This is a genomic window from Marinomonas transparens (genome assembly GCF_016463975.1).
GTDB classification, from domain to species: domain Bacteria; phylum Pseudomonadota; class Gammaproteobacteria; order Pseudomonadales; family Marinomonadaceae; genus Marinomonas; species Marinomonas transparens.
The window spans coordinates 1-52,720 of record NZ_JAEMNX010000003.1 but is presented as its reverse complement, the minus strand read 5'-3'; the positions used below and the strand labels follow the sequence as shown (position 1 = coordinate 52,720).

The following is a 52,720-nucleotide window of genomic DNA, read 5'->3' as shown; positions in this document are numbered from 1 at the left end:
TCACAAATGAACCCTGTATAGCCTTCCCCTTGTTTTTTTTCTTTACGAGCAAGGGCGTATTCTTCTTTGCTTTTGGGGTGTAGGAATACAGGGAATTGCTTACCAACTTGTTGGAAGCCTTGCTGCTCAAGTTGTTCAGGAACTGCGCCTGTGACTACCCAGTCATGATCGATAACATCAAGCCCAAGTAATGTATCTCGAACTGCGCCACCCACTAGGTAAATTTGATAATCAGGCATAAGTAAAATTAACTACCCATTTCGCATTGCTCTGGGAACATGGCGCTCCATTGACTAAAGCCACCATTTAAAGAGTAAACCTCTTGAAAGCCCTGAGCAGCGAGGTATTCAGCTGCGCCTTTGCTACTGTTGCCGTGGTAACAGCAAACAATAACAGGCTTGGTTTTTTCGCTTGAATCAATGAAGTTTTGAACATTGTCGTTATGTAAGCTGATGGCATTGATCATGTGACTGGTTTGAAAGCTGGCTGCATCGCGTATGTCTACAATGGCTGCGTCATTTTCAATAATCGGAAGCGCATCTGCTATGTCTATACAGGTAAAAGTCATGAGTTTTTCCAGTTGATTGAACAGGGTGTGCTAAAGCGTTTTTTATCTTCTAGGCGCAAGGCCGTCAAGCTGCCGCCCCATACGCAGCCAGTATCCAATGCATGGATATGTTTATGGGGGCTACTACCTTCTAGGGCTGCCCAATGGCCAAAGGCAATATGGCAGCCATCGGGAAGCTGTGTTGGGTAATTAAACCAAGGTGCGTAACCTTTTTGAGCCGTGTTTGGCCCTTCTTTTGATTTTAAATCGAGTTTGCTGTTGGCATCACAAAATCGCATGCGTGTTAGATAGTTAGTGATGGCTCTGAGGCGATCTAGACCAGTGAGTTCCTCGGTCCATTGATTTGGCTTATTGCCATACATAACAGCGAAAAACTCATCCGCACTGTCTGAACGGAGTTTGTTTTCTACTTCTTTAGCGAGAGATTGAGTTTGTTGTAAGTTCCAGCAAGGAGGGATGCCTGCGTGGGTCATGATAACGTTAAGCTGGGCATCATAATGGCAAAGTGACTGTTGACGTAACCAGTTCATTAAGTCGTCTCGATCGCTTGCGGTAAGAATGTCGGAAAAAGTATCAGCACGCTTTAAAGCGCTATGACCATAGGAAACTGCTAATAAATGTAGATCGTGATTACCGAGGATTACCTTGGCGTTATTGCCAAGCGATTTCACGAAGCGCAGTGTTTCTAGGGACTCTGGGCCACGGTTGATAAGATCACCAGCGAACCAAAGCTTATCCTGCTCGGGCTGATAGCTAATTTCTTCTAGGAGTTGTATTAATGGTGCTAAGCAACCTTGCAAGTCACCAATGACATAGGTTGACATAAATCCTCAGTGCACTTTGTTTGGGACTGAAAGGGTAAAGGGGCGAACAGCCGCTGAAAATTCAGTGCCATCATCGGCAATGAATTGATAGCTGCCGTGCATGCTTCCTACTACGGTATCCATTACGGTACCACTGGTGTAATGGAAGGACTCTCCGGGGCCTAAATGGGGGTATTCGCCAATAACGCCACTGCCTTTTACTTCCTGTACTTGTTCATTGCCATTGGTAATGATCCAGTGGCGTGTTTGTAACTTAGCCGCTTCTGTGCCGCAGTTGGTAATCGAAATATGATAAGCAAATACATAGCGAGATTCAGTGGGTGTTGATTGGCTTGCTAGATATTCAGTACGAACGGAAACGGCAACGTCGTATTTTAACATTTAGCCTTCCCTTTTAAGTACAAAGTTGGTGATGCGAACAAAGTCTGCCACGTCTAATCTTTCTGGGCGTAGGCCCGGATCAATATCGAGTACAGCAAAATCATCGTTATCTAATACCCCTTTGTAATTATTACGCAGGGTTTTTCGGCGTTGTTGGAAGCCAATTCTCACTATATCTTCCAGCTTGTTAGTATCATTTACCTGATAAGGAAGTATTTTGTGTGGCGTCATGCGTACAATCGCTGAGTCTACTTTTGGTGCTGGATCAAAGGATTCTGGTCCGACAATAAAGAGTGACTCTACTGCGCAGTAATATTGCGCCATGACGCTCAAACGGCCATAAAGGCTGTCACCTGGGCGTGCGGCCAAGCGATCTACGACTTCTTTTTGCAGCATGAAATGCATGTCTTCGATAGCAGCAGCTTGACTAAGTAGGTGGAAAATAAGCGGTGTTGATATGTTGTAGGGTAAGTTGCCTACCACGCGAATGGATTGTTCTTCCGTGGCGAGGGAAGAGAAATCAAATTTCATGGCGTCGGCTTCATGAACGGTTAGTTCAGAGAAGCGAAATAGGTTAACTTTTAAAATTGGAATCAGGTCTCGGTCAAGTTCGACCACGTCCATGCTTTCAGTGACGCTAATGATGCCTTCTGTTAGAGCGCCTTTACCTGGCCCAATTTCAACAATACGTTGTCCTTTTTTCGGTCCAATACAAGCAACGATACGTCGAATAACGCCGTGGTCGTGAAGGAAGTTTTGGCCGAATCGTTTTCGGGCTTTATGGGGTTGTGGTTTGCTCATTGAGAAAAAGTTTTCGCGTTGTTTGCCATATTAATGGCATGTTGAATGGCGACTTTAAGGCTGCCGTTATTTGCCTTGCCTGTGCCAGCTAGGTCAATAGCTGTGCCGTGGTCGACGGATGTTCTTATAATGGGTAAGCCCAAGGTGATATTCACCGCGTTACCAAAACCAGAGTATTTTAACACAGGTAAACCTTGATCGTGATACATAGCAAGCACACAGTCTGCATTGTCTAAATATTTAGGGGTAAAGAGCGTGTCGGCTGGTAGTGGCCCTATTAAGTCTAGACCTTGCTGACGGAGTTTGTTTAATGTGGGGATGATCACTTCTATTTCTTCCATCCCCAAGTGTCCATTTTCACCTGCATGGGGGTTTAAGCCACAGACTAGAATTTTGGGTTTTTGAAGGCCAAACTTTTGCTGTAAGTCTTGATGTAGGGCTTTTATTACGAGTGTTAGGCTTTGTTCAGTAATGGCTCCCGAAACATCTTTTAAGGGTAAGTGAGTCGTGGCGAGTGCGACTTTCATGGCTTCTGTTGCCAGCATCATGACAACATGGGGAGAGTGGCATTGAGCTTGAAAAAATTCAGTATGGCCAGAGAAGTGTATGCCAGTGTCACACAAGATACCCTTATGAACAGGGGGCGTGACAACCGCGTCAAACAGCTTGTTGAGACAAGCTTCACCTGCTTGTTTTAGGGTTTCTAAAACATAAGGTGAATTAGCGGCATCCAAAACGCCAGCGGTTGACGCTTTTGCTAGGCTTATGGGGAAGACGTTAATCTCACCTTGCTGGTGTGGCTTTGCTTCCGATGTCTTGTTTAAGGTGTGTATTTTAACTGGCAAGTTGAGCCGTTCTGCTCGACTTGCCAGTAGTGCCGGATCAGCTAATACAATTAAAGTTGCCTTAAAAAAATAATCCGTTAGCGCGCTTAAGATAATATCTGGACCGATCCCTGCCGGTTCCCCGGAAGTAATGGCAATAATAGGGAGCTGCTCAGCTGTGCTAGTTGCCATGATCGTCTCTTATTGCTTAATGTCGATAAAGGCATCAGCACGTAATTCTTCGAGCCAATTACCTAATACAATATCTTGTTTCTGAGCGATTAACGCTTGCTCTGCATTAGCGCGTTTTACCTTGTCGCTAATATCCGCTTTGCGTCGGCCTTCTACCTCTAAAATGTGCCAGCCAAATTGAGTTTTGAAAGGTGTGCTAATGTCGCCAATGTTGGTTTGATTCATCTTATTTTCGAATTCCGATACCATGGTTCCAGGAGTCACCCAGCCAAGGTCGCCGCCCTGTAATGTGGAGCCTTGGTCTTCGCTTTTTTGTTTGGCTAATTGGGCAAAGTCGGTGCCCGCTTTTAATTCTTTATAAAGCTCATCTGCCACCACTTTAGTTTGTGCCATATCGCGAATTTCGCTAGGGCGAACCAAAATATGACGTACTTTGGTTTGCTGCTGTATGGTGACAGAAGGAGAACGTTTTTCAATGACCCATAAGAGGTGAAAACCTGCATTACTTTGTAACGGGCCGATGAGAGGGCTCTGTTGCTTATCAAGAGCGCGTACAAAGAGTGGTGGTAATTGATTGAGAGGACGCCAGCCTAAATCCCCGCCTTCAATGGCAAATTGGCCATCTGACTTAGCAATAGCTTGCTGAATAAAGTCACCTTCTGATGTTATTTTGGCGGCGATTTCATCGATTTCAACTTTGGCTTGGGCTGGGTTTTTGGTTCGAATCAACAAGTGGCGTAGATGCACTTGATCCTTTTCTTTGCTAATACTGGTGTCTGAACTTAAATAGTCATCAATTTCCTGCTGTGCAATGGAAATGCGCTTTTTGATGATTTCCCGTTTTACATTATTAATCAGGATTTCTTGTTCAATTTGGCCGCGGTAACGGGCGTAGTCTATGCCTTGCTGGGCCAGAACTTGTTTTAGCCCCTGTAGGTTAAGGTTCATTTTTTGGGCCACACCAAGAATAGCGTTATCCACATCTGAGCTACTGGCGCGCATGCCAATTTTGCGAGCATAGTTAACTTGCAGTGCTTCATCTGTCATTTGGTTGAGGATTTGACGGCGTATGTTATCCGTCATAATGCCGCCAGGAATACGCTCTTTGACAACTTCAAAGCGGGTTTGAATATCGCTTTCTAAAATCGCTTTAGAATCAACAATGGCAACAATACCGTCAATTTTAGTGGGGGCTGCTTGTATTGCTTGTAGTGGTGCAAACATCAAAATGATGAAAGAGAAAAAAGAAAACAACTTCATGGTTTAATATCCAACTTTTCCTTGGTTCCAATAGTCATTGGCAATGCTGGTTTCTTCGTTTGCACGACCAGCAGTGCTTAAACTGCGTAAAATAAATTGTAAAAAGATGCCTCGATCAAATTTACTGTCATCATTGAGCCAATCTTGATAGCTCAAGGATACTTTGATACAGCAATTTTCATAGCCTAAGCCTGAAACTTGTCGAATGGCATCCTGCTTTAAAAAGTCATAAGTGTATTGAGAAAACATTGACCAATGTTGGCTAATAGGGAAAATCGTTCCTATGCTAGCTTGCTTGGCGTTGTTATCAGGGTCCGTATTATTGATTGTGTATAGGTAACTTAAGTTCACCTTGACATCGTCAACAGGTTCCATTTTGGCTGTAATTTGTGCCAAAGCGACGTTGTCATTGTCTAGGTCGTAATTCAAATTACTGGTTAAGTTATAACGATCACCATTGTAACTGGCTGAGGTCAGTAAATCGCTGCGTTTTGAATCATCAACAATAATATTCTCATCGGTTACGCCGCTAATACCAACATAGCGGTCTTCTAAATAGAAGAGCTGTCCTGCTTTGAAGGTCCATCTTTCATTATTATTTGCATCATATAGACGACTTTCTAACCCTAGAGTCACCTGCTCAGTGTCGCCGATACGATCATTGCCACTAAAACGTTGGTGACTAAAAGCTTGTGAGTAGGTCATGGTTGGTAAGCTGGCATCAAAATTTGGAATAAGATCCTGGTCTTCAAACGGAGCGTTGAGGTAGCTTAGGCGCGGTTCTAGGGTTTGGCGCCACTGGTCATTGCTACTCATTAATAAGCTACGTTCAAATACAATTTTTGCATCAAGATATCCTGAGACGTGCTCAACAGAGGTCGTGCTATCTGTATCTGTTGTGTAGGCGTGAAGATTATAATCTCGATATTTGGTTAGAACCCCAGGAGTGAGGCTTCCCCAAGTATTGCTGAAATTGAATTGGAGGTCTTGATTGAATACTAGTCGCTGGCCATCGAAGTTGTTTTCGTCTGGATCATAGAAATCCGTATATTGTGCGGCAAGAGAGTAGTCAAGGTAATGAGTCGCGAAGCGGTAGGAACTGTCTATTCTAGGTACCCATTCGAATGGCTTATCTAGACTGTTATCCGGCGTATAGTAAGTGCGGTAGGTTATTTTATTGTTGAAATTTCCGTTATTGAAAGCAAAATAAGCACTGCGTTCGTAATTATCTTTTTCTCCGATGGAGGTGCTATTGGCCTCAGGGTATTTGTCTTGAGTTGGATTATCTTCTAGTAGCAATCCAGCGCTAAAGTATTGATTGAATGCTTGATCCGACTTCAGTTTTAATAGGGTTTGCTCACCTTCGTCGTTATCAAAAAAAGAAGATTGTTCATAGCTTGTGTTTCCGTAAGGGCTTAAATGACGAAATTCTAAATCAATACCTTCCCCTTTATTTTGAATGAGCTGGGGGGTGATGGTTGCGTCATAGTTTGCGGCAATATTCCAATAAAAGGGTGTGGATAGGCTGAGACCATCTTTTGTTGAAAAACCAAAGCGTGGAAAAAGAAACCCTGTTTGGCGTCGGTTATCTATTGGAAAGCGTAACCAGGGCACATAAAAAACAGGAATGTCAGACAGACGGATTTGTACATGCCTTGCCGTTCCGAAGCCGCTGATTGTATTGAGCTCAATGGCGCTACCATACAGCTTCCAGCTATCGCTGTCTGGTTCACAGGTAGTAAAAAAACCTTCCTGAATAAAAATGATGCCACTTTTATCCTGTAATAAGGACTTTGCTTCCAATCGGGCGCCAGTTTGGTGGCTGATAAATTTTGCATCAATAAACTCAGTGGGGGCGGCATCGGTGTTTGAAACATAGGCGCTTGAGCTGCGTACCAGTTGTCCTTTCCGGCGTAGGCTGACATTACCATCCGCATTATAGTATTGGCCGGGAACACCTTTAATGCTGTTGGCAGAGAGTATTGATCCTGACTGAGCAATCTGAGCTTTACCCTGTAAATGGATGAGACCTTTTTCGTCACGGACAATGCTATCGGCGCTCAAGTCTGTGCCACTGGTATCTCTTGCTTGCCAGCCATCAAGGTAGGAACCATGGCAATATTGGTTGAGCTGAGACTGTTGGTCTGTGCTTAGAGCCCCCCGAGGAACCCAGTCCCATTGGTCTGCTTGTGCTAACGGCAAGATGAAAAGACTGTGAAAAAATAAAGCGCAGATGCGTAAATGCTTAACCATGCAGGGTATACTTACTATCAATAATGATAGTCCGAAATCGGACCGTGCCCATAAGATGGGTCCATATTATAAAGTAAATGATAATCTAAGCAGGCCCATAGGGGCTACCGATTCTGGAGAAATATCTTTATGTGGAAAATTGTCTGCGCAATTTTGGGTTATATTTTAGCCGGATTTCTGGGTGGTTTGTTGGGTTTTATCATAGGAGGGGTCATTGATAGGAGCCAGAGCGGCGGGGCTTTTATTGGTATGGCTGGCCGTGGCAATGTGCGTCTTCAACAAGAGGCATTTTTTCGTACATTATTTCTTTTGATGGGGCGCTTGGCAAAAGCCGACGGTCAGGTGTCGGAAGCTGAAATACAATTAGCGCAAGCCGTTATGCAGCGCCTTAGGTTGTCTCCAACTGCCCAAGAGCAGGCTAAGCAGTTGTTTAATGAGGGTAAATCAGCAAATTTTGACCTATTTGCGGTATTAGAACATTTTAAAGCCGTTGTTGGTCCAGGAAACTTGACTCGTACTTTGTTAGAGATTTTGCTGGTCTCCGCCTATGCAGATGGCCATTTTAGTGTTGAAGAAAAATCATTGGTATCTCAGGTGTGTGCGCATCTTGGGGTAACGGTTGCTGAATTTGAAGCGATACATGTTCAGGTTAAGCAGCAAGCTCATTTTAGGGAGGGCTATCAATCATCACCGAACGGCATGAACTCGAAGGACTTATTGAAAGCAGCTTACGATGCTCTAGGGGTTACGCTTGAAATGAGTGATGCTGAGATCAAGAAAGCTTATCGCAGGTTGATGAGTCAGAATCATCCGGATAAGTTAAGTTCACAAGGTTTACCTAATGAAATGATTGAGTTGGCTAAAGAGCGAACTCAGGAAATTCAATCCGCTTATGAGTTAGTTAAAAACTCTCGAAAATAAACATTTTGTCTAAGTAGATAAAGCTGAATTCTTAGGGGCTTTTGTAGAAAAGCCCTTTTTTATATTCAGGAAAAGGCTTTTGCTGGTCAACTTGACTCGTATTCTGCTTTAAAAAACCTCGTACTCGCTGGATTAATAACGGTTTACTGTCATTGCCATGCGCTCTATCTGGTTGTGCATCCAATTGAATAAAATCACCTATCGTATTTTTTCGCTGATTGGCAGCTTGTTGTCGCCATAACGCAAACTGCTGCTTGCTAGCATTATTATTAGTGTAGTAATCCAGTATAGGTTGAGGTATTTGCCTGATGAGTTGTGCTATGTCGTGATTGGGCGTTGCTTCAGGTGTTTCCATGTCGATTAAGACTAAGGCTTCGCCGCTGCTTTTGTTTTCCACTAAAAAGTTGAGGGCGTAACTGGCACCTGTTTTGTAACCAAGAAAAACAAAGCTTTCTACCTCATCGCTTTTTGCTTGAGCAATGGCAGCCTGAATTCTTGCAAAGACGATTTGTTGATTAGGAAGGCTGATTTTTTCTTTGTTATCATCGTCTTCTGTACTTATCGGTGTCACTTTTACTGGAATGGCCCGTTTTATAATGTCGGGAACCTCTATAGACAGCGTACACCAGCTATAACTTGGTAAAGCATTACGTAATGGACTGATGGCGCTAGGCCAGTTTGGGTGCTCATTGTCTGCATGTATCAAGATGACGCAGCCTTGGGTTGAGCTGGTGAGAGAGGGTTCATATAGGGCTAAAAAAGGCGTCCCGTCAGCTTCCAATGTGAGAATTTGATGTTGGAGGTTTTTTTTTGTTAAATCGGCTTCTAGTGCCTTTATTCTGGTGGCTTGCGGTGTTGGGGCGACTCGTGGAGTGTCGTTTTTATCGGTTGTTGGCGTTGTTGTATTTTGAGGTTCATCGGCTGCAAGAACAGAACTGGTGTTGACAGCCAGAGTGGTTAGCAGGGAAATAAACAGAGCATAATTTTTCTTCATTGTTTTCAATACTTCTTTTACATGCCTTGTTAAAATAGCGTCCAAATTTCAAATCTTCTTTTATTGTGTCATTGCTGGAGCCAGATATGAATGATTTTTTCATTGCCCCTTCGATCCTTTCTGCCGACTTTGCTCGTCTAGGAGAGGAAGTTGATCAGGTGTTAGCATCGGGAGCCGATATCATTCATTTTGATGTGATGGATAACCACTATGTTCCTAATCTGACGATTGGCCCCATGGTTTGTAAAGCGTTACGCAAACATGGTGTGACGGCAGATATCGATGTGCATCTGATGGTGAAGCCGGTCGACCGTATGATTGGTGACTTTATTGAAGCGGGTGCTTCGTTTATTACTTTTCATCCGGAAGCGAGTGAGCATATCGATCGTTCTTTGCAAATGATTCGTGATGGTGGCTGTAAAGCTGGGTTGGTTTTTAACCCTGCTACGCCTTTGCATCACCTCAAGCATGTTATGGATAAGCTTGATATGGTATTGCTTATGTCAGTTAATCCAGGGTTTGGAGGACAATCTTTTATTCCTGGAACACTGGATAAACTGCGTGAGGCGCGTGCCATGATAGACGCTAGTGGTTACGATATTCGTCTTGAAGTAGACGGTGGTGTGAGTGAAAAAAATATTGCTGACATTGCCAGAGCAGGTGCTGATACGTTTGTGGCTGGCTCTGCCATTTTTGGTAAAGATGATTACAAGGCTGTGATTGACGCAATGCGTCTAGAATTAGAGGGAGTTCGTTAATGAAAGTACCAAAACACTTTAAGGAATGGTTTGAAGGTTGGCCTGAGTTGGTTTGTTTGGATTTGGATGGCACTTTAGTTGACAGTGTTCCCGATCTAGCTATTGCGGTAGACGCTTTTTTAACCGATTTTGGTGTCGCTTTGGCTGGGGAAGAACGAGTTAGAGGCTGGATCGGCTTTGGGGCGTCAAAGTTAGTGGAGCAGGCGCTGCAATGGGCCAACATTGACGCTAACAAACATGAAGAAGCCTACCGTATTTTCTTGCTTCATTATCGTAATCATCTCACGAATAAAACGACCCTTTATCCTAATGTACAAGCACTACTGAAAGCTTTTAAGCATAATGGTGTTCCGGTTGCTTTAGTGACCAATAAACCGAGCGTTTTTGTGAAACCGATTCTTGATCATTTTGAGTTGACGGAGCAATTTGGCTGGTTGTTAGGTGGTGATACCCTAGAAGAGAAAAAGCCATCCGCTTTGCCTTTATTGCATTGCAGTGAATCTATTGAGGCGTTGCCAGAAAAATGCCTGATGATTGGTGACTCCATTACCGATTTTCGTGCCGCTAACAATGCCGGCTTTAAATGTGCTTTAGTAACCTATGGCTATCATCAGGGCGTCGATCTTGCTTCTTTAGGAGCCGATGCTGTGATAGATGATTTGACAGAGTTACTTGTTTAATCGAAGGTTTTGAAGCGAATTGAAAAATGCCAAACGATTTAGTTTGGCATTTTTGTTTCTGGCGTTAGTCTTTTGTATCTGAGGTAGGGCTGAGGTCAATTTTTTCGTTTGCTGCCATGTGTATGGTATGGGTCGGGAAAGCCACTTCAGCGCCATGGGATGCTATTATTTCCATGGCTTTGAATAATACGTCCTGTTTCACATTATGGTAGGTGCGCCAGTCAACGGTTTTTGTATAGGCATAGATAAAAAAGTCGAGTGAAGACGGTCCAAATTGATTGAAATTCACCATATAGGTCTGATTAGTATCTAGCTCTTCATGGTTAGCTATCATGTCTTTTATGTCAGCCAGTAGAGCGGGTAAAAGACTGAAGTCATCATAACGTACGCCAATAGTTTCATTGATACGACGATGAGTCATGCGTGAAGGGTTTTCCACAGAAATCAGCGAGAAGGTGGCATTTGGTACGTATAATGGGCGTTTTTCAAAGGTGCGGATTCGCGTCTGTCTCCATCCAATATGCTCCACGGTTCCTTCTATATTTTGATCTGGTGAGCGAATCCAGTCGCCAATGGCAAAGGGACGATCTAGGTAGACCATTAAACCGCCGAAGAAATTAGCCAGTAGATCTTTTGCGGCAAAACCAACAGCGATGCCACCAATACCTCCGAAAGCTAATACACCTGAAATACTGTAGCCAAGCGTTTGTAATACGACAAGAGCGGAGGTGATGATGACAGAAGCTCTTAATAACTTGCTGATGGCGCTGGCGGTTGTGTGATCAACTTTAGTTTTTATTTTTTCTGAGCTAGTGAGTGCAGTTTCAGATTCTGATATACAGCGCAAAACAAACCAAGTCAGTATGACGATGACCCCCACGTCACGAATCGCAGCGATTAGGGAAGAGAGTTTAGGGTCTAGCTCCGAACCGGAAATTTCAGCGGCGATAATGAGTCCGACTAACCAAATAAAAGCGCCTGCAGGTTTTTTAGCTGCTTTGATAAGCACATTGTCCCAAGGTGTTTTTGTACGAGTTAGTTGCTTATCTATGTTCATTAAAATACGGGTAACGATGAACTTTATACAAAGTGTCGCCAATACAACTAAGAATACTTTGATAATCCAGTGCATCTTGATGTCACCAAAGCCTAAATATAAATGGATCGTTTCCCAGGTCATTACGTAGTCTCTATTTTATTAATTGGTGGAAAATAAGGGGGCTTTCATTTTATTTTACTAAAGTAGCAAGATGGTGCCTAACCCTAGGAAGGCAACAAAGCCTGCAATATCTGTCACTGTTGTTAGCACAACGGACCCAGATAGGGCTGGATCAATGCGTAATTTATCCAGCAGAACAGGAATTAATACGCCAAATAGGGCGGCCATGACTATGTTCAAAATAATGGCTAAGGCAATTACTACACCTAACATTGGATTGTTAAACCACCAAAGGGTAATGATGCCAATGATTATGGCCCATAAGACGCCATTCAAACCACCTACTTTTAGTTCTTTTGAGAGCAGAGATTTTAAGTTACTTCGGGTGATTTGCCCTAGCGCTAAACCTCTTACAATGAGGGTAAGTGTTTGGCTGCCTGCAATGCCACCCATAGAAGCAACGACTGGCATTAGTACCGCTAGGGCGACGACCTGTTGCAGTGTTGCTTCAAATAAATTAATGAAGGCAGAGGCCAAAAAGGCGGTGAGTAAATTAATGCCTAGCCAGATGCCGCGATTGGCGGCGCTACACTTTACTGGAGCAAATAAGTCTGACTCTTCATTCAGGCCTGCCGTTGACATCTGCTGAGCTTCATTTGCTAGTCGCCAAGTTTCCATGGCAAGTCCTGCATGAAAACGCCCGAGCAAAACATGGTTTTCATCGACCACAGGGAGTGCTGTTAGTCCCGAGTGCTCAAGTAATTCAGAGGCCTTGGTGAGTTCTGTGTTGGCGAGAATAAAAGAACAGTCTTCATCGATTAGGTTTGAAACAGGCTCGTGATCTTGGGCTTTAAAAAGTTGCTCGAACCTTACACAACCGACCCATCGGCCAGTTCGGTTTACCAGATACACCATGTCCGTATAGTTGGGTGTTTTTTTCTTCAGCAGTCTAAGGGCTTCTGAAGCTCGAATAGATTGTGAGGCAATCAGTAGGTCATGATTGATCCAGCGACCGACTATATCATCATCGTAAACAATACCCTGTTGGTAATATTCACGTTGCTTGTTGTCCATTTGATTGAGGGCGATGTCGACCAAGCGGTTAGGCAGTGAGTCTGCTATTTCTAATAGATCTTCTGCGTCGACATCTGAAAATAACGTTTCAATTTCAATATCATCTAGTTCTCGAAGCAATAATTGACGAGATTCGCCGCGCATTTCCACTAAGATATCAAGGCGGTTTGCGTATTTTATACTTTCCCATGCCTGCTTACGTTGCGCGAGTGGTAATGACTCAAGTGCGAGTGCCACATCATCAGGCGTCAGTGCTGACATGGCTTTATTGACTGCGTCAGGCGAGTAATCGTCTTGAATTAGGGTTTCGATGAGATCTGCAATTTGGTTTTGCATAGAACATCCTTAAAACGCTAAATAATGAAGAGGTGAGTTAGTGTGAGCTATCGCCTTGTGTTTATCAAACAAGACTTTGTTTTAGCTTGCTTTTATTGACAGCTTGGTTGTTTATAACAAGAAGCTTAGCGAATGAATATGACAATACCTCTAGTTTTAGAGAAGGTGAAAGGGATTAGTGTTACAGCTTTAAATCCTTTAAAATCGACAGTCGTTTGCCATTATTTTTAAGTGTGTAGGGCAAAAAGGGTAATATTTATTGGTTTTTTAATAAAGGCCAATAAAATCAACGGGTTGGTTTTTTTAATGCTTTTGATGATCGATAACCACCATTCCCTTCTTTTTTAGTCTTTGATTGTTTCCCTTTGTTTGTGACCCCTTTGTTTATGCATGTTTAGTTGTTTTTACTTGTTTCCGTTTGTTTGTGGAAAGCTGGGCAGGGTAGGGGTAACATCGGGGGTAACTTAAATTAAAAAGGCGTTACCCCTTAGATGCTGACAGACTTAAAAATTAAAGCGCTAAAGCCAAGAGATAAGCCTTATAAGGTTTTTGATGGTGATCGTTTATATTTGCATGTACGGGTAAGTGGTAAAAAATACTGGCGGGTTCGGTTTAAGCTTCGTGGAAAAGATGGGCTGTTTACTATTGGGGAATATCCCATGGTGAGCCTTTACCAAGCGAGGCGCGAACGAGACAAAGTGGCCGAGCAAATATCCCTAGGTGTTGATCCAAACATAGAAAAAAAAGCCGAGGCGTTAAGGGAAAAGCGAGAGGATTCCAGTACCTTTTTTGCAGTGAGTGAAGTGTTTTTTGAAAAGAAAAAAGAGGGGCTTAGTGATCACTATGTCAGTCAATGGAATAGTATCATGGCTCGCGATGTTTACCCGGTCATTGGGGGTATGCCTATATCAAGAATCACCGCGCCCTATTTGCTGGAAATATTGGAAACGATAGAAAAAAGAGGGGCGCCCACTGTGGCATTATTGGCCCGTCAATTCATGGGGCAAGTGTTCCGTTATGCTGGTGCACGTTTGCTTGTTGAGGCTGATCCAACCGTGTTTTTGGCTGGCGTGATAAAACGCCCAAAAGTGCGACATAACCCACCGCTAGAAAAACCTCAGTTAATAGATTTCTTTGAAAAACTAGCCTTATACAAAGGGTTTCCGCCCACGGTTATTGCCATTAAGTTGATGGCCAACACCTTTATAAGAACAAAAGAGCTTCGTTCAATGAAATGGTCGTTTTTAGAAGGTGATACCATTATTTTTCCTGAAGAAGTAATGAAAATGTCTACAAAGCACGTTGTGCCATTATCTACCCAATCCCTAGCCTTAATTGAAGAGCTCAGAAAATACAACGGTGGGCATGAACTGATGTTTCCCAATGCGCGTGACCCGTCACGGTCTATGAGTTCAACCACCATAAATCGAGTCATTGAAAGGTTAGGGTATCGGGGGGATTTTAGCGGTCACGGTTTTAGGAGTACCGCATCCACCATGCTTAATGAAATGGGGTACAGGGAAGACTTAATCGAAAGGCAGCTTTCGCACATGGAAAGAAAGGGCCAGCGCCGCGCTTATAATCATGCCGAATACATGCCAGAGCGTAGGGCCATGATGCAAGATTGGTCTGATTTTTTGGTAAGCTTGGGCGTGTGATTCTAATAACAAGCCGCTTAAATGCGGCTTTTTTGTGTCTGAAATTTATGGTTGTGATAAGTTTGCTGTTAATTGAAATAGTTATGGAAGGGGATATATGGAGCTTCAAGCATTTTACGATAAGCTGGTTAAGCTGCAAGGTGTGGCGATATTTGATAGAGAGTTGCGAGACGATGAAGAAGGGTTACCGGCCAATAGTGTTCAAGGATTTAAGAGTACAGAAAATGGTATAGAGGCAATACTTGGTGAAGATGACGGATTGGTGATTTCGAAGGTAATTGAGGCGTTAACTGATTTTGTGAAGTTAACGCCAAAAGCCATTGTACATAGTGTTTATGAGGAAGAAGTTCTTCCTTTGAAATATGTATATGAAGACTTTCCTATATTCATTGTTGAGTTTGAGTTGCCAAAGGATTCGGAGTGGCGCTAATCAAGCTTAGATATGCGTTAGGTTGGTCGGGGTAGAGCATTATGTTTTCAATGTACTGGATGCCACGCTCTTCGGTGATCGGTGGCATTACTGTAGTTTTGAAATCCGACTTTGGAAAGGCGTCAGACAGTTGATTTTTAACGGCATCAAGTGAAGCATTTGGAACAAATAGGGCTAATTCAAACACCTTTGCTTTGTGTTTTCGTGTGGTTTTTATACGTCTAATGCCTTGCAATTGTATGTTGTTTCTTTTGCAGTACGCGCGAAATTTCCGCCATATTTTATTTATTTCATCTTCGACGCTGACACCTGAAAAATGAAAATCTTTTGTAGGTGAGAACCATGCGAAGAGTAATGTATGATATTCGCTTTGCATTGCTTTAACTCGGCTGATTAGCGTTTCTGGTTGCTGTTCGTTCATGGTATTTACCCCTCTTGATTATTTCTTAACTGTTGTTCGTATCGTTCTTTTAATTTTGGGTGTCTGTTTAATTTGTTTTTCATGGCGCCGGGTTGCCATTTCATATTGAGTATTGATTCAATATGCCGAAAGGCTTTATTTTGAAAAACTAAAGCGTTTTCCCCATGATCTAGTGCTAAATAAAAAGTGTTAATTGCCTTTTGTATGTCGTGAATTTTTGTAGAGAGCTGGGCTGCATTGGGTACGGATGTTTCAAAGTATCCGGTGCGTTCGACGGCATCGCCGCCGCATGTTGGGCATTTTGTTGTTTCGGTTTTGAATGTGATTGTCTCGATAGTCATGATATTTACTCCCCTAAGAAATTAAGCCGCTTGAATGTGGCTTTTTTGTGTTTTTAAAATGGTGCTTGTTGTGGCTCAAGGCCTGCTTGTAAGTCAGCGTTGTGAAGGGTTTGAATAACGCGGTCTAGTCCATGTTTTTGGATAAGCTTGTCTAGTGTTTCTTTTCCTTTTTCTACCGTGGCGAATTTTTTGTTAGTCACATATAGGTAATCTGCTCTAAGGCCTGTTTTTACGTCGGTTAGTACGTAGTATCTCGATTTTGAAAGGCACTTATTAATAATAAATTTCCTTTCTAAATTGCCTATGGTGGCCATAAAGGTTTGGCCTGTTACTTTCGTGCTACTTGCGGAAACAATGCCGGTGTTAAGGTCTTTGGTGAATGTTCGAATAGTGACGGTCTCAATAGCCATGTCGTTTACCTCATATCAATAAAAATTAGAGAAATAAAAAGGGCGGTGGCCCTTCTTAATGGGTGCGGCTTTTCGCGGCTTTTGCGGCTTGTTCGGCGGCTTGTTGCACTTGTTCGTCTGTAGCGGGGGTTAAGTCGTTGATCCATTGTTCAACATCGCGGCGTTTCCAGTAAGAGCCCGCCCCGACTTTTAAAAGGCGGGGGAATTCCCCATTGCTCATGAGTTTATAAATTGTGTTGCGGCTAAAGGTCGTTATTTTCATAACATCCTTGATCTTGATTAGTTCGTTTTGAGTTGTGGTCATATGGGTTGTCATCTGCTGTCTCCTGTTGTTTCCAAGTGTTAATTTTTGATAACTCTAGATGTAAAAAAATATTCTGTCAACAACAGTTAACAAAATATTTTTAGTATGCTTGGCAATTTTTTAGAGGTTATAGTTTGAGTTTTAGCTCTGTGACAACACCAACAATGCGGCAGTTGTCATTTATGTGTAACGGAGGGTAGGCGGGGTTTAGGGGTTTTAAATATTTTTGTCCGGCGTCTATCACCAGTTTTTTAAAGGTCACTTCTTCGGTGTTTTCCAGTTTTGCTACCACGAGTTTTCCGTTTTCAGGTGTCACGTCTGGATTGACTAGAATCAACATCCCTTCTGTAATGCTAAGCCCAAGCGGTGAAGCCATGCTGTCACCCACCACACGAAGCCAAAAAGCGTTTGTGCTCGTCGAATAAGACGCTATTTCCCATTCTGCCTTGTCTACAGAGGCATAGAGATCAATGGATTTATCCCAATCTCCTGCGTGAAAAGGGCTAATAATAGGTAATTTTCTGATGCTTGGCTGTTCTGGTGATGGCGTTACATTGTAGACATTTTTGCTTTCTCTGACCCCTTGCCCGTGTTGTAGCCATTCGGGTGTGGTACTTAACGCTTTGGCCAACTTAAGAAGGTTTTCGCCGTTCGGGTAATTCCTTTCGGATTCCCAAAGCGATATGGTCGCGCCGGCTATATTGAGTCGTCTGCCCAATTCCCGTTGTGACATTTGTAATTCTTTCCTTCTATGAAGGATTCGATCAGCAATAGTTTTCATATTAGAAATGTTAATTCCTATTGACATATCATTATTTGGCAATTATTGTTATCAAAAGTTAACACTGTGAGGTAAAAAAAATGCACAAACAAACCGTTATCGATTTCTTTGGCGACAATCAGTCAAAAGTTGCAAGGGCGCTGGATATTTCTAGAGCGGCAGTTTCTTGTTGGCCGCCTTTAATTCCTGAGAAGCAAGCTATGAAGTTAGAGCGCCTTACCGAAGGTCGCCTTAAATACGATGCTTCTTTGTATAGCGTTCAGCATAACCAAACCGCGTAATTAAAAAACCATTTGATTTTCTGGGGAGAAAATGACGATGCAACCAGCAATAGACCACTTTACACAGGCCGTTTATGACCTTGTTCATAAGTCGGAAATGTCTTCTACCGAGATTGCCACCACGTTGGGAATGTCGCCACAGATCTTGATAAACAAGGTCAATCCACACAATACGGTAAATAAATTAACCGTCCACGAGTTACACGCGGCCACCATCCTTACAGGTAATGACGTGGTGATTCGCGCCATGCAAGCCGAGTTTGTTTTGAGCGTGTTGAAGAATGCGCCGCCTTCCATCCTTGAAGCCATGATAAGCCAAGGTAAAGAAATTGGTGATGTGTTTGCCGCCGTGCAAGAAGCGCTTGCAGATAACCATTTATCCGAGCGCGAGCGTTCAAAAATCCTGAAAGAAATACGCGAGGCGATCAGTTCGCTTGAAGTACTGATGCAAGCCGTTGTGGCCCACGGCCGAGTGTAAGGAGGCAGCATGGCAACGTTAAAGCGTAGCGGGTGGGAAATCGTCATAGCGGAAATACACGCAAAACAAGCCAAAACCAAAGGGCCGAGCAAATGCCGAAAAGCATTGGGCGCGGTGGGAATGGGGGTGGTGCTGTTGCTTGGCAGTTATGTCGAATGGGTTATTTTTTTTCATGAGGTGAGTTTATGAGGCGGTTAAATGTAGTGAATGTTTCCGGCGGTAAAGACTCGACAGCTACTTTGCTTGTGGCAATCGAAAGGGAGGTAAAGAGCATTGTGCCTGTGTTCGCTGATACGGGGAATGAACACGAACAAACGTATCAATATCTTGATTATTTAGAAAAGCGGCTTGGTTTGAAAATAGAGCGTGTGAAGGCTGATTTTTCTAAGCAGATCGTGAGAAAGCGTACTTTGACGATGGATAAATGGCGCCAAGAGGGTGTGGAAGAACGCGTGATTGAGCGCGCTATTTCTGTCTTAGAGCCAACGGGAAACCCATTTTTAGATTTATGTTTATGGAAAGGTAGATTCCCTTCTATGAAGGCGCGCTTTTGTACGGAAGAGTTAAAGATTTTTCCCATTAATCAGTTTATTGAACCGATGTTGGGCGCTTATGAGTCTATTTATTCTTGGCAGGGGGTAAGGGCGGAAGAGTCACCAAGCCGCGCCAAAATGCCAGAAATAGAGGTCGAGTTTGGCGATATGGAGACAGGGAAAGGGATATTTAATTATCGTCCTATTTTGCGTTGGACGGCGGATCAGGTTTTTGAATTCCATAGAAAGCATGGTGTTGATTGGAATCCGTTATATGAGCAGGGAATGGGTCGTGTTGGGTGCATGCCTTGCGTTAACTGCAATAAGACAGAGCTAAGAAAAATTGCCGAGCAATTCCCCGAAGTAGTTGAGCGTTTGCGGGAATGGGAAGAGTTAGTGTCTGTTGCGTCAAAGCGTCAAAGCGCCACGTTCTTTCCTGCGGTTACTGATCCCATGGTGGATGGTGGTGAAAACATCATGTTTAGCACTCATGGAATAGACAGGATTGTTGATTGGTCAAAAACCGCACGCGGTGGCCGTCAATTCGATCTTTTAGGAAGTGGCGGTGGTTCTGTCTGTCACTCAGTTTATGGGCTTTGTGAATAAGGGAGGATTTATGTCTATCAATCACCAAGCGCGTGAAGCGCAAATCAAGCAATTAGAGGCCATCAAAAAAGACGGTGCCGTGCCTTACGACTGCATCGACTGTGGGTGGAAAGGCACAAAGCGCCAATTGGGTGGCTGGTTGGGGTTTTCGCTTTGGGTTGGTTTTTCTGAGCCAACAAGGTTTTTGTCCGAAATGCGGCCATTCTGGATTTTTAGTGTCTGGGCCTGAGTTGGACGAAATGAACAAAAGTGAGGTGGTGTAATGGGGAGAAAAATTGACTCCATGTATGAAGATTTAGTTGCAGTAGACACAATTATTTTTTCGTTAGAAAAGGAGGCGGCGCTTGATCCTGTGGGGGCAAATATTACAGCTCTACAAAAAGAGCTTAGAGGGCATCAAATGCAACTATTAAGAAATTTGAGAGACACAATCTCTATTAGGATTTCTATCGAATGAACGCCATGAACGAGGAGGACGACACATGCAAACTGCCACACCTCATGGACTTAAGCAGTCCTTTGAACAATTAACCGTGTTACTGCGGATGATGCCGCCGCAAGAGGTACGCCAAAAAATATGGCGTTCGTGGAAAGAAGAAAAAAAGACAATTGAGGCGACACAATGACAACACAACCGACACCGCTCAAAAAACCACAATCTATGCTGTTCAGCTTTACGACTACGGAATTAAACGTGCTGAAACTGATCGCCCATCATTGGCAAAAAATGTACGTGTGCCATGAAATAGACCGGGGCGAAGTCGCCGGCTATACCTTCCTTACTTTGTGGTCACCTGAATTTACCATTCAAAAACTGACAGAAACCCCCTCGTTTAAAACCGATTCCATTAGCTCTACGCGTTATGAGCTGGGCGAATTTGGCGCGCAAGTCAATGCGCCTTTATGCCGTTGGGAATTGGAAATGCTGGCCACCATGGTGCGCTATGCCGTGGAAGGGCGCTTGAATTGTTTCCTCCTGTTAGACAAGGGGCGAATGAACGACGTGATAGGGCCGTATTTAACCCAATCTTGGACCTGCAACAGCGGCGCGGCGGCGTTGGCCAATAAGGTGGACTTACTCGGCCAAGTGGCGGGCTTGTTTGAAGGCCATAGCAGTTATGAAAGTGCCATGGCTTACGTGCGCCAATACGCCCATTCGTTAATGGGGGTAGAAAATGTTTGATACACAGCCAACGGAACAGTGCCTAGTTTGGCGAGCGGAATTATTAGAAGGGGTAAGTCTTGAGGATGCCGTTGTACTGCGAAAGCGTCTTGACGAGTTAGACCTTAAAAAAGGCTATGTTGCGGCCAATACTTGGTTTCGTGGTGTCATTGAGCGTTTTGAGTTGCTGGGGAAAATATCGGTCATGCGTTCCGTGGTGGGCAAAGAATGTGACCGTTTATACGAACTAGAAACTCAAGGAAAAGAGCCAAAAGGCACCGCCATGGCGTGGTTGCGCCGCGTCGTTAAGCGTTTGCATTTTTGCGACAAAATGATAACTGAGTTTGACGGCGAACAATTGGCGCAATGGGCGTGGAAAAAGTCCAGCTACTTTGAAACCGAAACGATGGGCATCTACCTAGAAAGCGGCATAGAAGGGGTAAAAGGCTTTATCCATACCCAGCTTGTTGATGTGGGGATTCAGTTTAAAGACTGGGACGACAAAGAAAAACTATTAGGGCTGATGGCTCGAATGATCACCACAGAATGGTGGGTAAGACAGGCCAAAAGGCAGTGGGTCGTTGTAGAAGATGTGTTAAGAGAATGTGGCGAAGTGGAACGGTTCAAATCGCCTTATGTGTCTAACTGGGCATTACGAAAGGCGGAAAGACAAGCCGAAAATAACAGAGCCTTTTTAGAAGGTTGGGAAGCCATAAACGAATTGGGCCAGTCTTTTACATTGGCGCAACTATCAGAAAAGGGCGTTTCTGATCCTGATAACCGATTCGCTGAAATGGTGGTTCGGGCCAAAGGGTTGGAAGAAATAGCGGAAGAGCAAGGACACCAAGGCTACTTTATTACATTGACGGCCCCGTCTAAATATCACCCTATTTCGCAGGGGTATAGGAATAAAAAATTTTGGCGGGCGGAATGCCCTTCGGTGCGTAGCGCCCACGCATACTTAAATGGCGTTTGGCGTCGTTTTCGTGCGTGGTGTAATCGCCACGACATCCCATTTTATGGGTTAAGAACCGTTGAACCACACCATGACGGGTGCCCTCACTGGCATCTAATGTTGTGGGTTGACCCCGATCATTCACAAGGTTTTTTAAGCGCGTTTTCTCGTTATGCACTTAAAGAAGATGGGGGCGAAGCCGGGGCGAAAAAGTACCGCGTGAAAGTCAAAAAGATAGATCCGGATAAAGGGTCGGCGGTGGGTTACATCGTCAAATACATTTCTAAAAACATTCACGGTAAACACGTAGATACCGACCACGAAACGGGCCGAAGTGGCAGTGACGCGGCCAAGCGTATTGTGGCATGGGCGCGCTTAAACCGTATTCGTCAGTTTCAGTTTTTGGGCGGTGCGTCGGTGACCGTGTGGCGCGAGTTACGCAAATTCGGAAAAGACAACACCCCTGACTATTTCAAAGACATTTACCACGCGGCGAACCGTGCCGACTTTGGCGGGTTCGTCAAACTCATGGGCGGCGTATTTGCGGGTAAAAACCAAACCTTGCAAACCCATTACAGCGACGAAGTAGAAAACCAATATGGGGAAATGGTTAAGGCAGTAAAGGGCGTTAAAAGAGGAATTGAAGTGCTGATTACTCGAATTCACGAATGGACAGTACAGCGCCGGGGGGCTTCTTCTCTAGAGGACGGCGAAGCCGTCCCTTGGACTCGTGTCAATAAGTGTACGGGGCCGAATTTCGGCCCGAATTATGAACCAACCGGAAGCGGTGGAGGTGGCCAATATGTCAGTCCGGGTTAAATGTCCACGGTGTAAGGGTAAGGCGATAATCACAAACAGCAATGATCTAGCAAAAGACATAAAAGACGTGTTCTACAAGGAACTTTACGTGCAGTGCGTAGAGAAGGACGGGTGCGGCGCGCGCGCTGTTTTTGGTATGGAGTTCAAGCACTACATCAACCCGCCCCAAACTGACGTGGTTGGAATGGCGCGAAAGATCATAGAGCAAGAAGAACAACTAAGCATAAAAGGGGTGTGACCATGACGGCTTATTACAACGAATACGACCCAAAAACCGCCGCATGGCTTAGGCAACTGATCAAAAACGGCGACATAGCAAAAGGTGAAGTAGATGAAAGAAGTATTACAGACGTTAGCGCAGCGGATCTTAAAGGATTCTCACAACACCACTTTTTCGCCGGAATTGGTACATGGTCATACGCTCTTAGACGTGCCGGTTGGGGAGACGATAGATATGTTTGCACCGCCAGCCTGCCTTGCCAGCCATTCAGCGCAGCGGGTAGAGGTATTGGAAAAGACGACGAACGCCACTTGCTCCCCCACTTCCTCGATCTCGTCAGAGAGTGCGGCTTTAACACAATTATTGGGGAGCAAGTGCCAGGAGCAATTAAACATGGATGGCTTGACGATTTATACGATGAAATGGAGCGTGAAAACTACGCCGTCGGGTCGGCAATTATTACAGCAGCAGGCGCGGGTAAAGCCCACGTCAGGCAAAGACTCTACTGGGTTGCAGAAAGCAGGTTTCCCCACGCCCAAAGTGAGAGACATGAAGGGCGGGTATCAGGGGGGGGGCGAATTCGCCACGGGAAACTATCGACGGATTCATTGGATGTAGTGGCTCAAATAACGGGATGGCCCACGCCATTGGCGAGCGACAAGCGAGGGAGCGCGGGGAAGGGGAAAATGGAAATGCCGAATGTTGCCAAAATGGCGGGATGGTCAACTCCAACGGTAACGGATGCGAGGCGAGGAGTGAAACCGCCACGGCCACAGGACACAGGAATACCACTGACCCAACAAGTGGGAATGATCGTGAACCTATCGACTGGCTCTACTGTGCCGACGACAAATACAGGCCAATTAAATCCGGCATTAAGCCGTTGGTTGATGGGGTTGCCAGAGGCGTGGTGTATTGCCGCGATGCAATCGACCCAAACAACAGCGGAATAAACCGAGCAACCAGAATAAAAGGCTACGGTAATGCGATCGAGGCGGAAACCGCCACCCGATTTATAAAAGCCTACATGAGCATAAAAGAGGTGTGAGCGTGGACGCTAAAACCAAACAAGCCAAGGCTGACAAAAAGCGCGAGCAAGACAAAGAGCGCCAGCGGGCCAAACGCCAGCGCGACGCGCAAAAAAAATCCGAGCTCGGTATTCACGAATACCGAGTTCCCTTATCACAAACAGAGTCTGAAATGCTGGACGAACTGTGCGCCTATCGTGGCGGGGCCAAGCCATACGACGCGGCGGAATTTATCGCCACGCTGATACGACGTGAAAAGCAGCGGGCAGACGAAGAGAAAAAGCACCTAGGCACCTGCGATTTTTGCGGCGAGCCCTTGCCCATGGGTTGCAAAAATGGCCTAGGCATACCGAGACTAAAAGGCGTGGGGGAATGCTTCTACACGCGAGAGGAACGAAAACTAAGACTTTAACCAAACGCGTGACACGTCACGTTTTTAAAAATTAACACTGGGGTGAAATATGTTGGATGTTAAAAAGATATTTTTCGAGCGCTGCTTTTGCATGTTCGATGTTTTGGTTTTGCAAATTCTGTATGTGGGAATGGTTCAACTCAGCCAGCTTGGTTTGGGGATTGTAGAAAGGTTCTTTATTTCTTTAGTGTGCTGGGTCGTTTTAAAAATAGTAATTGAACTCATTAGAGAAAAAGTAGGGGCTGAGTAAAAGCCAAACGCGTGACACGTCACGTTTTTAATTTTTAACATAAACGGGGAATACATTATGAAAGTTATCGTTACAGACATCGAAACAAAAGACACACTACAAACGGCGGTGATACTGTCCATTGGTGCCGTGGTAGTGGATACCGACACGCTAACTATAGGGGAAACGTTTTATTGTGTTATGGATGAAAACCAGCCGGGGCGAACAGTGAGCGAATCAACCATGGTATGGTGGGAAAAACAAAAAAAAGAAAACCCAGAAGCGTGGAGTGCGGCGTTTCCTCGCTATTCAATGACATTTTTAAAAGAAGGGTTAAACATATTTAAGGAATGGATAGAGGAAACAGGAATCAAACGACCACAAGTGTTCGGCAATGGGCCAGAGTTCGACAACATGATATTAGAACACGCCTTTAAAACCGAATTGGGACGATCCGCCCCGTGGGATTTTGGATCGAATCAATCCATTCGCACCGCTGTGTTGTTTGGTCGTGAATTACTCGGCATAAACCCTAAATATGAACTGTCATTTGAGGGGTGCCAGCACATAGCCATAAGCGACGCCCTGCACGAAGCGAGAACACTCATTGAAATATTAAAAGCATTCAAAGGGGCACTAAAAACCGAGGTGGCCGCATGAACAACCTAGAAACCGCCATAGAGCAAGCCCAAAAAATCACCCTAGGCCAAATCGACAACGGCACCCTAGCCACCGCCGTAACCTGTGCGGAAACCCTCGCCATTGCCCGCCATGGCCGTGTAGAAAGCTACGTGATACCAAAGCATGTTATTGATGATGTGCTTTTAAAAATGGCTGTTATGGACTGCGATAACAAACGCCTATTAGGCGAGCGGGTCGCGGAATCTATTGAAGAACCATACGTCCCCCGCCGTGTGGATTTTAAAACTTGGGTTGGTGAGGAAACGGGCACTTATGAGGGCTTTGTTATGCCGCATGTATTTGATACGGCGCAAGAAATGGAAATAAGCCGCCGCATTAGGGCGGTTAAAGATGGGCAGAAGGCGGACTGGGGTTTACTACTTGATATTTGTCGGAGTTTTGAACCAGTACAAACGCCCCGTTGCCGTTATTGCTTAGATCCAAACTGCCAACGTGATGACCATTGTCTTTTTGATCGTTGTTAAGCGTCCCATAAACACCCAAAAACAAAGAGACATTGACAGAATGAAAACACGAGGACTATCATTACCGTGCGCTGGCAAAATCCAGCACTCGGAATTGACGTTCTGAAACTCATTGGCGGACACGCCGCATCCCAGCGGTTTTTTTTGTGTCTATTGCATAGTTATGCCCAGTTATGGGTGAGGCTGTGTGGGGAGCTTTATGCTCACCGGTTGCCTTTGAGCCGGTACGTCAATCCACATGGTCTTGCCCACCTTAATTGACGTTGAGGTGGCAAGAAAAGCCAAAACTCAAAGGTGTTTTACTATGAATAATCTTACTATCCTTTCTAATAATGTTCGTGTTCAAGACGGGCTGTATTCTTTAAATGACCTTCATAAAGCTGCCGGTTCGTTGAATAAGCATAGCCCACGTTATTGGTCTAATAACGAACAAACAAAAGAGTTGGTTAAGGAAATTGAAAAAGACGGAATCCCGTCTATTGTTCGAAAGCAGCGCCAAGGCACTTGGGCATGCAAAGAATTGGTCTACGCTTATGCTATGTGGATCAGTGCTAAATTCCATCTTCACGTTATCCGCGCCTTTGATAAAGCGCAAAGCCTACCAATCGAACATAACAGCCAGCAAGCCGACAAACTCCAACTGATCAACACCATGACCCAATCCATGGGCTTAGAAGAAGACGTGGTGATACTGCCCACCATCGACGTAATGAAAATGGTGCAAACCATACGCGGCTACCAACAAGCCGCCGACTTGCTAAAACAAAACCCCACATGGATCCACGACACCATAGAACGGGTAAAAACCACCACGGGTAGGAATGTCGATTTATAACGAAAAAGACTAAGATGGATTAATAAAAATAGGGGTGATCTATGAACGCTAAAAACGAATTGCACGTATTAAAACTGGCGGCGGGAGAGTGGGAAGGCATAGCCTTTCTGAAAGGTGAGCAATTACCAAGATGTACCAGCCGTGAAGAAATGCACGAGGAATTTATTAAAACGGGTTTGATGACTATCGATTCAATCCCTATGCAAAGTGATGGCAGTAATTACGCTTATTTTCTAACCCAATCAGGTCGAGAAAGATTAGAGAAACTTAGAAAAGATGCAGGTGAAGAAAAGCCGACATTTGAGATTTTTTAAATAAAAAACGCCCCATCATTGGGGCGTTTTGGTTTAGGTGAGCGTTAGCCACATTTTTTCCGTCAATATAATAAGCGGGTGACCGCCTTCCCTGAGTTCCACGGCCTTTTGTATCTTGCGGCCAAAACTGGTGTGCTTCCAATCGGGGGCGACTTGAGTGCCAATAATCACATAGTCAATCGATTTGCTGGGGTCTTTGCGAGTGATCGCGCCAAGATTATTGGCGATGGCTTCCACCTCTTTACGTGACCCTGTGTTGAATACTCCTGTAAAGCAGATCCGCGCCCCTGTGTGATCCATAGAATCAATATTGTCCGCGATATTATCCATAGGGTGGGCGTCAGCGGAGCCTGTTTCTAAAAATCGTATGCCTGCGGTTTGTTTTAAACAGAGTAGTAGCGCGTCTTCATCGTCTTGAGTGACGTGATCCCGCTTTGAAAAATCAATCACGTTAGCAATGACGTTCTTTACAGCGACTTCTTCCATCACGTCGGCATGGTTGTTTATCCATTCCACAATGTAGGCAAACTCTTTTTCGTTAATTTGATCGTCCGCAACAACACCACTGATTAAGCCTAGAAACTCGTTAACATAATCATCAACGGTGACCGTTGAAAAGGATCGATATTCGATAATGTCAGTAATTAACGTGTTTAAATCGTCCAGTTCATCCGCCGTAAATTTACCGTCTTCTAGCGCGCTTTGGATGGCGTCTAATAAATCCACCACGTCGGGGTCGTCACGTAATGGTTTAGAGTCTAACAGCCAAGTGTTTAGATAGAGGGCTTCAAGACTGTTTAAAACGGTGTCGGCAACAATGCCTTGCAAAATGCCCTTAAGCGAGTAAATGGCTTTTTTCTTATTGCTGGCGAGGGAGTAATTCGGGGTGATTGTGTCCATGGTCTATTCCTTTTTGTGATCCATGCTTAGGAATATAAAGGAATTTTAAAAGCGTGACACGTCACGCTTTTAAAAAATGGCAAGCCATAGAGGTACAAACGCCCCAATGACGGGGCGTTTTATTATTGGTGTGAATCCACGTATTCTTTAAGCGCTTTATCAATACGGGACTGCCAGCCTTTGCCCTCGTTCTTGAAATAGTCCAGCACATCAGGGCTTAAGCGGATCGTTGTAGACACCTTTGGGTTATCTGATTTTGGCCGTCCACGGGTTTGCGCCGCGACAATAGCGGGTAACACCTCACTCGCGGGTTTTACCTCTCTTTCTTCATGCTTTTTATTGTAGTAACAAAATAAAAAAATAAAAAAATAAATATTTTTTGTTGATACGATAAATTTAAATAATTTTAGGGGAATGCTTGTATTTGTATGTAGGACGTCCTACAATTATCTTGTGGTTAGGGGATAGGCTCTTAACCGAATCAAAAAGGTGATTATGATGTCTTTACAAAGAATCCGCAAAAACTCTACCAAGAAAATACAAACCTTAGTTAATAAGGGCCAAGGTATTATTTTTCACAAAAAAACGAGCCGAATGATAGAAGACAGTATAGATAGTGATCATTCTGTTGCTGTTGCGGCGGATGTTATGGCGTGGTTGGCTGATCCTAAAAACTATGAAGACGCTAGAATTTGGTTAGATGGAAATGAATTAAGAGTAGGTGGTCAGTATTATTTTCAGGACTCTTTTTATATTTACTTTAATAAAGAAGATTTTGAAGGTGAGTTGAATAGGTTGGACGAGTTGGACGGAATAAAACGACCTGTTCAGGTGGAGGCTTCGACATTAATGACTAAAAATAGCAATGTGGTTTATCTTACGGATTACGTGAAAGCGATGAAGGTAGGAAAAACTTTATAGTTTGGATATAAGCCGCCCTTGTTTGGGCGGTTTTTTTTTTACTTTATTTTGAAAAAGTCCTTGCATTAACATGTAGGACGTCCTACAATCATCTTGTGGTTAGGGGATAGGCTCTTAACCGAATCAGAAAGGTGATTATGATGGAAAATTTCAATGTTGTTACTCACGGCGTTTACTCTACACAAAACCAAAAGTTCCTTGAAGAACATAAAGTTAACTTTGGCCTAGAGTCTAGCCAGTGGGCAGGGTTTCACCAGTGGAAAGAAGCAGGGCGCAAAGTAAAGAAAGGCGCGAAAGGCTGCAAGATATTCATGGTATGCGACAAAAAAACAGGCGACAAAACCAAGGAAGGAAAAGACGACAAAAAGAAAGTGTTAAAAGCGCTTTATGTCTTTAACATAGAGCACACAGAAGCGATTTAATAAAAGCGCGGGGGAGAGATCCCCCGCCACCAATGAGGTGGCAAACATGATATTTTTTATAGACACACAAGATCAAACCGTGACCGCCCATAAAAAAATGGGGGAAGCCGCGCGAGCCGTGCTGGAAAAGTTAGGTGTTACCTGTGGCGCGGGCAGTGATCCGGTAAAAACCGCCTACGAGGCATTAGGGGAAAGAGGGGTGATGCAGAATCTTTCTCAAGCGTTCGAGAGTATCGCAGAAAGTGACGACCAAGCCGCGCAAGAACTGGCCTTACAAATGAAACAAGCGGTAGATACATTGTATGGAAACTGAAAAAAGCCCAGCGCAAATAAAGCGGCGTAAAGCGCAAGATGAAAAGAGAGCAACACAGCCGAGATTACCAAGCGCTAGAATTAGCCAAGACGAGGCCGATTTGTTGGAGCGGGTAAAAACTTTGTCAGGTTTGAGTTATAAAGATATGATCTTAATCGCCGTGGCGGATCTAGAAAAAAAGTTAAATGAATAGGAAATAAAGGTATTAGGGTGTTGTTTTAATCTGTAGGACGTCCTACAATATAATCATGGTTGAGGGATAGGCTCTTAACCACTCAAGGAAAAGGTGAATGAAATGGCTAATCTAACTGGTTTTGCAGAAGCGTCATACAATAATTTGACAGTCGAAGAAATGAGAAAGGCTATAGAGAATGATTATTTTGAGCCAGACGCAAAAGAGTGGAATATAACTGAACAGGAATGTAAAGAAGCTCTTGAAGTTGCTATACGTGAGAAATTGAAAGATTAAGGAATTTAATAAAAAGCCCTCCACGAAGAGGGCTTTTTATTGGGAGAGAAAACAAATGCACATCATAGAAAACGACAACGCCGAAGTAAAAAAGACGTTGGTTCTAAATCCGAGTGAGGCGTGGGAGATTGTCGAGCATCTTCAACATCAAATTAAAGAAGGCCGTGAATCCATCGAAATTGCCATTGAATATGACAAATAGTAAAAATTATAAAAAACCGCTTTTATAGCGGTTTTTTTTTGTTCGGATCTACCTAATTTTTTTGATTCTTCCGACTTAAGCTGCTTTCTGACATGTTGAGCCTACGTGCGGTTTCTTTTTGAGAATTGGTGTGGTGGTATGTGTTCTTGATAACTAGTATTTCTATCTCTTTTAGTAGTGATTTCATGTCCACATATTCCCCTACCGACGGGCGTGATAGTCTTTCCATTAAATCTTTTAATGCTAAATGATGGGTGCGCTCTGATGAGAAAGGTACGAGCTTCATCATAGAAAATAACTTGTGTTTATCACTTAACGTAATAAAAATAAACAGCATTAGGCATGTTGCGAGCGACAAATACCCCGCCATGCTTACTTTATAGCCGAGGTGCATTAGAATAATTAATATAATGGGCATGGTAATAAAAGGAATAAAAGCAAAAAGGGCTACGCGGCAATGTTTCTTTATATGTGGGTTTTTTTGATTAAATGCATTTTTTATCAAGAGAGAAAGAGAAAAGATCAAACAAAATAAGATATACAGTTGGAATATAAAATAATAGTCGCCAGCGACCCTAGTAATGGACTGATTGGGTAAAATGCTAAAGTCGGAGATAATATAGTCTGTAAAAGAAATGGTGGCAGACAGTAGAGCGGCGATGAGTGGTGATAGATGGCTTTTTGTAAAGTTAGCACTTTTGGTAATTTCGGAGCACGTTATCAGTAAATATAGGGATGTAAATACGGCTGAACAGTAGTATAGCTTTAGAGTTAAAAGGTCGTGCCCGATCCGAAAAAATGCGACAAGCTCGAAAAGGTTAAGAAAGAATGTCGAAATCAGGAAAAGGAAAAAATACGTCTTTTTATGGACGTTTGAGTAGAAAAATAAAATGCACTTAATAAGTAGTGCAAGAGATGATGGTAACATCCATGTCATTTTTTTTGTTCCTATTAAAACGTCAAGCCTGTTTGACTAATCGTGAGACCACTACCGGCCCCTCCAATTAGTATTTTATCACCACTTTTGTATTTTATATTATGCAGGTTTATGGGGATTGTTGCAGTGGTGATATTTCCGAGTTTCTTGTAGGAAATTGGCGCTATGCTGTGTGGGACATTTGCCATGGTTGACATACGTTCGTGAGGCTTTTTACCGACTTGGTGGCATACAAAATAATTAATGTCTGTTGGGTGCCAGTTTAACGCGGCGTATGTTTGGTTAATTAATGATTGGTGCAGTTTGACCATAACTGAGCTGATTTTACCCATTACCATTTGCCCGTCATATCCACCATCTTTGTTCGTGCTGATTTTACATAAATTTGCGTGTTTCGCATTAGTGTAAAAATTGTAATACTGAAAACCGTCTGTGCCGTTTTTAGGGGTTAATATTATAGCGGCGCCGGCATCTCCTAGGGTGAGCGCACCTATTTCGTTTTTTACTGATGCTTTTTTGTTTTTCAGTTTGTCAACATAGTGAAAAGTGATGTCCGTGGATATTTCCCCTGTGACTACTAGGACATGAGTCGCATCGCTGCATTGCATGAGATTGTCTGCTAGTAGGATGCCATTCATAAAACCATGGCAGGCGTTGGACACATCAAAGCAAATGGCATTAGTACAACCTAATTCATGCTGTACCTTATGGGCAATGCTCGGCTCTATCCATTCTCGACTGATGCCGCAAAAGATCACCACATCTATTTCACTAGGTTGTACGCCACTGTCTTTTAATGCGTTCTCCGCCGCTTTAATTGCCAATAAACTGGGTAAGTCTCCGGTGGTGGCAACACGCCTTTCTTCTATGCCACACACTTCATCTAACCAATTTTCAGGAATTCCATAATTAGATTCGGATTTGATTTCTCTCATCAGCTCTTGAGAAGTTACGATTTGACTGGGCAAAAAGGTTCCTATTCCTGAAATTTTACAATGACCTTTGATAAGCATTTTGAAATCCTTTGTATACGTGCAACATTGCACCCCTAAATCTAACTCCCTTAACTTTGTGAAAAACAGCGAATGTGCTCGATATAATGGCTGGGGTGAAAATAAAGTACGAATTGCAGAAGTGGGATTGCCAAAAAACACGAATTGCAAAAGTGGGATGGTTTAAATAGGCATATTTCAGGATTAGAGTGTTGTATTTAACTCGTTGTCTCGTAAACGTTATTTATGGGATATTGTTATTTTTGAGGGCGCAGAATTGCAAGTGTTTTTTAGCGATAAAAACCTTTTGACACCACGATTTTTTGCTTATTTACTGATGGAAAGAGGAGAAAAACCCGCCTTGGGAAAGGGGTATTAATGAATAAGCGGAGGGGAAACGGAATGACGAAAAATACGAGAATAGAAGGAAAAGACGCGGATTGGGTAATAGTGCCGGCAGGGCATGTGATGGAACTAATCGGTTTGGTCAGATATTACCAAGGGCAAGTTAATCACATGAAAACCGTGGGGGATTCAGCAGATGCCACGCTCGAAAAAATCAAAGCGTCTTGTGATCGGGACTTTGGCGATGGGTGATTGTGCTATCCCAATACCTCTTTTACCTCGTCTATCCCAAAATCATCAACCAGCACTTTGCTAAGTTCGGGTCCTGCAAGCTGTACTAAAAACGGTCTTACACAGGGGTCGTTTATTAGTCCTTCCACTTGTGCCGACTTTGCCATTTGGTGAAAAGAGGTGTACATATTTTCTACCATTCGCGCCTCGTTGCTGATTTTGCCTAGTAGTGCGGTTAGGCTGCTGGCAAGTTCGGCGGTTACTTTGTCGAGCAATGCTTCAAAAGGTTCTAGTTCCATTGTGCCGCCATCAAAAGCGGCTATCCCGTCTTCTAGCTCGTCCATGATGGACGTGGACGCGGCCAATAAACTATCTGTTGCCCCCGATAAAGTACCCGCTATGGTATTAATGTTTGCACAACTTTCTGGTACATCGCTTATATAGCTGTCTAGCCCTTTGACCGCGCTCGCTACTTGCATGTCATCAAGCAACGAATCAAGCCGCTTTTGTACGTGTGCGTTTAACGTGTTTGCCCCTGTTCCGTAATTTAACAAGGCATTTTGGCAGTTTGTCACCTTGGTTTCGTCGGGTAGGGTTGGGTCTATGATTATTTGTTCTTCAAACGGTAAATACTTATCTAGCTTTATGCGAAGTTGTGCGGCTTGGGTATTGGTGGCCGTGGCTTTACTGGTGGTCAAACTGGTAAATGCATTGCCAGCACCAAGCGCATTAAATAACCCCTTGTTTACATCGAATGCCATATTAAGCCCCTTTTCTACTGTCGATTAACCAACGCGGTTCGTTAAATCCTATCTTTGCCCGTGCGGGTAATTGGTCGTTTAGTTCCTGCCAGATCGCTTGTTTAGGTAAGGTTTCGCAGTCGTAATACACTTCACGAACATTCTTTAAATCCCCATGGCCCGCCGCATTTTCGGCCATGATGCTGGCAAGCCCTGCGGGTACGCGGTGCATATTGAGAATGTCTTGCTGTGTGATGGATTTGATCTTGTCGTATTCGTCTTTATTGCCAAAATCCCCGACGGGGATCACTTGAATGCGGTCTTTGGTGTAGCCCGGTTTCCCTTGAATGGTAGACGCCATATTCAAATACATAGAACGATGATTGCCGGGGCCTTTGGATTGGGTAATGGCTTGTTGTATGTCGTTGGCTTTGTTCTTGTCCAAATCAAACGTGACCATGATATAACCCGTATGCGCCCCGTTTTGGTAATACTTACGACGAAATAGCGTGGCCGCTTCCCCTAATAAAATGCTTTGAATGCCGGAAAAATACGTGGGCACCCCGTAAAGGCCTTGGCGAATGTCGCCCCCGTTTAAATGGATAATGTCGGCGGCGGCGTATTCGGTAAAGCCCCCGTCTGAATGCAATAGGAAATAATTGTCGTCAGTGCCCACGCGCATATTAATGGCGGGTAAGCGCACATAGCGATTAATGCCCCCTAAAAAATTACGGATGGCCAAAAAGTACGCATTGTCGAACACGTCGAAGTCTTTCAAGGCGGGGCGTATTTCTTGCCGTGCTATTAAGGGATTGTCTTTCCAGTTGGCTAACAATTGGTTTTGCTTAAACTCCAATGCCGTGCCGTGGGTTCCATTGGAATACATGGTTTTTGCCAGTCCGGCCAAACTGACGGGCGGCAAATACCACAGCCCGTTTGAGTCGGCAAAGACCCCTAGATAATCACTTATCTGGCTGTTTAATACAGGTTCAGGGTCACCAAAGGCAAACGCCGTGGGTTGCACGTCTTGCTGTGGTGGCATGAGGTCGCCAGCCATCGCGCCCGTGGTTAACTCACTGGGCACGGTATAGCGTTGTTTTTCTATCGTTTTCATCGTTGCTTGTCCTGTTTGTTAGCCTATTGCCATTTGGGTTTCGGTGTTGGTGTCGTCGGATTTTTTCGATTCAAAGAATTGCTTCTCGGCTTGCATGGCTTGAAATAGCGCCCATGCAAGATCTGCGTGGCCTGTTTCGGCACTGCGCGCCGCACCGTAGGTGATAGAGCCATTTTGTGTGGTGACTTGGTGGATCATCATTAAGGACTGGGAAAGCTCTTTTTTGCCCGTGTCGTATTCAACGCGTCCGCCGTCGATCAGGCGTTTGGCGCGTGTCACCAGGTCGGTTTTTTCAGATACGGAATAGAGGATGGGAACGAGATAATCTAGGTCTAAATCCAAACAACATTGGAAGGTGTCGCGACCTATTCCGCTTTCGTCAATGCCACACCATTTAACATTGTAGCGTTGGTAAATCTCGGCAATCCGCGCCGCTTGGTATTCCGACGTAATGCCCTTGAATTGGTGGGTTTCAACCACTCGCCATTTTTGCGAATAATGACTTGGGATTTCTACAACGACCAGCGCGGCGTTATCACGTATTCGAGAGGGGTCGTAACCAATCGCCACAGGGCGGCTTCGGCTTGGGTTGTCGCTGTCAAAGTCGACGTCTGTCCATTTGCTGTACGCGTCGACCATGCATTTTTGCAGTGTGCTAAACGGAAACACGCTTTCGTTGTCGTCAACAAATTTGCAACCAAATAGGTTTTCATAATCCGCTTTGCTGTATTCGGCTTTTAGTTCGTCAATGTCGAACAGTGTACAGCCCGCTTTTTCGGCATCTTCCACGGTGACCAAGTGGCGCCATATTTTGTCCCCACCTAAGGTACCTTGTTTAAGCGTTTTATCGGATAAATCAATATCGACTTTGCGGGATCGGTTCTTATTGAATTTCGCGCCGCTCCAATGCTCATAAGCAGGGTGTTGCAAGCTCGAAGGCGTAGAAAAGTAAGTACGACGCCATTTTTTATGTGCCGCCATGCCAGACGCCAATTTTTGCAGTTTGGCGTAACCGTGAATCCAGAACACTTCGTCAACATATAAGTGGCCGTGGTAGCCCTGTGCCGTGCTTGAGTTAGTCGATAAGAAATACAACGTGGCCCAAGATTTGCCGTCTTTGGTAAGTTCTATGCTGTCTTGACCTTTTAGCTCAATATCAAAGGTGTTTCGGGCGAAGGCCTGAATATAGCCTTTAAAAATACGCGCTTGGTCTTTCGATGCGGATAGGAATACTTGGTTTTCGCCGTTTTTCACCGCGTCTTCGAACGCTTCCCACGCGAAATAATAGGTAGCCCCGATTTGGCGACTTTTTAAAATAAAACGGTTTCGGCATAGGTCTGGGTCGTGCGCCACCGCTCGCCACAGCTTTTGGTATTCAAATAGGTTTTTATCGGCCCATGTATCGAACTTGGATACATCAATACCGCTAATATCATTTTTTGCCTTGGTTTTTTTCTTACTGTTGCCACGGCGATTGCTGCGGCTTATTGCGCCTTCCACGGCTTCTGGTTTGCCATCGGCAATGGCTTTGGCTTCGGCCATGATCTTTTCGGCTTTGGCTAGGTCTTGCTTCATGCTGCCAAAAATGCGGCATAACGAGGCCAGTTCTTGTACTTCGTCTTTCGTTTTATTCTCGCGGTTCGTTAGTGTGCTAATGCGGCGGCTTACTTCTATCTCTGCCGTGTCGAATGCCAATAATTCCTTCCAATTGAATGTATTAATCCAATTAAAAATCGTTCTTTCACTAACGTTTAGGCGGTCGGCTATCTCCGACGGTTTGTGGGCGCGGATATACAGCAGTCTTGCATGATCGATAGTGTCTTGAGAATGAGCCATGCCGCCATATTAGCCGCCCATTAAACAACTAATAACGCTAGTAAATACAATAGGTTGCACTTTTTCGGTTATCGCAATTCTATGGACTTTAACCGCTGGAATACCCCTTATTTGAGGATTATCTTTGCTTTACAGAGTGATTCAACGGATGCAAAGCAAGGGCGAAAAATGGCGGACAAGCTGAAAGAGTCGAAATGGTTCAAAGTCGCAACGGCTGGGCCGACTGTGGATGGTCGCGAGATCAAAGAGCAGTGGCTTAAAGACATGGCCGAAACTTATGACCAAGACGAATACACCGCCAGTATCTTTCAAGACCACTACGGTTGGTATGGCAATTACGGCCAAGTGGTTGCCGTAAAAGCAGAGAAAGACGCCAAAGGGCGTTTGTGTTTATTTGCTCAAATCAAAGCAAACAAGATGCTGTTGGCATTGAATAAAGCGGGTCAAAAACTCTTTACCAGTATTCGTGTGGTTGAAGATTTCGCAGAGACGGGTAAAGCCTACCTGATGCACCTAGCCATTACCGACGAGCCCGCCAGCCTAGGCACGGAACAGCTTTCCTTTAGACAGAACGGCGAACACTCCCAAATCTTTGCGAATGAAGACGGCATAGAGCTGGACTTTGGCGCATCCCAAACAGACGAAGAATTGGCGGCAGAAATTAAAAAACGCCCTAATTTTTTGCAACGATTTTTTAGTAACTCCCCAAAGGAAGACGACCCCATGACAGACGCAGAAAAAGCAGCGTTCGACAAGCTGCAAACTCAAGTAGACGACTTCAAAACCAAGCTTGAAGCACTAACAAGTGGTAGCGAGTCAGAAAGCGAAGAAGCGCCGGAAGACTACGCGGCACAAATTAAAGCGCTAGAAGACAAAATCACAACGCTTGAGAGTGAAAAAACCGAGTTTGCCAACCAAGCGCAAACGATAAACACACTCAAGGAAAACTTCACAAAAATGCAAAGCGACTTTGCCGCCGCGCTGGAAGACAAAACCGAAACGCCACCGAAAGGCAAAGGCGAAGCGGGCGACAGTTTCGAAATTTTTTAAAAAAATCAAATGGTCAAGCGTCTGGGGAGCCGCTTAAAAGCAGAATTTAGTAAAGGAAAAAGTGATGGGCAATTACGCATTATCAGCACAGGGTCGAAATAATCTAGAAAGCTTTAGTCAACAAATCCATGGAGCGGTTGGTGTTGAGCCGGGTAAGCAGTTCGCAGTAACGCCAGCGCAAGTTCAAAAGTTATTTGAAAAGGCCGTTGAAGATGGCGTGCCATTTTTGGGGAAAATTAATTCCAACGTCGCGGTGACGGAAAAAATAGGCGAGAAAATCGGGCTGTTTGTTTCTGGTCTGGTGGCAGGTCGTACCGATACCAGTGGAAGCGCAGAACGAAAAGCTCGTAGTCTGCATTCATTAGAGAAATTTGGTTACGAGCTGAGACAAACAAACGCAGATGTAGCGCTAAAGTACAGCATTATCGATCAGTGGAAACACGTTGCGGGTGGTGAGTTTGCCAAGCTTTACGCGTCGGCTATTCGTATGGCGATTGCCAATGACCGTTTGCGTATTGGTTGGTACGGAACAAGCGCGGCAGATACGACTAATCCAGTGGCAAATCCCCTAGGTCAAGACGTAAATATTGGCTGGTTCCAAAAAATCCGTAACGAAGCGCCGGAACAGATTAGTGATGGTGAAATTACTATTGGTGTTGATGGTGATTACGCAAACCTAGACGCTGTCGTGCGTGAAATGAAAGACAGCATTGACCCAATTTTCCGAAATGATCCGCGTTTGCGGGTGTTCATTGGTAGTAATTTGATCAGCCTTGCGGAAAACAAGTTTTATTCTGTGGGTGGTGATAAACCAAGTGAAAAGCGCCATTTGGATGGTGGTCGTTTGTTAGATACCTACGGTGGTCTACAAGCGGAAACGCCGCCTTTCTTCCCTGAGAACGCCATCATGATTACGTTTTATTCCAATTTGTCGATTTATCGCCAAGAAGGAACATGGCGTCGAAGCATCATCGACAACCCGAAAAAAGACCAAATCGAAGACTTCAACTCGTTCAATGAAGATTACATCGTTGAAGAGTATCGAGCGATTGCGGTTGAAACAAACGTGGTGGCGTTTGTACCAGCATAAACCAATAGGTTTAACAAATGGCATTCGCTAGAACGCGAGTGCCATTGATTAAACCCATACAAATGGACAAGAAAATGAGCCTGATTAAAAAGCGTCGGTTGGAACGATTGGCAAAGATAAACGCACAAAATCAAGCGGCCAAGCCGGCAAATAAAAGCGGTAAAGCGGCGGCGCCTGTTGTCTCAAAAATGCAGCAAAAACTAATAAATAAAAGGGCGGAAAAGGCCAAGGCAGAAGCTGAAAAAGCGGAAGCCGAAAAGGTAGCGGATGAAGGTTTAGGATCTGAAAAAACCGATGAATTGGAAAACAAAGTTGATAGCGTGGAAAGCGCTGTTGACGACGTAAAAAACGACGTGGACAACCAAACTGAAAAAACGGACGAAGTGGCCGCCAGCGTTGACGAATTAACCAGCGACCTAGACAGCGTAAAAAATGACGTTAGCGATTTAGAGGGCCAAGTTGGTTATTTAGATGGCCGCGTTGACGACGTGGAATACGACGTTCAACAAATCAAAGACAAGCTTGAAGACAGCAGCGAATACCTAGGCAATTCAGAGCTAGAAACACACAAAGCGATTTTAGCCGCCAGCATTGATGAAATGCGAGACGTGGAAGAAATAGAAGACCGCAAAGCCTACAAAGCGGAAGCCATTAAAAAGCTAGAAGCCTTTGTGAATGGCTACGTAAAAAGCGGCGCAAAATACCCCAACATTGTGGCGGTGTGGGTCATGGTTTGGTTATTTGACCTAGACGACATTGCCAAGGCCGTGCCGCTTGCGCTGCATCTTGCAAGCCAGAAAATCCACAAAATGCCAACGCGTTTTAACTCCAGTATTTACCAGTTTATTGGTGACGACGTTTACGACTGGGCCAATGCACGGCTAAAAGCGAACAAGAGCGCTGGCCCTTATTTGGATGATGTGATGAAGGCGATTGAGTCCGAAAAGTGGCAGTTGTCCGACATTGTGCACGGCAAAATGTACGCCATGCATGGCAAGCATTTAGATGCACTGGCAGAAGACGTGCCAGCGTTAGAAGCCTATGAAAAAGCGATGCAATTAAACCCGCGAGCGGGTGTGAAAAAGAACATTGTACGACTAAAGAACAAGTTAGGAAAAGTTTAAAAAGAGCTCCCCGCGAGACATCGCCAGCGGTGGCGGGTTGGCTGCATGTCAGCTCAATACCAAAACCGCTTGGTCGGTGTTTTTAATAACCATTTGAGTCAGGAGAAAACAGCGTGAGTTTAAACGGCAAAACAACCGCCAGCACAACAACAGACACGGTGATTACTAACCCGCTTTCGTTCTTTCCTGATATTGAGTTACAGGCGTTTATCGACAATTACCGCTTACCAGGGGAATACAACGAAGCGCCGCTAGTGTACGAGTTAAAAAGCGCCATACGACAGGTAAACGAAGCATTAAAAGATTCGGTGTTGATCCTGCAAAGCGTCATCGTCGCGGAAACCTTAAAAGCGTTTCAAGCGGATTTAGTAGACACCTACATAGCCGCCGTCATGCACTGGGCGCGGGCGGGATTGATCAAATACTTTGAAACCATTAACCGCAAGGCACCGGCGGAAATACAGGGCGAGCGTAACGAGATCATTGTTACAGAATGGAAAGGCGAGGCGTTAAATAACATCGATTTGCTGAATAAAAACATCCTAAAAGTGGCGGCAGATAACGGCGCCCTAGGTACTGGACGTCGTGACTATGCTGACGGGTTTAGAGCCTCGATCATATGAAAAAAATGATCGCGTTACGGGCGTATTTAGAAGGCTTGAACTTTTGCCACAAAAAAGAAAAGTTTGATGCTTGGGTGGAAGACATGGAGCAAACCACGCGTGGCAAATATGAAGGCAATCGCGTGTTGCTTTATCGATCTAAATACAGGGCGGTTTTCTCAATAGAAGGGTTTGTTTATAGCAAAGAGCCAATCGAACTTTTGCACACACGGTTGATTACTTGGCTAGCAGACAACGACGAACGCGGCGACATGGAAGACAAAGAGCTGAGTATTAGCCCTGATATTTTGGATGACGACACGGCAGACATAGAAATAACGCTCATGTTTGAGGAAGACGTTTACATAGCAGAAGTTGAAGATGGCCCGATTGAATACGCAGGTAAAACGTGGGAATTGGCCGATCCAGAACACGACATAGCCGAATCGTTTGACCTGATAAATCAGAATGAGTAGCCACGGATTAAGTGCCAAGTGGACGGGTGACGGCTTATTAATGGCCGAGCTTAAATTGCTGTCACTAACGCCCGCCAGACGAAAACGGGCCATGTCTCAAATGGGCCGAGAAGTACAAAGACAGTCTCGAAGAAACGTGAAGCAGCAGCGCGACGTAAACGGGCGATCATTTGCAGCAAGGAAGAAGCGGAGAACCAAAAAAGGGCGCATGTTAAGCGGCTTGGTTAAGCGTGGAAACATGAGGCAAAGAGCCAAAACAAACAGCGTCACGATAGGGTTTAAAAATGATGTGATGGCGCATTTAGCGTATGAGCATCAATACGGGACAACTAAAAAAGTAAAGGCGCGAAAAATGTCTTCTTCCCAATCAGCGGAGTGGGAAAAAGCGCCAGCAACAAGACAGCAAGCGCAAGAAATGAACGCGTTAGGGTTTCGGGTAGCGGCCAAAGGCGGAAAGAAAAGACGAGTAAGCCAAGCTTGGATTATTGAACATTTAACGAAAAAACAAGCATTGGGAATTCTTTACGAATTAAAGGGCAGTGAGCATAAAAAGCCGAGTTGGGAAACTGTTCTACCCGCTCGTAGATTTTTTGCAAGCGACGCCCAATGGGTCAGAGCAATGGCGGCTAGCGTCATGACAAACGAATACAGAAAAGGCAGGTAAATAACATGGCATTAGGCAGCGTAAGCGTTAGCAGCACAGACAACGGACAGGGCGATTTTACGCAAGTAGAAAAGCAATTCTTGTTCATTGGTGCGGCAGCTAAAAACGCCGGCACCATTCAATACATTGACCAAACAACAGACTTGGACGACGTGCTAGGCATTCCACCAAGCAAATTAAAAACCTGTGTTGAGTGGGCACGACAAAACGCGGGCACCAATTGGACAGCCATTGCCATGCCACAAGCGGCGGCGGGTACATGGTCAGCCGCGTTTGATACCGCCATGGCACAAAACCTTGTTTGTGAAGCGGTGGTCATTACCGACCCGGTAACAGAACAAACCGACTTAGACGCCATGAATGTGGCCGTGACCAATGCAGAAAATGAGCATGGGCGCTATTTGCACCTGTTTGCTGTTACGGCAGCTATGGACGCCGCAACCCAAGCATGGGCGGACTTTATTACCGAATTTGAGGCACTACAAGATGGCGTTGCCGCGCCTTCATTATCGCTCGTCCCGCAAGTGTTTGCGGGTTGGCTAGGTGCTTACTGTGGCCGCTTGTGCCATGAAGACCAATCCATTGCCGACACGCCAATGCGTACCCAAAGCGGGGCCATAGTGGGTTTATCCACATTACCAGTGGACAAGGACGGGATAACGTTCAACACCAGCCACGCAAAAGCGCTAAACGATGCGCGTGGAACTGTGCCACAGGTCTATTCGGGTTATGACGGTATTTACTGTTCGGATGGTATGACCCTCGCGCCAGAAGCCAGTGACTTTGCGGTGATTGAAAATTGCCGTGTGGTCAATGTGTGTAAACGCGAAATACGAATCTTAGCCATTAAAAAAGTGGGTAATCGTGAATTGAACAGCACACCCGCGTCCATTGCTGCCCACGAAACCTACTTTATGCGCCCGCTGATTAATCGCAGTGTCAGTGTAAAAGGTAAGCCGGGCGACGTAAAAAAACCACGAGACGGTGATGTTGTGATCACGTGGAAAACGCGAACGAATGTGGCCGTGGCGTTATTAATCCGACCTTATAACTGCCCTAAAGCCATCGCGGCTTCTGTGGCGCTAGAACTGAGTAACGGAGTGTAGAACATGAGCACACATCATATTAGCGGAATGGATATAAACGTGTCGTTAGGCACATCTTTGATCAACGTCAAACAGTTCACGCTAAACATTGAAGATGGCGTGAAAGAAACCACCACGCGGGGCGTGGCGAATGGCTTTGTGAATGGTGTTACGGGGGCCAGTGGCGAAATCACCGTGGATACAGAAAACTTTAATCGAATCATGGAAGAAGCGCGCAAGGTTGGGTCTTACCAGCAGTTGCCCGCGTTCGACATCATCAGCTTGGGTCAAACCGTTAACCAGACGTTAAAAACAGCGGCCTACGGTTGCAAATTGAGCGTTAGCAAATTGATTGATGCAGCGGGCGACGGCGGCGACAAACTAGAACACACCATACCGTACAAAGTGACAGATTCCCGTTTCGTGGAAATCAACGGCGTACCGTATTTGGATCAAAGCCACTTAGAAACCTTAGGGCTGTAAATGAACATTAAATACCTTGTGGTGCACTGTTCCGATACGCCAAATGGTCGCGAAACCACCGCGGCGGATATTCACCGCTGGCACAAGGAGCGCAGCTGGGACGGGATCGGTTACCACGCGGTTATTAAGTTGGACGGTGACATTGAAGCGGGTCGCCCTGTTTATTGGCAAGGCGCCCACGCTGACCCATACAACCATGAATCGCTCGGTGTGTGTTTGATCGGTAGGGATCAATTTTTACCTGAGCAAATGCGCTCATTAGAAGGGTTGTTTTTGGCGCTACATGCGGAATATCCCGACGCGCAAATAGTTGGCCATTGCGATTTAAACCCACATAAAACCTGTCCTAATTTCAATGTAAAAAATTGGTGGGCGGACGTGCTGAAAAGGAATATTGATTAATGAATATTTTAGGCGGTTTGAAAGGCTTATTTACAGGTGATAGCGGCATTGTGTCATCAATTGCGGGGTTGGTAAAAGACTACTTTCCACCGGATTTGTCGCCAGATAAAAAGGCGGAATTGGAAACAAAACTTCGTGACTTTCAACTGCAAGCACAAAAGCAAGTGGATGATGCGACAAGTGAAGCTGAGAAAAATTTGACTCAACGCATTGCAGAGCTGGAAGGAACAGCAAGCGATTTAAAAGCCATCCCGTTCTTTGGTCCGGTAATGATTTTCCTGCGTGGATTACAGCGCCCTGTTTGGGGCTTTGCCACCTTATATATGGACTTTCTTTGGTTTGCAGAGTGGGCAACGCTAACACAAAAACAAGAAAGCGCATTGATGATTATTAACGTGCTAGTGCTGGGTTTTTTGTTCGGTGAGCGAGCGATTAAAAACGTTATGCCGTTAATCATCAAACTGTTTGAAGCAAAGAAAGGATAAGTAAGGCATGGAAAAATCGACGGTTGCCACGGCCTATTGGGCGTCTTTGATAACGACGGTAAATGGATTGTCTATCAACGAATGGGTGGCAATTGGCGGTTTACTAATTGGTGCAGCAACATTTTTAACGAATTTATGGTTTAAACGCGAGCATTTAAAAATTGCTCGTCAACAACAGCAAGTAGGGGAATAGATATGGCTCAAGCAATTGCGGTAACGATTGGTGAAACAGATTTTGTATTTAATGTTACGGATAAGGGGTTTAACAAGTTTACAGATTCGATTTCGACGGGCGGTAAAGCGACGTTAGCCGCGTATAGCTTTTTATCTGACGCGGTAGAAAATAAGCAGCATGCGGCCTTAAAAGGCTTGTTGGTGAATGAAGTGAATGAACCTAGGTCATCGCTTGTCATGGACGTTATTAAAATCGTTCAGGAAGAGTTTACCAGTGAGTTACCTAGCGTGGTAAAGACGCGAGCGAGTTCCGAGACTTCATCGAAAGGAACGGCTTCGAGCAACTCGTAACACTGCGAATGCGTTACTTGCCACATGAAGACGACACGCTAGAAAACTTAGGCCGTGCGTTGTGGTTGGAAGGGCGCGAATTAGAACGACAAACCGCCGCCGTGGCAAACGGTATTAATAAAGCGTTTTCGGGATAAAGAAGGTAAGACTAATGGCCGGATCATTAGATAGATTGATGCTTACCGTGGGCTTGTTGGACAAAATAACGGGGCCCATGCGTGGCATCCAAAGAACCATCCAACAAGTCACGTCCACGTCTCGAAAAGCCTTTATGAATACGGCGGCGGGCGTCGCGGCCTTGGTCGCGGCGTCGGCTACTTTTGCGACCACCGTCAACCCCGCTAACGATATGAACATGGCGCTTGGGGAGGTGCGATCCCTAGAAGTAGCGGACAGTACCTTGGCCGCGCTGAACCAAGCCGGCCTTAAATATTCCATAGAATTTGGTGATCAAGCGTCTAACTATGTGCGTTCAGCTTATGACATACAAAGTGCCATAGATGGCCTAGTAGACGACGACTTACCACGCTTCACCACGGCGGCGGGTACGTTAGCCAAAGCCACCAAAGCCAATGTAACCGACATAACCAGTTATTTCGGCACAATGTACGGAATATTCAAAAACCAAGCCAATGAAATGGGCAAAGGGACATGGGTAGAGATGCTTGCGGGTCAAACTGCCACCGCTGTGCAAATGTTTAAAACCACGGGGCCGGAAATGTCCGCCGCGTTTGGTTCCATCGGTGCAGATGCCGAAAGCATGGGCGTAAAACTGAATGAACAAATGGCGGTATTGGGTACGCTTCAATCGACCATGAGCGGTTCAGAAGCGGGTACAAAATACGGGGCTTTCTTGCAAGGGTTGGCGGGTGCACAAGATAAATTAGGACTGAATTTCACAGACGAAAGTGGCGCGTTATTACCCGTTGTAAATATTTTGGACATGATAAAAACCAAGACAAACGGATTGAATGCACTGGATATGCAAGACGTGCTAAGCGGTGCGTTTGGGTCTGACGAGGCGGTAGGGTTCATCAAGTTAATGTCCAATGATGTGGGCAAGTTACGCGGTGACATAGACAAGCTGGGCCAAGTAAAAGGCATGGACAAAGCCACTTGGATGGCGAAACAAATGCAAGACAACTTTGCTCGATTAGGTGCGGCGGTCACGTCTGTGTCTATTGCGATTTGGCAAAAAGCCTTACCCGCGATTGAGCCCTATATCAATATGATAACGGACGCGGCCAGTGTGGTTGTCGAATGGGCGGACAAATACCCCCATTTGACCAAAGCCATCGGGCTGGGTATTACCGGATTTATTGCCCTAGTGGCCGTGGCGGGTGTGATGACCATTGCGATTGGTTTGGTGCAATACGCGTCTGTGGGTTTGATGATGCGTTGGGTGTTGTTAAAACCAATTATGTGGGGTGTTCGGTTGGCTGTGATTAGTTTGAAAGTCGCCTTTACTATGCTTCGTGTGGCTACGTTGGTGCTGTATGGGTCGTCTATTTTGTTGGGGTTTGGCTTAACCGCTTTGAAAGCGGGGTTCTTGTCTTCATTGCCCGCCATTTCGGCCTTTACGACGGCACTACTTGCTAACCCATTAACGTGGATTGTGGTCGGGATCGTTGCCCTAGGTGCGGCCTTGGTTGCCTTGGTTGTTTACTGGGACGATGTAAGCGCAGCGGTTGGACGATTCTTTTCAAGTATTGGCGACTTTGTCGACGTGTCCATTTTTTCACCCATCCAGCAATGGTGGGGTGATTTCCAAGTATGGCTTGGCACTATTTCACTTGTGCCAAATTGGGATTTACACCTAGATGTATTCGACTCAATAAAACATTGGTGGATGGATTTCAAAGGCTGGTTGTCTGCGCTTGATCCGTTCGGGTTCCTCGGTGAAAAGGTCGATTGGTTAAAAAGTAAATTGTCTTGGTTGCCCGGTATGGACCTCGACGTAAACACCAACACCAACACCACACAAGAGGTAATCAGCAAGGTCGAAAGCCAAGCCGAGGCGGTCAATAAACCGGTGATGTTGCCCGGTGCTGAATCAAGCCAAAGCGGCGGCGAGGCGGGCGGATTATTCCAGACCATTAGCAACATGTTTGGCGGCAATAAAAAGAGCCTTCACGTCGAGAAAATGGAGGTCAACAACCACGGCCAAGGTGTACGCGGTGATGACCTGATGTATCAACTCGAAATGGAGGCCGGATAATGACAAGTATCGATTTGCTTATTCAAGACGATGACATTGTTTTGTCTGATATTGGCGAGCCCTTGCTTGTTGAGGGCGTGAACTGTGTTGCTCAGGATTTGCGTCACATGATCCGTGAAAAAGCCTATGCATGGCGCATGATTGGCGAGCGAAACAAAACCACCATTGCTGCGCTGTGCACAGACATTGAATTGGAAATGGAAAACGACGAGCGTATTTACCCAGGTACGGCCAGTGTTTCATTAAGTGGTGAAAGCCTAATTTGTGAGGCGCAAACCGTAGACGGTGAGCGTGTAGTGGTGACCGTGTGAGAGATTTCGAAGATGTATTAAAAGACAACGGGGTACCCACAACCGAAGCGGAAATCACCGCCGAGTTTCGAACAGTGTTGGCCGAATCGGGTTCGACCATTGCTAACAATTCCGACTATTCCCCGTTCTGGCGTTTGGTCTCTGGTATCGCCACCAAGCCTGTGTTGTGGCTGGTGCAATTGCTGATTAAAAACGTCATGCCCCAGTTTTTTTTAAAAACCGTGGGGGAAAGCTTTATTGAATTATGGGGCGATAGTTACAACTGCCCCCGTAAGCAAAGCCAATTTTTGAGAGGCCGCGTTGTATTCACAAGAACCAATACGACGGGAGCTTTCACAGTACCAGCGGGCACCGTGGTTTATACGGATCTAATCAACAACACTGTATACAAGGTGATGACCGATCTAGACACCGTTTTTCAGGATGGCGAAGCGGGTTTGATTGTCTCGGTTACGTCGGAACGTGCCGCCACGGCCTACAACTTAGAAGCGGGCTACTTTAGCAAGTGCGACCTAGACGGCGTGAGCGTGACCAATCCAGACGATTGGATAGATCAAGTAGGCGCGGATGTAGAAGCAATTGAAGCCTATCGCGCGCGGATTCGTAACGCGTTTAATACGTTAACCCACTATCACACCGATGGCGTTTATAAATATTTAATCTCAAGTTGGGTGGGTGTGCGTGAAGACAATATATGGTTCCAACACGATGCGCCCCGTGGGCCAGCAACGGCAAACGCTTATATTTTATTTGATCTAAACGCACCGGCAGAAAGCTACCTAGAAACCATTAACCGCCAGATTTCAGACGAAGGTTATCACGGCCATGGTGATAGCGTGATTGCCTACAAGATGTCAGAAACCGAGCACGATTTAGTCACCACATTGTATTTTTCAGACGCGTTATTGAGCGAAGAAAAAGAGGCGAAAAAGACGGTTGTTTATAACGTCATCTATGCGGCGTTTCGGGGTAATGCGGCTTATGAGGTGACACAAACAGCGCCCTTTTCTCGCTTCTCGTTTACCAATTTAGCGGGTGAAATATACGACCTAGTGGATGGAATAGAAGACATTGAATTTAGCTTAAATAGCATCGTTTCTGAAATGTCGATTCCCGTTCTTAATTCACTAAGCGTTGTTGAGGGGTAACCATGGCCGAACGCTATTCGTTACCCATTTGGGAAAAGAAAGGGCCAAACAATATCAGCTTAAAAAGCGCCTTTGGTTCGTGGTGGGACAAGGCAGAAGAATGGATAAAAACACCGCTTAATCAAATGAACGCGGAAACTTGCAGTGTGGCGTTATTGAAATATCACGCCTACCAAAAAGACGTGACACGTTTTTCCGACGAACCAGACGACTTGTTCAGAAAGCGCGTGAAATACGCCGAGCAAAACGCCATGGACGCCGGATCAAAAGCGGGATTTATCCAGATTTTTGAGCGGCTAGGAATTGGCTATTTGGAGATGTTGGAGCGTGAAGACGCGGAAAATTGGGACGTGATTACATTACGGCTTAGTGATTCACAAATCGCCAGCAACATTGATTTGTTGAGTTACATCATCCAGCAGTATGGGCGTACATGCCGACGTTATGAATTAACCGTGTTAACGCCGCTGGAAATGACAGTGGGCGTGTTTGAAGTAGGGCATGCTTGGTCTTTAGATGTAGCAAAGCAAGTCATAGAGCCATGGGAAGCACAATCAACAGTGCAACATACGGCCATTGGGCATTCATGGACGTTAGACGTAGCAGAAGCATAAGAGAGAAAACATATGGCATTTATTACCATTGCGGGTCAAAACCAAATCGCCAAAAAACAGGGCGACAATACAGCGCTTAACATTGCCACGTTTGTGTTGGCCAACGTGCCGAACCTTGGCAGCGAGCCCGCCACTCGAATCGAATCTATTCCGAATAGTGACGTGGTGGATCAGCTAAGCGTTACGAAAAGCGGTTATGTAAATACAAACCAAGTCGTTTATTCATTGGTCATGGGATCAAACGTGGGGGATTACCAGTTTAATTGGGTGGGGCTAGTCGATGACGAAGGCGTCTTGATCGCCGTTACCTACATACCATTAACCACGAAAAAGAAAAACGACGGTGCGGTGCCGGGTAATACATTTACTCGTAACTTTTTAATCTCATACACAGGTATTCAACAAACCACGTCCATTACTGTTCCTGCGGAAACATGGCAAATTGACTTTACCGCACGACTTAGCGGCATTGATGAAAGAGAACGTTTAGCGAATTTGGACGTTTATGGCCATGAAGGCTTTCTTGGTGACGGCTGGAAAGTTACCGGATCAGCGGGAACGTACAGCGTCGCCGCTGGCATTGGTTACGTGGGCGGAATTCGAGCCAAAAACACCGCACCGCAAGAAATCACAACCAGCACATTCCCAAACGAAATTTGGTTAAACGTCAGCCTACAAGGCGACATTTCAGACATGACCGCCGTCGCGGAATTCGTCATCGATACGGGGCCGTTTACGGACTACGTGGACGGGAACGGCATTAGTCACTACCTAACAAAACTTGCTAATATTGATGCGGCGGGTGAAGTGGTTGAAGCGCGGACGACGTCAGAGATAGAGAAAACAAACCACTCGATTTTTCAGATAAAGACACAGTTATCTAATAGCTTCAGCAAAGGTATTGTTTCAGAACCTGCATTTCAACTGGACGCAGGAACATTAAAAACGGTTGCAGATTTGGGTGTTGCGATTGATGGTAATTTCTATTCATACGACGAGGGCACGGGGTTAGTGTTGCCGGAATCCATGTCACTCGGCACCGACTATGCAATTTATGCAACACCAGATGGTCTGGTTGTTTCTGCAAACTTCACGGTGCCAGATGGCTACACAGCATTAACGTCACGCCGCGTTGGTGGTTTCCATTATCAAGATGGCGTGATCAATGAATACTCTATTTACGATGTTAAATACAAGCCAGGTGTGCGTGATCCGCGCGGCATGGTGCGCTCGCCGCTAGGTATTTGGGGTGATATTTATTTGTTAAATACGTCACCCGACATCAATGGCACGTCAGCGTATAACGTCACCATTGCAGATGGATCAAGCCCGCCAAAAGTGCCGGTAATCTGGGGCGGCGATGGCACGGCTCAGTATGATGATTTTAGTCAGTATACGGCCGCTCGAATGCTAGCCGCTTACGGTAAGCGTTTACCAAGTTCGCATGAATTCGAACAATTGGCGTTTGGTAGTGTGGCCGGTTATGCAGTCGGTACAGATCCAGTAACAACGAAATTCGATGCCAGTGCAAAATCAATGATCGGATGCGAGCAAGTATCCGGCCACATGTGGCAGTGGGGCTCTGAACGCTGGGATCGTGGCAACGGATCGAGTGGCTACGCATGGTATGGGGCTGATACAAATGGTGAAGGTCAGGTTTATACAGCAGATTCGTCAGGTGTCGGAGCCTCGCTTTTTGGTGGCTATTGGGTTGAATCCGGCAATGCCGGTTCCCGCGCGTCGAGCTGGACCAATGAGCCGTGGTACTCGTACCACTACATCGCGGCCCGTGGCGTCTGTGACCACTTTGAATCTTGATCAGCGAGCGGGAGCGAGTTAAATGGAACAGTATCGTGATGCCGTTATTAGTAGCAAAAAAAAGGGGTGAAGCATGCGCGGAAAAGTAAAAATCATTAATACCAATATAGATCTAGAAGCGTCACAAATGACGAGAGAGCAAATTATCGCTGCGGCAACGATCATGGTTCGTTATGACGATGCGGAATACCCAGAGGGTTATGAGAAAAACCTAAAAGAAGGTGAAGATGGCTATATAGAGCCTGTTTACCGATTCGAGCAAGAAATCGACCTAGGCGCTCTAGATCGATTTGGTGTGGTGTTGTCTTGATAACCCTCGTTCTAAACGACACCAAAATAGAAGGCTACGGGCATAAGGTAAATTGTGAATTCAGCTTGCCTGAGTCCGATTTGTCTGGAAAAAGTTCGTCTACCGCAACAGCGGAAGAGGGTGAAAAAGCGTGTCGTTTACGAGTGCAGTTAAATATCAAATACGACGATCCTGATTTTCTAAAAACCATCAAACTATTAAGCATGGCCAAGGATGACGAAAAGGGCACTCGTAAGGTTTACAACATAGAAAACCAAACCGCTAAAGCGTTTGGTGTTCGGCAAGTGCGTTTCACAGATAAAGTAAGCGCGCAAGAATTGGACGAGGAACAGGCGTGGGTCGTGTCGTTTACCTTGGTTGAGCACCTTTCAGCACCCGAAAAAATAGAAGCGCAAAAAATCAAAAAAGAAGAGCCAAAAGCCGCGCCGGCAGACGAAAAAGTCATATCCGAGGTATCAGCGGCAGACAGCTTGCCAGCGGGGTGGTTTGAGAAAGGCTTGGCGTATTTTGATTCGTTGTTAGCAGAAGAGGAAAAAAAGGGCGATGAAGTATGATTACACGCTTAAAATTAATGGTGAACGGGCAAAGCTGGTTTCTCATGATGTGGCATTAAATGCAGGTATGCCGGGTCGAGCGACCTTTGTTATAGAAAGCGCGGTTTCACTCAGTGGCACCGCGTTTTTTTCGTTTGGAATAGATGGCCGTCAACAGCAAAGCCAATTCTACGGATACATAGAACGATCAACACCAGCAGGCAAAGGGGTGCAAACCATCTTTTGTCGTGAAAAGTCCAACATATTGGAAATGCCCGTTCCTGTGGCATTGCGTAACGTCACATTAAAAGAAGTGCTGGCCAAAGTTAAGGAAATAACAGGGTTAGGCTTTGCGCTGCCATCGTCGGATTACGTGGCTAAAAAAGTGCCTTACTTCATTAATACGGGTAACGGCTTTCACCTGGTAAAAGCATTGGCTGACGTATTCGGTATAAGCGGCTATCTGTGGCAACAACGTCGTGATGGCTTAATCTATGTCGGATCATGGAAAGACGGCCATTGGCCTGAAACTCCCATTCACATACCAGCGGCGGTGTTAGACAAGCAACTGGCAACTCAAAGCGCGGAAATCATGGCGGTGCCCGGTCTACGCCCTAACTATCTGTTAAATGATAACCGGCTGACCAGTGTTCGCATGATAGAGTCTAAAATGGTGGTTTCATGGAAAAGATGATTGAACGCGTACTCATGCGCAAATACCCAGAATTAAAGAGTGGTTGGCATTTGCCCATGTGGGCCAAAGTAACCGACATACTCACACCATTAGCAGGGGAGAAAGTCACCGAAGAAGTGCCAGTGTATTCGGTATCGGTTCAACTACTAAAAGCCAATGGGGCTGAAGACAAAGACATACCAGTAATGGAAGACGTCTTATTACCCGTTTCGGCTGGCGGTGAACAGCGTGGATTTTGGTCAAAGCCCAGTGTTGGCACAATGGTAGAAATCGCCTTTGCTTACGGATCGCCAGCACACCCCTTCATTCGTTCCATACTGCCACATGGTTTAAAACTGCCTAACATGGCCGAAACGGATCAACGCTGGCAACAATCCGAGAAAGCCTATACCCAAGTAAGCAAGGACGACGAGTGGGAAACCAAAGGCAAGAACAGCACAACAGAAATAGAAGAAGACCTAAGATTCAAAGCGGGACAGCTAAGCGAAATCATCGCAAACAAGCACCACACTGGTGACGATTCAACCAACATTTATGGGCTGCTTCATGACTTAATGAACACCGTGGCAGACCTCGCAAAAATTGCAGGAACGCACAACCACTCATATACATGGACTGATCCTAGTGGAGCGGGTGCAACATCGCCACCAATGCAAACGTCCAGCTACACCCAAAAGAGCGCGGAAGCCACGGAACAAGCGGGCAAGCTGCAACCACTCCTTAAATAATCACCACACCAAACAACAACCAAAGGGCGCACACAGCGCCCTTTTTCGTGTCAGTAACTCACCAGCGCACCGCTTCCCCGACCCACAAAAAGCACTCCTCCCCACGCCTGCACGCTTTACGCTTTTTTTTATTCCTGCAACTTTAAAATTGCAATTAGAAGCCGCCACAGCCCGTATGCAGTGCGTTTATGTAAAAAGTGAAATTGCAGTAGAATGAAAGAAAATGAAGTTTACAGAGCATTAGAGCGAGTATTGAAAACGCTGAAAGCCTTATGAATCCCGTGTTGCACTGTTTCTATATGATGCAGTACTGAAAAAAACTCACAATATTAAAATGAGCGAAATGGAAGACGTTTTGATAGAATCTATTCGTCTTATTTTTTGTTTTATTGGTTGTTTTACCCGTAAAATTTTGTAATAGGGGTAACATTAGGGGTAACTTAAAGTATGAGTTTTTATAAATTTAATATAAAACAATGAGTTATAAGATTAATGCTTTTGATGATCGATAATTATGATTCTTTCACTTA

General features: G+C 45.1%; 73 protein-coding genes (1 of these 73 cut by a window edge). 51 read left to right on the top strand and 22 right to left on the bottom strand.

Annotation, left to right across the window (positions count from 1 at the left end):
- The 8 genes in view from I8J31_RS04880 to I8J31_RS04845 are tightly spaced (at most 9 nt apart) and all read right to left on the bottom strand, a layout consistent with a single transcriptional unit that may run on beyond the window.
- Nucleotides 1-239, bottom strand: the 5' end (the start) of a protein-coding gene (locus I8J31_RS04880) for a tRNA nucleotidyltransferase/poly(A) polymerase-related protein (protein ID WP_199467192.1). It extends 856 nt beyond the left edge of the window; only the first 239 of its 1,095 coding nucleotides appear in the window; the start codon lies at nt 237-239; the stop codon falls past the left edge of the window.
- Between the two features lie 8 nt (nt 240-247).
- Nucleotides 248-568: a thiosulfate sulfurtransferase GlpE gene (glpE, locus tag I8J31_RS04875; RefSeq protein WP_199467191.1), complete on the bottom strand. Its 321-nt coding sequence runs from the start codon at nt 566-568 to the stop codon at nt 248-250.
- Nucleotides 565-1,392 (bottom strand): symmetrical bis(5'-nucleosyl)-tetraphosphatase, encoded by an 828-nt coding sequence (locus I8J31_RS04870; RefSeq protein WP_199467190.1) that lies wholly within the window; start codon nt 1,390-1,392, stop codon nt 565-567. The genes glpE and I8J31_RS04870 overlap by 4 nt, the downstream gene beginning before the upstream one ends.
- A 6-nt stretch (nt 1,393-1,398) precedes the next feature.
- Nucleotides 1,399-1,773 (bottom strand): Co2+/Mg2+ efflux facilitator ApaG/CorD, encoded by a 375-nt coding sequence (gene apaG, locus I8J31_RS04865; RefSeq protein ID WP_199467189.1) that lies wholly within the window; start codon nt 1,771-1,773, stop codon nt 1,399-1,401.
- Complete coding sequence (gene rsmA, locus I8J31_RS04860) at nt 1,774-2,574, bottom strand: 16S rRNA (adenine(1518)-N(6)/adenine(1519)-N(6))-dimethyltransferase RsmA (RefSeq protein ID WP_199467188.1); 801 nt, start codon at nt 2,572-2,574, stop codon at nt 1,774-1,776.
- Complete coding sequence (gene pdxA, locus I8J31_RS04855) at nt 2,571-3,590, bottom strand: 4-hydroxythreonine-4-phosphate dehydrogenase PdxA (RefSeq protein WP_199467187.1); 1,020 nt, start codon at nt 3,588-3,590, stop codon at nt 2,571-2,573. The genes rsmA and pdxA overlap by 4 nt, the downstream gene beginning before the upstream one ends.
- 9 nt (nt 3,591-3,599) lie before the next feature.
- The gene (locus tag I8J31_RS04850) at nt 3,600-4,850 is read right to left on the bottom strand and encodes a peptidylprolyl isomerase (RefSeq protein WP_199467186.1); all 1,251 of its coding nucleotides are present in this window, start codon (nt 4,848-4,850) and stop codon (nt 3,600-3,602) included.
- A gap of 3 nt (nt 4,851-4,853) precedes the next feature.
- Nucleotides 4,854-6,464: an LPS-assembly protein LptD gene (locus tag I8J31_RS04845; protein WP_438941489.1), complete on the bottom strand. Its 1,611-nt coding sequence runs from the start codon at nt 6,462-6,464 to the stop codon at nt 4,854-4,856.
- Nucleotides 6,465-7,232: 768 nt separating this feature from the next.
- Here I8J31_RS04845 and djlA point away from each other — a divergent pair.
- A complete protein-coding gene (djlA, locus tag I8J31_RS04840; protein ID WP_199467184.1) occupies nt 7,233-8,024 on the top strand; it encodes a co-chaperone DjlA in 792 nt (263 codons plus the stop codon).
- A gap of 31 nt (nt 8,025-8,055) precedes the next feature.
- Here the strand turns inward: djlA and I8J31_RS04835 are convergent, their stop codons facing one another.
- Nucleotides 8,056-9,018, bottom strand: a complete 963-nt coding sequence (locus I8J31_RS04835; RefSeq protein WP_199467183.1) for a DUF3530 family protein — start codon at nt 9,016-9,018, stop codon at nt 8,056-8,058.
- 86 nt (nt 9,019-9,104) lie between these two features.
- Between I8J31_RS04835 and rpe the strand changes: the two genes are divergently transcribed.
- Both rpe and I8J31_RS04825 read left to right on the top strand, forming a co-directional pair.
- Nucleotides 9,105-9,776, top strand: coding sequence for a ribulose-phosphate 3-epimerase (gene rpe, locus I8J31_RS04830; protein WP_199467182.1), 672 nt, complete (start codon nt 9,105-9,107; stop codon nt 9,774-9,776).
- Nucleotides 9,776-10,456: a phosphoglycolate phosphatase gene (locus I8J31_RS04825; protein WP_199467181.1), complete on the top strand. Its 681-nt coding sequence runs from the start codon at nt 9,776-9,778 to the stop codon at nt 10,454-10,456. Before rpe ends, I8J31_RS04825 begins: the two co-directional genes overlap by 1 nt.
- Nucleotides 10,457-10,520: 64 nt before the next feature.
- Here the strand turns inward: I8J31_RS04825 and I8J31_RS04820 are convergent, their stop codons facing one another.
- On the bottom strand, nt 10,521-11,636 hold the full coding sequence (locus tag I8J31_RS04820; RefSeq protein ID WP_199467180.1) for a mechanosensitive ion channel family protein: 1,116 nt from the start codon (nt 11,634-11,636) through the stop codon (nt 10,521-10,523).
- 57 nt (nt 11,637-11,693) lie between these two features.
- Nucleotides 11,694-13,025 (bottom strand): magnesium transporter, encoded by a 1,332-nt coding sequence (locus I8J31_RS04815; protein WP_199467179.1) that lies wholly within the window; start codon nt 13,023-13,025, stop codon nt 11,694-11,696.
- 491 nt (nt 13,026-13,516) lie between these two features.
- Between I8J31_RS04815 and I8J31_RS04810 the strand changes: the two genes are divergently transcribed.
- The gene (locus I8J31_RS04810; RefSeq protein WP_199467178.1) at nt 13,517-14,683 is read left to right on the top strand and encodes a tyrosine-type recombinase/integrase; all 1,167 of its coding nucleotides are present in this window, start codon (nt 13,517-13,519) and stop codon (nt 14,681-14,683) included.
- Between the two features lie 97 nt (nt 14,684-14,780).
- Nucleotides 14,781-15,113 carry a hypothetical protein gene (locus tag I8J31_RS04805; protein ID WP_199467177.1) on the top strand — a complete coding sequence of 111 codons (333 nt, stop codon included), beginning with the start codon at nt 14,781-14,783 and terminating at the stop codon, nt 15,111-15,113.
- Here the strand turns inward: I8J31_RS04805 and I8J31_RS04800 are convergent.
- The 5 genes from I8J31_RS04800 to I8J31_RS04780 all read right to left on the bottom strand — a co-directional run bounded on the left by I8J31_RS04800 (nt 15,070) and on the right by I8J31_RS04780 (nt 17,370).
- Entirely contained in the window at nt 15,070-15,534 is a 465-nt protein-coding gene (locus I8J31_RS04800; RefSeq protein ID WP_199467176.1) for a hypothetical protein, read from the bottom strand. The two genes, I8J31_RS04805 and I8J31_RS04800, sit on opposite strands and share 44 nt — an antisense overlap.
- A 5-nt stretch (nt 15,535-15,539) precedes the next feature.
- Nucleotides 15,540-15,875, bottom strand: coding sequence for a hypothetical protein (locus tag I8J31_RS04795; RefSeq protein ID WP_199467175.1), 336 nt, complete (start codon nt 15,873-15,875; stop codon nt 15,540-15,542).
- 53 nt (nt 15,876-15,928) lie between these two features.
- On the bottom strand, nt 15,929-16,285 hold the full coding sequence (locus I8J31_RS04790; RefSeq protein ID WP_199467174.1) for a hypothetical protein: 357 nt from the start codon (nt 16,283-16,285) through the stop codon (nt 15,929-15,931).
- Nucleotides 16,286-16,340: 55 nt separating this feature from the next.
- Entirely contained in the window at nt 16,341-16,601 is a 261-nt protein-coding gene (locus tag I8J31_RS04785) for a helix-turn-helix transcriptional regulator (RefSeq protein ID WP_199467173.1), read from the bottom strand.
- A 115-nt stretch (nt 16,602-16,716) separates the two neighbouring features.
- Nucleotides 16,717-17,370 (bottom strand): LexA family protein, encoded by a 654-nt coding sequence (locus I8J31_RS04780; protein ID WP_199467172.1) that lies wholly within the window; start codon nt 17,368-17,370, stop codon nt 16,717-16,719.
- A gap of 80 nt (nt 17,371-17,450) precedes the next feature.
- Here I8J31_RS04780 and I8J31_RS04775 point away from each other — a divergent pair, with 80 nt between their 5' ends.
- From I8J31_RS04775 to I8J31_RS04695, 17 genes are all read left to right on the top strand, one after another.
- Nucleotides 17,451-17,651 (top strand): Cro/CI family transcriptional regulator, encoded by a 201-nt coding sequence (locus I8J31_RS04775; RefSeq protein ID WP_199467171.1) that lies wholly within the window; start codon nt 17,451-17,453, stop codon nt 17,649-17,651.
- 31 nt (nt 17,652-17,682) lie between these two features.
- Nucleotides 17,683-18,129: a phage regulatory CII family protein gene (locus I8J31_RS04770; RefSeq protein ID WP_199467170.1), complete on the top strand. Its 447-nt coding sequence runs from the start codon at nt 17,683-17,685 to the stop codon at nt 18,127-18,129.
- Nucleotides 18,130-18,138: 9 nt separating this feature from the next.
- Entirely contained in the window at nt 18,139-18,318 is a 180-nt protein-coding gene (locus I8J31_RS04765; RefSeq protein ID WP_199467169.1) for a hypothetical protein, read from the top strand.
- Complete coding sequence (locus I8J31_RS04760; protein ID WP_199467168.1) at nt 18,315-19,268, top strand: phosphoadenosine phosphosulfate reductase domain-containing protein; 954 nt, start codon at nt 18,315-18,317, stop codon at nt 19,266-19,268. The genes I8J31_RS04765 and I8J31_RS04760 overlap by 4 nt, the downstream gene beginning before the upstream one ends.
- Before the next feature lie 10 nt (nt 19,269-19,278).
- A complete protein-coding gene (locus I8J31_RS04755) occupies nt 19,279-19,497 on the top strand; it encodes a hypothetical protein (RefSeq protein ID WP_199467167.1) in 219 nt (72 codons plus the stop codon).
- A 33-nt stretch (nt 19,498-19,530) separates the two neighbouring features.
- Nucleotides 19,531-19,725: a hypothetical protein gene (locus tag I8J31_RS04750; protein ID WP_199467166.1), complete on the top strand. Its 195-nt coding sequence runs from the start codon at nt 19,531-19,533 to the stop codon at nt 19,723-19,725.
- 25 nt (nt 19,726-19,750) lie between these two features.
- Nucleotides 19,751-19,894 (top strand): hypothetical protein, encoded by a 144-nt coding sequence (locus I8J31_RS04745; protein ID WP_199467165.1) that lies wholly within the window; start codon nt 19,751-19,753, stop codon nt 19,892-19,894.
- Nucleotides 19,891-20,451: a hypothetical protein gene (locus I8J31_RS04740; RefSeq protein ID WP_199467164.1), complete on the top strand. Its 561-nt coding sequence runs from the start codon at nt 19,891-19,893 to the stop codon at nt 20,449-20,451. Before I8J31_RS04745 ends, I8J31_RS04740 begins: the two co-directional genes overlap by 4 nt.
- Nucleotides 20,444-22,204, top strand: a complete 1,761-nt coding sequence (locus I8J31_RS04735) for a replication endonuclease (RefSeq protein WP_199467163.1) — start codon at nt 20,444-20,446, stop codon at nt 22,202-22,204. Before I8J31_RS04740 ends, I8J31_RS04735 begins: the two co-directional genes overlap by 8 nt.
- On the top strand, nt 22,155-22,442 hold the full coding sequence (locus I8J31_RS21165; RefSeq protein WP_369122880.1) for an ogr/Delta-like zinc finger family protein: 288 nt from the start codon (nt 22,155-22,157) through the stop codon (nt 22,440-22,442). Before I8J31_RS04735 ends, I8J31_RS21165 begins: the two co-directional genes overlap by 50 nt.
- A 2-nt stretch (nt 22,443-22,444) precedes the next feature.
- Nucleotides 22,445-23,377, top strand: a complete 933-nt coding sequence (locus I8J31_RS04725) for a DNA cytosine methyltransferase (protein ID WP_199467161.1) — start codon at nt 22,445-22,447, stop codon at nt 23,375-23,377.
- Between the two features lie 97 nt (nt 23,378-23,474).
- Nucleotides 23,475-23,864, top strand: coding sequence for a hypothetical protein (locus I8J31_RS04720; RefSeq protein WP_199467160.1), 390 nt, complete (start codon nt 23,475-23,477; stop codon nt 23,862-23,864).
- A gap of 49 nt (nt 23,865-23,913) precedes the next feature.
- On the top strand, nt 23,914-24,114 hold the full coding sequence (locus I8J31_RS04715; protein ID WP_199467159.1) for a hypothetical protein: 201 nt from the start codon (nt 23,914-23,916) through the stop codon (nt 24,112-24,114).
- Nucleotides 24,115-24,171: 57 nt separating this feature from the next.
- Nucleotides 24,172-24,753 carry a 3'-5' exonuclease gene (locus tag I8J31_RS04710; protein ID WP_199467158.1) on the top strand — a complete coding sequence of 194 codons (582 nt, stop codon included), beginning with the start codon at nt 24,172-24,174 and terminating at the stop codon, nt 24,751-24,753.
- Nucleotides 24,750-25,259, top strand: coding sequence for a hypothetical protein (locus I8J31_RS04705; RefSeq protein WP_199467157.1), 510 nt, complete (start codon nt 24,750-24,752; stop codon nt 25,257-25,259). Before I8J31_RS04710 ends, I8J31_RS04705 begins: the two co-directional genes overlap by 4 nt.
- A 304-nt stretch (nt 25,260-25,563) precedes the next feature.
- Entirely contained in the window at nt 25,564-26,094 is a 531-nt protein-coding gene (locus I8J31_RS04700; protein WP_199467156.1) for a KilA-N domain-containing protein, read from the top strand.
- Between the two features lie 41 nt (nt 26,095-26,135).
- Nucleotides 26,136-26,408, top strand: a complete 273-nt coding sequence (locus I8J31_RS04695; RefSeq protein WP_199467155.1) for a hypothetical protein — start codon at nt 26,136-26,138, stop codon at nt 26,406-26,408.
- 33 nt (nt 26,409-26,441) lie between these two features.
- Here I8J31_RS04695 and I8J31_RS04690 read toward each other — a convergent pair whose 3' ends face one another.
- Together I8J31_RS04690 and I8J31_RS04685 are read right to left on the bottom strand one after the other, a co-directional pair.
- Nucleotides 26,442-27,308 (bottom strand): BRCT domain-containing protein, encoded by an 867-nt coding sequence (locus I8J31_RS04690; protein WP_199467154.1) that lies wholly within the window; start codon nt 27,306-27,308, stop codon nt 26,442-26,444.
- A gap of 122 nt (nt 27,309-27,430) precedes the next feature.
- Entirely contained in the window at nt 27,431-27,670 is a 240-nt protein-coding gene (locus I8J31_RS04685) for a BrnA antitoxin family protein (RefSeq protein WP_325101174.1), read from the bottom strand.
- A 133-nt stretch (nt 27,671-27,803) separates the two neighbouring features.
- Between I8J31_RS04685 and I8J31_RS04680 the strand changes: the two genes are divergently transcribed.
- The 6 genes from I8J31_RS04680 (at nt 27,804) to I8J31_RS04655 (ending at nt 29,635) form a co-directional block, all read left to right on the top strand.
- Entirely contained in the window at nt 27,804-28,229 is a 426-nt protein-coding gene (locus tag I8J31_RS04680; RefSeq protein ID WP_199467152.1) for a hypothetical protein, read from the top strand.
- Nucleotides 28,230-28,366: 137 nt separating this feature from the next.
- Entirely contained in the window at nt 28,367-28,651 is a 285-nt protein-coding gene (locus tag I8J31_RS04675; RefSeq protein WP_199467151.1) for an ArdC family protein, read from the top strand.
- A gap of 46 nt (nt 28,652-28,697) precedes the next feature.
- Nucleotides 28,698-28,964: a hypothetical protein gene (locus tag I8J31_RS04670; protein ID WP_199467150.1), complete on the top strand. Its 267-nt coding sequence runs from the start codon at nt 28,698-28,700 to the stop codon at nt 28,962-28,964.
- Complete coding sequence (locus I8J31_RS04665; protein ID WP_199467149.1) at nt 28,954-29,157, top strand: hypothetical protein; 204 nt, start codon at nt 28,954-28,956, stop codon at nt 29,155-29,157. Before I8J31_RS04670 ends, I8J31_RS04665 begins: the two co-directional genes overlap by 11 nt.
- A 102-nt stretch (nt 29,158-29,259) precedes the next feature.
- A complete protein-coding gene (locus I8J31_RS04660) occupies nt 29,260-29,433 on the top strand; it encodes a hypothetical protein (RefSeq protein ID WP_199467148.1) in 174 nt (57 codons plus the stop codon).
- Nucleotides 29,434-29,488: 55 nt separating this feature from the next.
- On the top strand, nt 29,489-29,635 hold the full coding sequence (locus I8J31_RS04655; protein ID WP_199467147.1) for a hypothetical protein: 147 nt from the start codon (nt 29,489-29,491) through the stop codon (nt 29,633-29,635).
- 951 nt (nt 29,636-30,586) lie between these two features.
- Here the strand turns inward: I8J31_RS04655 and I8J31_RS04645 are convergent.
- Entirely contained in the window at nt 30,587-31,540 is a 954-nt protein-coding gene (locus tag I8J31_RS04645) for a ketoacyl-ACP synthase III (RefSeq protein WP_199467145.1), read from the bottom strand.
- 426 nt (nt 31,541-31,966) lie between these two features.
- Between I8J31_RS04645 and I8J31_RS04640 the strand changes: the two genes are divergently transcribed.
- Entirely contained in the window at nt 31,967-32,161 is a 195-nt protein-coding gene (locus tag I8J31_RS04640) for a hypothetical protein (RefSeq protein WP_199467144.1), read from the top strand.
- A 5-nt stretch (nt 32,162-32,166) separates the two neighbouring features.
- Here I8J31_RS04640 and I8J31_RS04635 read toward each other — a convergent pair whose 3' ends face one another.
- From I8J31_RS04635 to I8J31_RS04625, 3 genes are read right to left on the bottom strand one after another with little or no spacing between them, the layout of a single operon-like run.
- Entirely contained in the window at nt 32,167-32,901 is a 735-nt protein-coding gene (locus I8J31_RS04635) for a DUF7217 family protein (RefSeq protein WP_199467143.1), read from the bottom strand.
- A gap of 1 nt (nt 32,902) precedes the next feature.
- A complete protein-coding gene (locus tag I8J31_RS04630) occupies nt 32,903-33,994 on the bottom strand; it encodes a phage portal protein (protein ID WP_199467142.1) in 1,092 nt (363 codons plus the stop codon).
- Nucleotides 33,995-34,012: 18 nt separating this feature from the next.
- Complete coding sequence (locus I8J31_RS04625) at nt 34,013-35,830, bottom strand: terminase large subunit domain-containing protein (protein WP_199467141.1); 1,818 nt, start codon at nt 35,828-35,830, stop codon at nt 34,013-34,015.
- A gap of 81 nt (nt 35,831-35,911) precedes the next feature.
- Between I8J31_RS04625 and I8J31_RS04620 the strand changes: the two genes are divergently transcribed.
- From I8J31_RS04620 to I8J31_RS04520, 22 genes are all read left to right on the top strand, one after another.
- The gene (locus tag I8J31_RS04620; RefSeq protein ID WP_199467140.1) at nt 35,912-36,880 is read left to right on the top strand and encodes a GPO family capsid scaffolding protein; all 969 of its coding nucleotides are present in this window, start codon (nt 35,912-35,914) and stop codon (nt 36,878-36,880) included.
- Between the two features lie 64 nt (nt 36,881-36,944).
- On the top strand, nt 36,945-37,970 hold the full coding sequence (locus I8J31_RS04615; protein ID WP_199467139.1) for a phage major capsid protein, P2 family: 1,026 nt from the start codon (nt 36,945-36,947) through the stop codon (nt 37,968-37,970).
- Nucleotides 37,971-37,987: 17 nt separating this feature from the next.
- On the top strand, nt 37,988-39,094 hold the full coding sequence (gene gpM / locus I8J31_RS04610) for a phage terminase small subunit (RefSeq protein ID WP_199467138.1): 1,107 nt from the start codon (nt 37,988-37,990) through the stop codon (nt 39,092-39,094).
- Nucleotides 39,095-39,207: 113 nt separating this feature from the next.
- Nucleotides 39,208-39,717 carry a head completion/stabilization protein gene (locus tag I8J31_RS04605; RefSeq protein WP_199467137.1) on the top strand — a complete coding sequence of 170 codons (510 nt, stop codon included), beginning with the start codon at nt 39,208-39,210 and terminating at the stop codon, nt 39,715-39,717.
- Nucleotides 39,714-40,172, top strand: a complete 459-nt coding sequence (locus I8J31_RS04600) for a phage tail protein (protein ID WP_199467136.1) — start codon at nt 39,714-39,716, stop codon at nt 40,170-40,172. The genes I8J31_RS04605 and I8J31_RS04600 overlap by 4 nt, the downstream gene beginning before the upstream one ends.
- On the top strand, nt 40,165-40,836 hold the full coding sequence (locus I8J31_RS04595; protein ID WP_199467135.1) for a phage virion morphogenesis protein: 672 nt from the start codon (nt 40,165-40,167) through the stop codon (nt 40,834-40,836). The genes I8J31_RS04600 and I8J31_RS04595 overlap by 8 nt, the downstream gene beginning before the upstream one ends.
- A gap of 5 nt (nt 40,837-40,841) precedes the next feature.
- Nucleotides 40,842-41,942 carry a DUF2586 domain-containing protein gene (locus I8J31_RS04590; protein ID WP_199467134.1) on the top strand — a complete coding sequence of 367 codons (1,101 nt, stop codon included), beginning with the start codon at nt 40,842-40,844 and terminating at the stop codon, nt 41,940-41,942.
- A 3-nt stretch (nt 41,943-41,945) separates the two neighbouring features.
- On the top strand, nt 41,946-42,404 hold the full coding sequence (locus I8J31_RS04585; protein WP_199467133.1) for a phage protein: 459 nt from the start codon (nt 41,946-41,948) through the stop codon (nt 42,402-42,404).
- Nucleotides 42,405-42,806, top strand: coding sequence for an N-acetylmuramoyl-L-alanine amidase (locus I8J31_RS04580; protein ID WP_199467132.1), 402 nt, complete (start codon nt 42,405-42,407; stop codon nt 42,804-42,806).
- A complete protein-coding gene (locus I8J31_RS04575) occupies nt 42,806-43,291 on the top strand; it encodes a hypothetical protein (protein ID WP_199467131.1) in 486 nt (161 codons plus the stop codon). The genes I8J31_RS04580 and I8J31_RS04575 overlap by 1 nt, the downstream gene beginning before the upstream one ends.
- Nucleotides 43,292-43,298: 7 nt before the next feature.
- Nucleotides 43,299-43,484: a phage holin gene (locus tag I8J31_RS04570; RefSeq protein ID WP_199467130.1), complete on the top strand. Its 186-nt coding sequence runs from the start codon at nt 43,299-43,301 to the stop codon at nt 43,482-43,484.
- Between the two features lie 2 nt (nt 43,485-43,486).
- Nucleotides 43,487-43,816, top strand: coding sequence for a putative phage tail assembly chaperone (locus I8J31_RS04565; RefSeq protein ID WP_199467129.1), 330 nt, complete (start codon nt 43,487-43,489; stop codon nt 43,814-43,816).
- A gap of 8 nt (nt 43,817-43,824) precedes the next feature.
- Entirely contained in the window at nt 43,825-43,953 is a 129-nt protein-coding gene (locus tag I8J31_RS21000) for a DUF6890 family protein (RefSeq protein WP_267905883.1), read from the top strand.
- 14 nt (nt 43,954-43,967) lie between these two features.
- Nucleotides 43,968-46,034, top strand: a complete 2,067-nt coding sequence (locus tag I8J31_RS04560; RefSeq protein WP_199467128.1) for a phage tail tape measure protein — start codon at nt 43,968-43,970, stop codon at nt 46,032-46,034.
- On the top strand, nt 46,034-46,345 hold the full coding sequence (locus I8J31_RS04555) for a DUF2590 family protein (RefSeq protein ID WP_199467127.1): 312 nt from the start codon (nt 46,034-46,036) through the stop codon (nt 46,343-46,345). Before I8J31_RS04560 ends, I8J31_RS04555 begins: the two co-directional genes overlap by 1 nt.
- Nucleotides 46,342-47,493, top strand: coding sequence for a baseplate J/gp47 family protein (locus tag I8J31_RS04550; protein ID WP_199467126.1), 1,152 nt, complete (start codon nt 46,342-46,344; stop codon nt 47,491-47,493). Before I8J31_RS04555 ends, I8J31_RS04550 begins: the two co-directional genes overlap by 4 nt.
- A 2-nt stretch (nt 47,494-47,495) precedes the next feature.
- The gene (locus tag I8J31_RS04545) at nt 47,496-48,107 is read left to right on the top strand and encodes a phage tail protein (RefSeq protein WP_199467125.1); all 612 of its coding nucleotides are present in this window, start codon (nt 47,496-47,498) and stop codon (nt 48,105-48,107) included.
- Nucleotides 48,108-48,119: 12 nt separating this feature from the next.
- Nucleotides 48,120-49,925, top strand: coding sequence for a phage tail-collar fiber domain-containing protein (locus I8J31_RS04540; protein ID WP_199467124.1), 1,806 nt, complete (start codon nt 48,120-48,122; stop codon nt 49,923-49,925).
- 73 nt (nt 49,926-49,998) lie between these two features.
- Nucleotides 49,999-50,235 (top strand): hypothetical protein, encoded by a 237-nt coding sequence (locus I8J31_RS04535; RefSeq protein WP_199467123.1) that lies wholly within the window; start codon nt 49,999-50,001, stop codon nt 50,233-50,235.
- A complete protein-coding gene (locus tag I8J31_RS04530; RefSeq protein ID WP_199467122.1) occupies nt 50,232-50,789 on the top strand; it encodes a baseplate complex protein in 558 nt (185 codons plus the stop codon). The genes I8J31_RS04535 and I8J31_RS04530 overlap by 4 nt, the downstream gene beginning before the upstream one ends.
- A complete protein-coding gene (locus tag I8J31_RS04525; protein WP_199467121.1) occupies nt 50,779-51,462 on the top strand; it encodes a hypothetical protein in 684 nt (227 codons plus the stop codon). The genes I8J31_RS04530 and I8J31_RS04525 overlap by 11 nt, the downstream gene beginning before the upstream one ends.
- Entirely contained in the window at nt 51,450-52,190 is a 741-nt protein-coding gene (locus I8J31_RS04520; RefSeq protein ID WP_199467120.1) for a hypothetical protein, read from the top strand. The genes I8J31_RS04525 and I8J31_RS04520 overlap by 13 nt, the downstream gene beginning before the upstream one ends.
- Nucleotides 52,191-52,720: the final 530 nt, after the last annotated feature.

What these genes read in the sequence shown, in the direction of transcription:
- glpE (WP_199467191.1), bottom strand. Translation starts at nt 568, where the DNA reads ATGACTTTTACCTGTATAGACATAGCAGATGCGCTTCCGATTATTGAA.
- I8J31_RS04870 (WP_199467190.1), bottom strand. Translation starts at nt 1,392, where the DNA reads ATGTCAACCTATGTCATTGGTGACTTGCAAGGTTGCTTAGCACCATTA.
- apaG (WP_199467189.1), bottom strand. Translation starts at nt 1,773, where the DNA reads ATGTTAAAATACGACGTTGCCGTTTCCGTTCGTACTGAATATCTAGCA.
- rsmA (WP_199467188.1), bottom strand. Translation starts at nt 2,574, where the DNA reads ATGAGCAAACCACAACCCCATAAAGCCCGAAAACGATTCGGCCAAAAC.
- pdxA (WP_199467187.1), bottom strand. Translation starts at nt 3,590, where the DNA reads ATGGCAACTAGCACAGCTGAGCAGCTCCCTATTATTGCCATTACTTCC.
- I8J31_RS04850 (WP_199467186.1), bottom strand. Translation starts at nt 4,850, where the DNA reads ATGAAGTTGTTTTCTTTTTTCTCTTTCATCATTTTGATGTTTGCACCA.
- djlA (WP_199467184.1), top strand. Translation starts at nt 7,233, where the DNA reads ATGTGGAAAATTGTCTGCGCAATTTTGGGTTATATTTTAGCCGGATTT.
- I8J31_RS04835 (WP_199467183.1), bottom strand. Translation starts at nt 9,018, where the DNA reads ATGAAGAAAAATTATGCTCTGTTTATTTCCCTGCTAACCACTCTGGCT.
- rpe (WP_199467182.1), top strand. Translation starts at nt 9,105, where the DNA reads ATGAATGATTTTTTCATTGCCCCTTCGATCCTTTCTGCCGACTTTGCT.
- I8J31_RS04825 (WP_199467181.1), top strand. Translation starts at nt 9,776, where the DNA reads ATGAAAGTACCAAAACACTTTAAGGAATGGTTTGAAGGTTGGCCTGAG.
- I8J31_RS04820 (WP_199467180.1), bottom strand. Translation starts at nt 11,636, where the DNA reads ATGACCTGGGAAACGATCCATTTATATTTAGGCTTTGGTGACATCAAG.
- I8J31_RS04815 (WP_199467179.1), bottom strand. Translation starts at nt 13,025, where the DNA reads ATGCAAAACCAAATTGCAGATCTCATCGAAACCCTAATTCAAGACGAT.
- I8J31_RS04810 (WP_199467178.1), top strand. Translation starts at nt 13,517, where the DNA reads ATGCTGACAGACTTAAAAATTAAAGCGCTAAAGCCAAGAGATAAGCCT.
- I8J31_RS04805 (WP_199467177.1), top strand. Translation starts at nt 14,781, where the DNA reads ATGGAGCTTCAAGCATTTTACGATAAGCTGGTTAAGCTGCAAGGTGTG.
- I8J31_RS04800 (WP_199467176.1), bottom strand. Translation starts at nt 15,534, where the DNA reads ATGAACGAACAGCAACCAGAAACGCTAATCAGCCGAGTTAAAGCAATG.
- I8J31_RS04795 (WP_199467175.1), bottom strand. Translation starts at nt 15,875, where the DNA reads ATGACTATCGAGACAATCACATTCAAAACCGAAACAACAAAATGCCCA.
- I8J31_RS04790 (WP_199467174.1), bottom strand. Translation starts at nt 16,285, where the DNA reads ATGGCTATTGAGACCGTCACTATTCGAACATTCACCAAAGACCTTAAC.
- I8J31_RS04785 (WP_199467173.1), bottom strand. Translation starts at nt 16,601, where the DNA reads ATGACAACCCATATGACCACAACTCAAAACGAACTAATCAAGATCAAG.
- I8J31_RS04780 (WP_199467172.1), bottom strand. Translation starts at nt 17,370, where the DNA reads ATGAAAACTATTGCTGATCGAATCCTTCATAGAAGGAAAGAATTACAA.
- I8J31_RS04775 (WP_199467171.1), top strand. Translation starts at nt 17,451, where the DNA reads ATGCACAAACAAACCGTTATCGATTTCTTTGGCGACAATCAGTCAAAA.
- I8J31_RS04770 (WP_199467170.1), top strand. Translation starts at nt 17,683, where the DNA reads ATGACGATGCAACCAGCAATAGACCACTTTACACAGGCCGTTTATGAC.
- I8J31_RS04765 (WP_199467169.1), top strand. Translation starts at nt 18,139, where the DNA reads ATGGCAACGTTAAAGCGTAGCGGGTGGGAAATCGTCATAGCGGAAATA.
- I8J31_RS04760 (WP_199467168.1), top strand. Translation starts at nt 18,315, where the DNA reads ATGAGGCGGTTAAATGTAGTGAATGTTTCCGGCGGTAAAGACTCGACA.
- I8J31_RS04755 (WP_199467167.1), top strand. Translation starts at nt 19,279, where the DNA reads ATGTCTATCAATCACCAAGCGCGTGAAGCGCAAATCAAGCAATTAGAG.
- I8J31_RS04750 (WP_199467166.1), top strand. Translation starts at nt 19,531, where the DNA reads ATGGGGAGAAAAATTGACTCCATGTATGAAGATTTAGTTGCAGTAGAC.
- I8J31_RS04745 (WP_199467165.1), top strand. Translation starts at nt 19,751, where the DNA reads ATGCAAACTGCCACACCTCATGGACTTAAGCAGTCCTTTGAACAATTA.
- I8J31_RS04740 (WP_199467164.1), top strand. Translation starts at nt 19,891, where the DNA reads ATGACAACACAACCGACACCGCTCAAAAAACCACAATCTATGCTGTTC.
- I8J31_RS04735 (WP_199467163.1), top strand. Translation starts at nt 20,444, where the DNA reads ATGTTTGATACACAGCCAACGGAACAGTGCCTAGTTTGGCGAGCGGAA.
- I8J31_RS21165 (WP_369122880.1), top strand. Translation starts at nt 22,155, where the DNA reads ATGAACCAACCGGAAGCGGTGGAGGTGGCCAATATGTCAGTCCGGGTT.
- I8J31_RS04725 (WP_199467161.1), top strand. Translation starts at nt 22,445, where the DNA reads ATGACGGCTTATTACAACGAATACGACCCAAAAACCGCCGCATGGCTT.
- I8J31_RS04715 (WP_199467159.1), top strand. Translation starts at nt 23,914, where the DNA reads ATGTTGGATGTTAAAAAGATATTTTTCGAGCGCTGCTTTTGCATGTTC.
- I8J31_RS04710 (WP_199467158.1), top strand. Translation starts at nt 24,172, where the DNA reads ATGAAAGTTATCGTTACAGACATCGAAACAAAAGACACACTACAAACG.
- I8J31_RS04705 (WP_199467157.1), top strand. Translation starts at nt 24,750, where the DNA reads ATGAACAACCTAGAAACCGCCATAGAGCAAGCCCAAAAAATCACCCTA.
- I8J31_RS04700 (WP_199467156.1), top strand. Translation starts at nt 25,564, where the DNA reads ATGAATAATCTTACTATCCTTTCTAATAATGTTCGTGTTCAAGACGGG.
- I8J31_RS04695 (WP_199467155.1), top strand. Translation starts at nt 26,136, where the DNA reads ATGAACGCTAAAAACGAATTGCACGTATTAAAACTGGCGGCGGGAGAG.
- I8J31_RS04690 (WP_199467154.1), bottom strand. Translation starts at nt 27,308, where the DNA reads ATGGACACAATCACCCCGAATTACTCCCTCGCCAGCAATAAGAAAAAA.
- I8J31_RS04680 (WP_199467152.1), top strand. Translation starts at nt 27,804, where the DNA reads ATGATGTCTTTACAAAGAATCCGCAAAAACTCTACCAAGAAAATACAA.
- I8J31_RS04675 (WP_199467151.1), top strand. Translation starts at nt 28,367, where the DNA reads ATGATGGAAAATTTCAATGTTGTTACTCACGGCGTTTACTCTACACAA.
- I8J31_RS04670 (WP_199467150.1), top strand. Translation starts at nt 28,698, where the DNA reads ATGATATTTTTTATAGACACACAAGATCAAACCGTGACCGCCCATAAA.
- I8J31_RS04665 (WP_199467149.1), top strand. Translation starts at nt 28,954, where the DNA reads ATGGAAACTGAAAAAAGCCCAGCGCAAATAAAGCGGCGTAAAGCGCAA.
- I8J31_RS04660 (WP_199467148.1), top strand. Translation starts at nt 29,260, where the DNA reads ATGGCTAATCTAACTGGTTTTGCAGAAGCGTCATACAATAATTTGACA.
- I8J31_RS04655 (WP_199467147.1), top strand. Translation starts at nt 29,489, where the DNA reads ATGCACATCATAGAAAACGACAACGCCGAAGTAAAAAAGACGTTGGTT.
- I8J31_RS04640 (WP_199467144.1), top strand. Translation starts at nt 31,967, where the DNA reads ATGACGAAAAATACGAGAATAGAAGGAAAAGACGCGGATTGGGTAATA.
- I8J31_RS04635 (WP_199467143.1), bottom strand. Translation starts at nt 32,901, where the DNA reads ATGGCATTCGATGTAAACAAGGGGTTATTTAATGCGCTTGGTGCTGGC.
- I8J31_RS04630 (WP_199467142.1), bottom strand. Translation starts at nt 33,994, where the DNA reads ATGAAAACGATAGAAAAACAACGCTATACCGTGCCCAGTGAGTTAACC.
- I8J31_RS04625 (WP_199467141.1), bottom strand. Translation starts at nt 35,830, where the DNA reads ATGGCTCATTCTCAAGACACTATCGATCATGCAAGACTGCTGTATATC.
- I8J31_RS04620 (WP_199467140.1), top strand. Translation starts at nt 35,912, where the DNA reads ATGGACTTTAACCGCTGGAATACCCCTTATTTGAGGATTATCTTTGCT.
- I8J31_RS04615 (WP_199467139.1), top strand. Translation starts at nt 36,945, where the DNA reads ATGGGCAATTACGCATTATCAGCACAGGGTCGAAATAATCTAGAAAGC.
- gpM (WP_199467138.1), top strand. Translation starts at nt 37,988, where the DNA reads ATGGCATTCGCTAGAACGCGAGTGCCATTGATTAAACCCATACAAATG.
- I8J31_RS04600 (WP_199467136.1), top strand. Translation starts at nt 39,714, where the DNA reads ATGAAAAAAATGATCGCGTTACGGGCGTATTTAGAAGGCTTGAACTTT.
- I8J31_RS04595 (WP_199467135.1), top strand. Translation starts at nt 40,165, where the DNA reads ATGAGTAGCCACGGATTAAGTGCCAAGTGGACGGGTGACGGCTTATTA.
- I8J31_RS04590 (WP_199467134.1), top strand. Translation starts at nt 40,842, where the DNA reads ATGGCATTAGGCAGCGTAAGCGTTAGCAGCACAGACAACGGACAGGGC.
- I8J31_RS04585 (WP_199467133.1), top strand. Translation starts at nt 41,946, where the DNA reads ATGAGCACACATCATATTAGCGGAATGGATATAAACGTGTCGTTAGGC.
- I8J31_RS04580 (WP_199467132.1), top strand. Translation starts at nt 42,405, where the DNA reads ATGAACATTAAATACCTTGTGGTGCACTGTTCCGATACGCCAAATGGT.
- I8J31_RS04575 (WP_199467131.1), top strand. Translation starts at nt 42,806, where the DNA reads ATGAATATTTTAGGCGGTTTGAAAGGCTTATTTACAGGTGATAGCGGC.
- I8J31_RS04570 (WP_199467130.1), top strand. Translation starts at nt 43,299, where the DNA reads ATGGAAAAATCGACGGTTGCCACGGCCTATTGGGCGTCTTTGATAACG.
- I8J31_RS04565 (WP_199467129.1), top strand. Translation starts at nt 43,487, where the DNA reads ATGGCTCAAGCAATTGCGGTAACGATTGGTGAAACAGATTTTGTATTT.
- I8J31_RS21000 (WP_267905883.1), top strand. Translation starts at nt 43,825, where the DNA reads ATGCGTTACTTGCCACATGAAGACGACACGCTAGAAAACTTAGGCCGT.
- I8J31_RS04560 (WP_199467128.1), top strand. Translation starts at nt 43,968, where the DNA reads ATGGCCGGATCATTAGATAGATTGATGCTTACCGTGGGCTTGTTGGAC.
- I8J31_RS04555 (WP_199467127.1), top strand. Translation starts at nt 46,034, where the DNA reads ATGACAAGTATCGATTTGCTTATTCAAGACGATGACATTGTTTTGTCT.
- I8J31_RS04545 (WP_199467125.1), top strand. Translation starts at nt 47,496, where the DNA reads ATGGCCGAACGCTATTCGTTACCCATTTGGGAAAAGAAAGGGCCAAAC.
- I8J31_RS04540 (WP_199467124.1), top strand. Translation starts at nt 48,120, where the DNA reads ATGGCATTTATTACCATTGCGGGTCAAAACCAAATCGCCAAAAAACAG.
- I8J31_RS04535 (WP_199467123.1), top strand. Translation starts at nt 49,999, where the DNA reads ATGCGCGGAAAAGTAAAAATCATTAATACCAATATAGATCTAGAAGCG.
- I8J31_RS04525 (WP_199467121.1), top strand. Translation starts at nt 50,779, where the DNA reads ATGAAGTATGATTACACGCTTAAAATTAATGGTGAACGGGCAAAGCTG.
- I8J31_RS04520 (WP_199467120.1), top strand. Translation starts at nt 51,450, where the DNA reads ATGGAAAAGATGATTGAACGCGTACTCATGCGCAAATACCCAGAATTA.